The sequence below is a fragment of the Pseudoalteromonas sp. P1-7a genome (assembly GCF_001401855.1).
Classification (GTDB): Bacteria; Pseudomonadota; Gammaproteobacteria; order Enterobacterales; family Alteromonadaceae; genus Pseudoalteromonas.
Genome location: NZ_LKDU01000027.1, coordinates 1 through 57671 on the forward strand (window position 1 = coordinate 1; position 57671 = coordinate 57671).

The 57671-nt window shown below is 41.2% G+C and carries 47 protein-coding genes (1 of these 47 running past the window's edge); 18 read left to right on the forward strand and 29 right to left on the reverse strand.

Annotation, left to right across the window (positions count from 1 at the left end; all coding sequences use genetic code 11):
- Positions 1-234 precede the first annotated feature (234 nt).
- From AN389_RS15135 to AN389_RS15145, 3 genes are all read right to left on the reverse strand, one after another.
- Complete coding sequence (locus AN389_RS15135) at positions 235-1734, reverse strand: DUF2235 domain-containing protein (RefSeq protein WP_055020168.1); 1500 nt, start codon at positions 1732-1734, stop codon at positions 235-237.
- Positions 1735-1845: 111 nt separating this feature from the next.
- Entirely contained in the window at positions 1846-3936 is a 2091-nt protein-coding gene (locus AN389_RS15140) for a hypothetical protein (RefSeq protein WP_055020169.1), read from the reverse strand.
- Positions 3937-4072: 136 nt separating this feature from the next.
- Positions 4073-5377: an NAD(P)/FAD-dependent oxidoreductase gene (locus AN389_RS15145; RefSeq protein WP_055020170.1), complete on the reverse strand. Its 1305-nt coding sequence runs from the start codon at positions 5375-5377 to the stop codon at positions 4073-4075.
- A gap of 502 nt (positions 5378-5879) precedes the next feature.
- On the opposite strand from AN389_RS15145, the gene AN389_RS15150 reads away from it, so the two are divergent.
- Both AN389_RS15150 and AN389_RS15155 read left to right on the forward strand, forming a co-directional pair.
- Entirely contained in the window at positions 5880-7808 is a 1929-nt protein-coding gene (locus AN389_RS15150; protein WP_055020171.1) for an ATP-dependent DNA helicase RecQ, read from the forward strand.
- A gap of 71 nt (positions 7809-7879) precedes the next feature.
- On the forward strand, positions 7880-8188 hold the full coding sequence (locus tag AN389_RS15155; RefSeq protein ID WP_055020172.1) for a YkgJ family cysteine cluster protein: 309 nt from the start codon (positions 7880-7882) through the stop codon (positions 8186-8188).
- A gap of 224 nt (positions 8189-8412) precedes the next feature.
- Here the strand turns inward: AN389_RS15155 and AN389_RS15165 are convergent, their stop codons facing one another.
- The 4 genes from AN389_RS15165 to AN389_RS15180 all read right to left on the reverse strand — a co-directional run bounded on the left by AN389_RS15165 (position 8413) and on the right by AN389_RS15180 (position 12608).
- A complete protein-coding gene (locus tag AN389_RS15165) occupies positions 8413-10035 on the reverse strand; it encodes a methyl-accepting chemotaxis protein (RefSeq protein ID WP_055018288.1) in 1623 nt (540 codons plus the stop codon).
- A gap of 212 nt (positions 10036-10247) precedes the next feature.
- Positions 10248-10865: a glutathione S-transferase family protein gene (locus tag AN389_RS15170; protein ID WP_055020174.1), complete on the reverse strand. Its 618-nt coding sequence runs from the start codon at positions 10863-10865 to the stop codon at positions 10248-10250.
- 48 nt (positions 10866-10913) lie between these two features.
- A complete protein-coding gene (locus AN389_RS15175; RefSeq protein WP_055016115.1) occupies positions 10914-11942 on the reverse strand; it encodes an NADP-dependent oxidoreductase in 1029 nt (342 codons plus the stop codon).
- Between the two features lie 177 nt (positions 11943-12119).
- Entirely contained in the window at positions 12120-12608 is a 489-nt protein-coding gene (locus AN389_RS15180; RefSeq protein WP_055020175.1) for a GNAT family N-acetyltransferase, read from the reverse strand.
- A gap of 147 nt (positions 12609-12755) precedes the next feature.
- Between AN389_RS15180 and AN389_RS15185 the strand changes: the two genes are divergently transcribed.
- On the forward strand, positions 12756-13961 hold the full coding sequence (locus AN389_RS15185) for an anhydro-N-acetylmuramic acid kinase (RefSeq protein WP_055020176.1): 1206 nt from the start codon (positions 12756-12758) through the stop codon (positions 13959-13961).
- A 27-nt stretch (positions 13962-13988) separates the two neighbouring features.
- On the opposite strand, the gene AN389_RS15190 is transcribed toward AN389_RS15185, so the two are convergent.
- Together AN389_RS15190 and AN389_RS15195 are read right to left on the reverse strand one after the other, a co-directional pair.
- Positions 13989-14474: a hypothetical protein gene (locus tag AN389_RS15190; RefSeq protein WP_055020177.1), complete on the reverse strand. Its 486-nt coding sequence runs from the start codon at positions 14472-14474 to the stop codon at positions 13989-13991.
- 530 nt (positions 14475-15004) lie between these two features.
- Positions 15005-15895, reverse strand: coding sequence for a LysR family transcriptional regulator (locus AN389_RS15195; RefSeq protein ID WP_055016111.1), 891 nt, complete (start codon positions 15893-15895; stop codon positions 15005-15007).
- 131 nt (positions 15896-16026) lie between these two features.
- Between AN389_RS15195 and AN389_RS15200 the strand changes: the two genes are divergently transcribed.
- The 3 genes from AN389_RS15200 to AN389_RS15205 all read left to right on the forward strand — a co-directional run bounded on the left by AN389_RS15200 (position 16027) and on the right by AN389_RS15205 (position 18215).
- On the forward strand, positions 16027-16356 hold the full coding sequence (locus tag AN389_RS15200) for a monooxygenase (RefSeq protein WP_327077729.1): 330 nt from the start codon (positions 16027-16029) through the stop codon (positions 16354-16356).
- 324 nt (positions 16357-16680) lie between these two features.
- Positions 16681-16839 (forward strand): hypothetical protein, encoded by a 159-nt coding sequence (locus AN389_RS20405; protein ID WP_160318636.1) that lies wholly within the window; start codon positions 16681-16683, stop codon positions 16837-16839.
- A 494-nt stretch (positions 16840-17333) separates the two neighbouring features.
- Positions 17334-18215 carry an NAD(P)-dependent oxidoreductase gene (locus AN389_RS15205; protein ID WP_055016108.1) on the forward strand — a complete coding sequence of 294 codons (882 nt, stop codon included), beginning with the start codon at positions 17334-17336 and terminating at the stop codon, positions 18213-18215.
- Between the two features lie 370 nt (positions 18216-18585).
- Here AN389_RS15205 and AN389_RS15210 read toward each other — a convergent pair whose 3' ends face one another.
- The 4 genes from AN389_RS15210 to AN389_RS15225 all read right to left on the reverse strand — a co-directional run bounded on the left by AN389_RS15210 (position 18586) and on the right by AN389_RS15225 (position 23818).
- Entirely contained in the window at positions 18586-19677 is a 1092-nt protein-coding gene (locus AN389_RS15210; protein ID WP_055020178.1) for an OprO/OprP family phosphate-selective porin, read from the reverse strand.
- A 1-nt stretch (position 19678) separates the two neighbouring features.
- A complete protein-coding gene (locus AN389_RS15215) occupies positions 19679-20266 on the reverse strand; it encodes a DUF4956 domain-containing protein (protein WP_055016106.1) in 588 nt (195 codons plus the stop codon).
- Between the two features lies 1 nt (position 20267).
- A complete protein-coding gene (locus AN389_RS15220; protein WP_055020179.1) occupies positions 20268-21182 on the reverse strand; it encodes a polyphosphate polymerase domain-containing protein in 915 nt (304 codons plus the stop codon).
- Between the two features lie 77 nt (positions 21183-21259).
- Positions 21260-23818, reverse strand: coding sequence for a CotH kinase family protein (locus AN389_RS15225; protein WP_055020180.1), 2559 nt, complete (start codon positions 23816-23818; stop codon positions 21260-21262).
- Positions 23819-23946: 128 nt separating this feature from the next.
- Here AN389_RS15225 and AN389_RS15230 point away from each other — a divergent pair, with 128 nt between their 5' ends.
- Positions 23947-24405: a thioredoxin family protein gene (locus AN389_RS15230; RefSeq protein ID WP_055020195.1), complete on the forward strand. Its 459-nt coding sequence runs from the start codon at positions 23947-23949 to the stop codon at positions 24403-24405.
- 186 nt (positions 24406-24591) lie between these two features.
- Entirely contained in the window at positions 24592-24978 is a 387-nt protein-coding gene (locus AN389_RS15235) for a hypothetical protein (protein ID WP_055020181.1), read from the forward strand.
- Between the two features lie 80 nt (positions 24979-25058).
- Here the strand turns inward: AN389_RS15235 and AN389_RS15240 are convergent, their stop codons facing one another.
- Positions 25059-25937, reverse strand: coding sequence for a LysR family transcriptional regulator (locus AN389_RS15240; RefSeq protein ID WP_055020182.1), 879 nt, complete (start codon positions 25935-25937; stop codon positions 25059-25061).
- A gap of 137 nt (positions 25938-26074) precedes the next feature.
- On the opposite strand from AN389_RS15240, the gene AN389_RS15245 reads away from it, so the two are divergent.
- Entirely contained in the window at positions 26075-27151 is a 1077-nt protein-coding gene (locus AN389_RS15245; RefSeq protein ID WP_055016101.1) for a YeiH family protein, read from the forward strand.
- A gap of 41 nt (positions 27152-27192) precedes the next feature.
- On the opposite strand, the gene AN389_RS15250 is transcribed toward AN389_RS15245, so the two are convergent.
- Together AN389_RS15250 and AN389_RS15255 are read right to left on the reverse strand one after the other, a co-directional pair.
- On the reverse strand, positions 27193-28500 hold the full coding sequence (locus AN389_RS15250; protein ID WP_055020183.1) for a DASH family cryptochrome: 1308 nt from the start codon (positions 28498-28500) through the stop codon (positions 27193-27195).
- 118 nt (positions 28501-28618) lie between these two features.
- Positions 28619-30346, reverse strand: coding sequence for a DUF885 family protein (locus AN389_RS15255; protein ID WP_055020184.1), 1728 nt, complete (start codon positions 30344-30346; stop codon positions 28619-28621).
- 216 nt (positions 30347-30562) lie between these two features.
- On the opposite strand from AN389_RS15255, the gene AN389_RS15260 reads away from it, so the two are divergent.
- Together AN389_RS15260 and AN389_RS15265 are read left to right on the forward strand one after the other, a co-directional pair.
- Positions 30563-31150 carry a DUF4202 domain-containing protein gene (locus AN389_RS15260; protein ID WP_082422736.1) on the forward strand — a complete coding sequence of 196 codons (588 nt, stop codon included), beginning with the start codon at positions 30563-30565 and terminating at the stop codon, positions 31148-31150.
- A gap of 39 nt (positions 31151-31189) precedes the next feature.
- Entirely contained in the window at positions 31190-31690 is a 501-nt protein-coding gene (locus AN389_RS15265; protein WP_055016098.1) for a zf-TFIIB domain-containing protein, read from the forward strand.
- 110 nt (positions 31691-31800) lie between these two features.
- Here the strand turns inward: AN389_RS15265 and der are convergent, their stop codons facing one another.
- The 10 genes from der to AN389_RS15315 form a co-directional block, all read right to left on the reverse strand.
- The gene (gene der, locus AN389_RS15270) at positions 31801-33267 is read right to left on the reverse strand and encodes a ribosome biogenesis GTPase Der (protein ID WP_055020185.1); all 1467 of its coding nucleotides are present in this window, start codon (positions 33265-33267) and stop codon (positions 31801-31803) included.
- Between the two features lie 74 nt (positions 33268-33341).
- Positions 33342-34520 (reverse strand): outer membrane protein assembly factor BamB, encoded by a 1179-nt coding sequence (bamB, locus tag AN389_RS15275; RefSeq protein WP_055016096.1) that lies wholly within the window; start codon positions 34518-34520, stop codon positions 33342-33344.
- Positions 34521-34530: 10 nt separating this feature from the next.
- Positions 34531-35151 carry a tetratricopeptide repeat protein gene (locus AN389_RS15280; protein WP_055020186.1) on the reverse strand — a complete coding sequence of 207 codons (621 nt, stop codon included), beginning with the start codon at positions 35149-35151 and terminating at the stop codon, positions 34531-34533.
- Positions 35152-35170: 19 nt separating this feature from the next.
- A complete protein-coding gene (gene hisS / locus AN389_RS15285) occupies positions 35171-36451 on the reverse strand; it encodes a histidine--tRNA ligase (RefSeq protein WP_055020187.1) in 1281 nt (426 codons plus the stop codon).
- A 396-nt stretch (positions 36452-36847) separates the two neighbouring features.
- A complete protein-coding gene (gene ispG / locus AN389_RS15290; protein ID WP_055016093.1) occupies positions 36848-37966 on the reverse strand; it encodes a flavodoxin-dependent (E)-4-hydroxy-3-methylbut-2-enyl-diphosphate synthase in 1119 nt (372 codons plus the stop codon).
- A gap of 5 nt (positions 37967-37971) precedes the next feature.
- Complete coding sequence (locus AN389_RS15295; protein ID WP_055016092.1) at positions 37972-38868, reverse strand: RodZ domain-containing protein; 897 nt, start codon at positions 38866-38868, stop codon at positions 37972-37974.
- Positions 38865-40760, reverse strand: coding sequence for a type IV pilus biogenesis/stability protein PilW (gene pilW, locus AN389_RS15300; RefSeq protein ID WP_055020188.1), 1896 nt, complete (start codon positions 40758-40760; stop codon positions 38865-38867). Before pilW ends, AN389_RS15295 begins: the two co-directional genes overlap by 4 nt.
- A gap of 126 nt (positions 40761-40886) precedes the next feature.
- On the reverse strand, positions 40887-42017 hold the full coding sequence (locus AN389_RS15305) for a bifunctional tRNA (adenosine(37)-C2)-methyltransferase TrmG/ribosomal RNA large subunit methyltransferase RlmN (RefSeq protein ID WP_004586995.1): 1131 nt from the start codon (positions 42015-42017) through the stop codon (positions 40887-40889).
- A gap of 184 nt (positions 42018-42201) precedes the next feature.
- Positions 42202-42633 (reverse strand): nucleoside-diphosphate kinase, encoded by a 432-nt coding sequence (gene ndk / locus AN389_RS15310; protein ID WP_004586996.1) that lies wholly within the window; start codon positions 42631-42633, stop codon positions 42202-42204.
- A 190-nt stretch (positions 42634-42823) separates the two neighbouring features.
- Entirely contained in the window at positions 42824-43498 is a 675-nt protein-coding gene (locus tag AN389_RS15315; RefSeq protein WP_055020189.1) for a DUF4760 domain-containing protein, read from the reverse strand.
- A gap of 393 nt (positions 43499-43891) precedes the next feature.
- Here AN389_RS15315 and yegQ point away from each other — a divergent pair, with 393 nt between their 5' ends.
- From yegQ to AN389_RS15340, 5 genes are all read left to right on the forward strand, one after another.
- A complete protein-coding gene (gene yegQ / locus AN389_RS15320; RefSeq protein WP_055020190.1) occupies positions 43892-45283 on the forward strand; it encodes a tRNA 5-hydroxyuridine modification protein YegQ in 1392 nt (463 codons plus the stop codon).
- A gap of 9 nt (positions 45284-45292) precedes the next feature.
- Positions 45293-45547 (forward strand): YfhL family 4Fe-4S dicluster ferredoxin, encoded by a 255-nt coding sequence (locus AN389_RS15325; protein WP_055016089.1) that lies wholly within the window; start codon positions 45293-45295, stop codon positions 45545-45547.
- Positions 45548-45679: 132 nt separating this feature from the next.
- Positions 45680-47005 (forward strand): PAS domain-containing methyl-accepting chemotaxis protein, encoded by a 1326-nt coding sequence (locus AN389_RS15330; RefSeq protein WP_055020191.1) that lies wholly within the window; start codon positions 45680-45682, stop codon positions 47003-47005.
- A gap of 324 nt (positions 47006-47329) precedes the next feature.
- Positions 47330-50257, forward strand: a complete 2928-nt coding sequence (locus AN389_RS15335) for a TonB-dependent receptor (protein ID WP_055020192.1) — start codon at positions 47330-47332, stop codon at positions 50255-50257.
- A 98-nt stretch (positions 50258-50355) separates the two neighbouring features.
- Complete coding sequence (locus AN389_RS15340) at positions 50356-50991, forward strand: isoprenylcysteine carboxylmethyltransferase family protein (protein WP_055016086.1); 636 nt, start codon at positions 50356-50358, stop codon at positions 50989-50991.
- Here AN389_RS15340 and AN389_RS15345 read toward each other — a convergent pair whose 3' ends face one another.
- Genes AN389_RS15345 through AN389_RS15355 form a run of 3 tightly spaced genes read right to left on the reverse strand, consistent with a single transcriptional unit; the run spans position 50992 to position 55631 of the window.
- Complete coding sequence (locus tag AN389_RS15345) at positions 50992-53025, reverse strand: EAL domain-containing protein (RefSeq protein ID WP_055016085.1); 2034 nt, start codon at positions 53023-53025, stop codon at positions 50992-50994.
- Between the two features lie 3 nt (positions 53026-53028).
- Positions 53029-53562: a YfiR family protein gene (locus AN389_RS15350; RefSeq protein ID WP_055016084.1), complete on the reverse strand. Its 534-nt coding sequence runs from the start codon at positions 53560-53562 to the stop codon at positions 53029-53031.
- 8 nt (positions 53563-53570) lie between these two features.
- Positions 53571-55631, reverse strand: coding sequence for a TonB-dependent siderophore receptor (locus tag AN389_RS15355; RefSeq protein ID WP_055016083.1), 2061 nt, complete (start codon positions 55629-55631; stop codon positions 53571-53573).
- Positions 55632-55993: 362 nt separating this feature from the next.
- On the opposite strand from AN389_RS15355, the gene AN389_RS15360 reads away from it, so the two are divergent.
- Both AN389_RS15360 and AN389_RS15365 read left to right on the forward strand, forming a co-directional pair.
- Positions 55994-57010, forward strand: a complete 1017-nt coding sequence (locus AN389_RS15360; RefSeq protein WP_055016082.1) for a kelch repeat-containing protein — start codon at positions 55994-55996, stop codon at positions 57008-57010.
- A protein-coding gene (locus AN389_RS15365; protein WP_055020193.1) for a Sir2 family NAD-dependent protein deacetylase crosses the window boundary here: on the forward strand, positions 57007-57671 show its 5' portion. It continues 52 nt past the right edge of the window; 665 of the gene's 717 nt are visible here — the first part of the coding sequence; the start codon lies at positions 57007-57009; the stop codon falls past the right edge of the window. The genes AN389_RS15360 and AN389_RS15365 overlap by 4 nt, the downstream gene beginning before the upstream one ends.

Here is a 57671-nt window from a genome sequence, read left to right on the forward strand (position 1 = left end):
AAATGAGAAGTGAAACTTGTAGACGTCGAGCTTGCTCACGTTAGAAGCGCAGCTTCTCATTAATTCCACCACCGAGTACACCGAGGCGCGTCGCGCTTCACAGAGAAAGCACCCTTATCGTTTAGTCACTTCTCCAGGTACTCTCCTTCGCTTCTCGGTGGTGAAACAATCACTTTATACCCCGGTTAAAGCGTTGCTTTTAAAACGCCAGCAAGCTGCGCTATTACAGCCCATTTAACTTATGCGGGTTACTTTTACTTTTATTCTCCCTGCATTAGCGCCGTAAAAGCGGCTTAAGTCGTTGGCAAAGGGACAAAACTCACCGGATTTAGCTACTTTTATGTCACTGCCACCAGCAATTTCAAACAGGTGTTCATCGTTTTGATTTATAGCACCTACTAAAGAAAACCATTGTGCGCGAGGAAGTCGTCTAAATGGTTCAAGTAATGCTATGGGGATTTCTTTTACACCTAATTGCACGTTATCGCGATGCCACCCACTGGCAGTACACTTTACGCCATCGTCGTACCAAAACTGGTTTGGATAAGGTGTAAAGCGATACGTAGCGCCTTGCTCAAGCATTAAACCGGTGGTGTTATATTGCTCTGAGGCAAATACCATTACATCTTGGCTTTGATTAATCCCAAGCACGCTCATATTTTGGTTAGCGAGTGCAATGTGGGGGCTTAACCCGACAAAGCTTAATGTTGTGCCGTCGTTATAACTCATTTTGTAATGATGTTTTTTAAGCGATTCTGGGCGATAACTGGTTAGTTTATTAATCCGTGTAGCCACGCTTTGGTGAACTAATGGCTCAAGGTTGCTTGCTTCGTTATTAATCAGTACACAACATTCCCTGTCGACCAATTTAAAAATGGAATTAAACCAAAAGTAATTTTGCTGATGGCTTAAAGCCAGAGGATCGGGCGTTACGGTTACATCGTCTTGGTCAACTAATTTACTGCCAGGCAATAAGGTTTCGTAGTCAATATCGTGGCTGGTTAATAAACTAATTTTAAGTGGTTGCTCAATTAACCATTCAAGCGCATAGCGCAGGCAAATATCAGCTAGGCCATCGCGGTAATAACCGCCGCCAATATCTGAATGCGCCCCTGCAAACCAAAGCTCGGTAATATTATTTTGATGGTTCATTAGGGTGGGTTCAAACGCACGGCGTTTTTCATCAAGTGCTACGCAGTGCAGTGCCTGCGAAATATTTTTGGCAATGGTGTGGTTTTCAAAAATAACATGCTGGGCACCGCGTGTTGCTTTACTCACTTTTGATAAACCAATTGAGGCCACGGTATCAAATACACATACGTAAACATTATCGCTAATTAAAGGCTCTAGGATTTTTGCAAAACGCCGTGCAAGTGCGCCGCCCCGGCTAAAACCGGTAAGTAAAAGGGTATCGCCTAGTTGGTAATGCGTTTTAAAATCACGCATGGCTTGATTTAAAATACTGGCAACATCGTCACCACGTGGCGCTAAAGTTTGGTTTAAAATACGTTTTAGGCGGCTTCCTTTGGTGCCAATACCTTGATAATAAAAACTAAGCTGGTTTGTAAATGGGGTGGTGGGGGAGTCATCGAGTTTGCCGCCTAATAATAAATGCAGCTTAAGAATATTAGAAATACTACTGTCTTCTTTAAAATGATCTGAACTAAATTGCTCTGCATCGCGAGGCTCGCCCCCGGTACCATCAAAATTAAAAATTAGCGTTTTACCCGTCATAGCCCTAATCCTTTAATTGTTTTAAATACTCTACACAGGCAATGTTAAATATTAAAGACATTAATTTAGCTATATAGCACGCTAAGGGCATTAGCGTGCTTAGCGGGTTATTTAGTGATTATCAAACATATAATGATTTAGCTCTGTGCCTTGGGCAGGCTTAAGCGCTGGTTTTAGCTGAATTAACTGCTGATAAACCTCAGGGTAAAACATTTCTAATCGTGCTACGCGGGCTAAGTGGTTTGGCTCAAACTCTTTAACTAGCTTTAGCGCTAAAGGAACTGTTTTGCTTAATTTCCCTTGGTTATAGCTTTGTTCTAGCGCTAGGTCGAGTATATCTACGCCCAGCTTTTTTGTATCAGAGGGTATTTTATTATCAATTAAAAATTGCACTATATCACTTGAGGCAAACATTGCTTGAAGGTATACGTCGCGGCCATACACGTCGGTAATCGAAAAATCAAAACCAGCGTGTTTTAGTTTTTGCCATTGACTAAGTGGAAGTTTGCTCAATCGTAGTAAATCACTCGGTGGCTTAGGTTCTACTCGGCTTTGCCAAAGAGTGATTAAATCATCAGGTTTTAACAGTAATAAAGAAAAAAGCGTATCCGTTTCGGCTTGAGTTAATACTGTACTAAGGCTGTACTCATACGCTTTTTGGTATTGCTCTTTAGATAATAGTTCGCTAAATGTGCTTTGGCTTCTACCGTATGAGTGCTGATTGTTTTGTGAAGCAAACCAGTAGTTAACTAATACAGAGTCTATTGCTTGCAAAACGGCTGGGGTGTTATCACCGTGTTCTTCATTTGCATTCCAAACTTGATTGTAAGCTTGCCTTGTATCAACCAACTGTTCGGCGGTTTTTAACTCTTTATGTAGATCATTACAATTGCTACTACGCGCTTGTAGCTCATTTTTTTGTTGTTCTAGGTCTATTAAATAAGTAGCTATGGCAGAATTATCGTTAGTTGTTACTTTAGGTAACTCTGCATTGCTTATTCTACCTATAGGGCTAAAGTAAGCGTATTGCGTAGGGTTGTCCTGCTTATTAATATAGGCACCTTGCTGGTAAATAAAGTCATTTACAAAAAATACCCCTTGGTTATTTAGGTCGTTATTCGCATTGCCGCTATGTGCCTTGTAACCACGCTTTTTAAGATAGTCCAAAAGCTGGGTGTGTTTAGTATCTAATGGGGCTAGGGTTAAGTTGCCGCTTTTTGGCAGGTTTACAATAGCTACGTCTAACCCTGTAAATAAACCAGGCTCGTTGGTTGGCGTAATCCCTTTTGCTTGTAGTGCTTCTACAAGGGGTAAATTAAATTTACTGACCGCAATATCAGCTAAGTTATATAAAACAGTGTTTTGTTCGTATAGCGGCATAGCATCTAGCGCGGGAACTTGCTGTAAAAGGGCAATAATATATTCATTAGGTATATCATTTTTTATAGCGGTAGCCACTTCATTCACTGTAAATTGGTTAGATGAAATAGCTTGCTCAAACTCTTTAAGCGAGAGTTTATTTGCGTTAAGTACGAATAATGTTGCTGGGGATATTACCTCACTGCCCTCAACTTTAATAAACGATTGCACATAAGTTGTAAATGTATCGGTGTTGCTTAATAAAGCGTAAAGCGTTTCTTTTTGTACATTTTCATCAACAGGCAAGCTAATAGTAAGCCCCGGTGGAGCCGTGCTACTGTTGCCTAAATCTTTGAGTAGTTTTTTTACTTTGTCGTTGGTGAGGTTTTTAATTGCTTCAATACCTTGCCAATTAGCTAACTCGTTTAAAGAGTGAGTAATGTTAAGTTGCTGCTTTTGCTCAGCAACAATGGCGTCTTTTAAAAGGGCAATGTATGTGCGCTGATTAAGCTTTGATAAAGTTGAATACTTTAAAAGCGTGGATACCGATGTCCCTTTTTTGAGTTCACTTACAAAAAATGAAACAAGCGACTGATTCAAGGTTTGTATTTTAGTACTTTGTTGTTGTGATTGATCTCTACACAGGCTAATTTGCTTTTTTAGTTTATTAACTACCTGTAGTGGTGAGTCCTCACTTGGCTTATTTTTATTAACTATACTGGGCTCAGTGGTGGTTGGTTCCACTTTTTCAGTGTGCTCAACATCTTCAAAATGAGGTTGAGTTTGGAAAAAATAAACAGCCAAGGCAGTGATTGTTACAATCCCAAAAAGTACTTTTTTCATTAGCGTCAATCCCTTGAATTCACAAATATATTTATCTACATGGTACTCTTTTAAATACGCATAAAGCAAAAAAGCTTTAAAAGATAATTTACATTACCTATTAAAGCTTTTTGACTATTTAGCTGGTGTATATGTACTAGTGCAATTTCATTTTAGGGCGTACAACACGCAGTACTTTTTCGCTTATCCATAATGCAAAGGTTTTTGCGCTGCCGTGTATGGCGCGCTGGTGCATACGATACAGCGATATATACATAAAACGGGCAATTTTACCTTCTATAAAAAAGGTATTGCTGGTTAAGTTACCCATTAAATTACCTACCGTACTGTAGCGCGATAAGTTAACGAGCGAGCCATGGTCGCTATATTTAAAGCCACACAAAGGCTGTTGTTTTAACGTGGCAATGAGGTTTTTTTCTACACACAGCGCCATTTGATGCGCCGATTGTGCGCGCGGTGGAACGAGCTTTCCGTCTTCTTGGGTAAAGGCGCAGCAATCACCAAGTACAAAAATGCTTTCATCTACAGTGCTTTGTAAAAACTCGTTAACCTTAATTTGGTTGCTACGGGTAAGCTCAAAAATACCTAAATCTTTAATAAAGTCAGGCGCTTTTACACCGGCAGCCCACACCATTATATCGGCGTCTATGTGTTCTTCGTCTTTTGTTATAAACCCTTGCTCGGTAGCTTCTTTAACCTGTGTTTGCTCTCGCACGTTTACACCTAGCTTTAATAATTCGCGTTTTGCACTATCGGCAATGCGCTCGGGTAGAGCGGGTAAAATACGCGGCCCCGCTTCAATTAGGTGTATATGTAAACGCTTAGACGACATATTTGTAAGGCCATAAAGCTTCAGTAGTTCAGACACATGGTAAAGCTCTGCTGATAGCTCAACGCCGGTTGCGCCGCCGCCAACAATGGCAATATTTAATGATTGCTGTTGGTTATCGTCTTGATGCAGGCGAGTAAAACTGTCGAGTAGAGAATGCTGAAAACGCTCAGCTTGCTGGTTTGAGTCTAAAAAGTAGCAATGATCTTTTATACCTGGGGTATTAAAGTCGTTACTTACACTGCCTATGGCAATAACAAGGTGATCGTAGCGTACGCTACGCTTTGGCAAAATAGTGTGGCCTAGTTCATCAAGATGCGGCGCGAGGGTAATGGTTTTGTTGCTTTGGTCTATGTCGCAAAATGTACCAAGCTGAAAATTATAATGATGTTTTGCAGCGTGGGCTGAATACACAACGCCATCTAAATCGGGGTCAATAGAGCCTGTCGCTACTTCGTGTAGTAACGGCTTCCATATGTGGGTACGGTTTTTATCGATTAAAAGAATTTCGGCTTGTTTTTTCTTCCCTAATTTATGCCCTAATTGTGTTGCTAGCTCTAGTCCGCCTGCGCCACCGCCAATAACGACGATTTTAGGTTTAGTTATATTCATAGCAATGCCCTTAAAAAATAATATACCCAAATAATCTGCTTATAACGCTTATAAAAAATCACTTGGGTATACAAAATTAGCTTGGCTGTTAGCACCATTGAGCATCTGCTGCGTATTTTGCGCCTAAATAAAACATATGTCAGCAATTGATAAGCTTATTTGTTGTATACTAAGGTCTAAATTGCCCTGATATGAAAAATTTAGCGCTTTACAGGGGCCTAACATAAAGGCGTTACTTTACAGAAAAGGCAGCTTGCTTTAGTAGGGTATAACGCTGGTATTAAATGCTTTTAAATCTTTTATTGTATTGATTTAAAGTAGGTTTTTCTGGTTTGTTGATTGTTGCAACAAAGCCGCTAATACTTGCAATTTATGGTTAATCCAAATTGCTTTTAATGCCAACAGACACTCTTATATTGAGATGCTTTGGGGTATATGCAAATATTTCATTTACGTTGCACTTTTGCTGTTAAAGCCTATTCCCTAGCCTAAAAGGATATTTATGACCACGCCATTAATTACATCACTTGAGCAGCATTTTGGTTTTAGCCAATTTAGGGCAGGGCAACAGCAAACTATTGAGCAGCTTTTAAATGGGCAGTCGTCACTGGCTATATTTCCTACGGGGTCGGGTAAGTCGTTGTGTTATCAGTTAACGGCTATGCATTTACCTAACTTAACTTTGGTGGTTTCGCCTTTACTTGCATTGATGAAAGATCAAATTAGCTTTTTAAATAGCAAAGGTATTTACGCGGCAAGCCTTGATTCGAGCCAAGACCAAATGCAAAGCAGCACTGTAATGAACGATGTGCGAAATGGTAAAATTAAAGTATTAATGGTGTCGGTTGAGCGTTTTAAAAACGAGCGTTTTAGAGAGTTTATAAGCCAAGTTGCGCTGTCTATGCTGGTGGTAGATGAGGCGCACTGTATATCGGAATGGGGCCATAACTTTAGACCCGACTACCTTAAACTACCGCGATACCGCGAAGAGCTAAATATTCCACTGGTACTATTACTTACCGCTACCGCCACTAAAAAAGTAAAACGCGATATGAGCGAGCGTTTTAATATTGCCCCAGAGTGTATTGTACAAACAGGCTTTTACCGCGCTAACCTTGATTTAAGCGTGCTAAGTGTAAAAACAGCTGATAAAAACACTGAGCTTACTAACATAGTGCGTGCGCAAAACGGCCCAGGTATTGTGTATGTAACGCTTCAGCAAAGTGCTGAGCAAGTAGCAAACACGTTAAGTGCGCAAGGTATACAGGCGGTTGCATATCATGCAGGGCTTGAAGATACGTTAAGGTGGCAAATTCAAGATGATTTTATGGCGGGTAAAATTAACGTTGTGGTGGCAACTATAGCCTTTGGTATGGGCGTTGATAAATCAGATATTCGCTTTGTTATTCATTACGATTTACCAAAATCAATTGAAAACTACAGCCAAGAAATTGGCCGAGCAGGGCGCGATGGCAACCCATCAAACTGCTACACCCTAGCTAATTTAGATGGCCTAAACACAGTAGAAAACTTTGTGTACGGCGACACCCCTGAGCTTAGCGGCATTGAATACGTAATTAACGATATTAAAGCCCAGCCGCAGCAATGGGAAATGCAAGAGTACAGCTTATCGAGCGAGAGTAATATTCGCCAACTAGCGCTTAAAACATTGCTGGTACAACTCGAGATGCAAGGCGCAATAACGCCGCAATATGCTTACTACGCCGATTTTAAATACAAGTTTTTGGTTGATAAAAACGAACTACTGAGCCAGTTTGACGAGCAGCGCCAAGCCTTTTTAACGCAAATATTTAGCCATACCGACTTTAAAAAAATATGGGGCACGCTTAATTTCGACACCCTTACACAAGCCGCGCAGGTTGACCGTAAACGCGTAGTGGCCGCGCTTGACTACCTAGCCGAAAAAAACCTAATAACCCTTGAAACCAAACGTATTACCCAAGTGTACAAAGTGCATAGTGAGGTGATAAATAACCCTGAGCTTGCAAAGCAATTACACAGCTATTTTAGTGAAAAAGAACAAGCCGAGATTAAACGTATAGCTGCATTGGTACGCTTTTTTGAGCTACAAAGTTGCTTAAGTTATAACTTAGCGCGTTATTTTGATGATAATAATGCCCCTGCGCAATGCGAGCATTGCAGTGTATGCCGTGGTAATGCGGTAAAGCTTGAGTATTCAATAGAGCCTGCTCACATTGCCGATGACGTTATTTATCAAAAAGTGGATGAGTTTTTAGCGCACATGGCAATAAAAGGCATTCACAGTGTAGGTATTGAAACTCAGTGCCGCTTTTTAGCGGGCATGAGTGTGCCATTATTTGCTCGTAATAAAGTACGCCAACTGAGCGGCTTTGCGCTTTGCGAGCAAATGCGCTACAGCGATATAAAAGCAAAACTACTAGCGCGCTAATTTATAGCTATTTAATGCAATTGGTATGAGTTCCTGTATCCTAGTGGCTTACTCTTTTTTATTAAGTCACTATGCCTAACACTGTTATTCCAAGTAAAACTATCTCCTCTGCACCTGAGCCTGTAACCTGCGCTAATTGCCAGGCATGTTGCTGCCAATTAGAAGTGCGCATAGTGACCGACACGGGCGTGCCTTTTCAATACATTGATTACGATAAGTGGGGCAGCGAAGTAATGAAACGAGGTGACGACGGTTGGTGCCAAGCACTCGACCGTAACACGCTAATGTGTACTATTTACGAAAACCGCCCGCTTACGTGCCGCGAGTTCGAAATGGCCTCAAACGAGTGTATTACTGAGCGCGAAATAGCGGGTATTTAATACCAATCCGTAATAATACTTAATCGTTTTCAGGGACTAAACGTGCCACTATCTGCGTTAAAAAATTCTCATTTAGAACAACTAAATAGCGATTTTTTTGCCTTGCTATCAACACGTTTATCCATCCTCAAAATAGATCACTTAATTATGTGGATTGGCATAATAAAAACATACGTGCAAATAATAAGGGGCTTGAAAGCCCCTTTGTTGTATGCGTTAAAAAATTACTTCACTTTAAAGTAACTAATGTATTGTTTTAATGTTGTTGAAAGGTCGGCTAGTGCAACGGCTTTTTGCGCATTGTTATTAAGCGATTGGCTGGTTTCTTGCGACATATTGGCAATTTCTTCAACGCCTGAACTAATTTGTGCAACGGTTGCTACTTGGTTTGATGTGGCTTCTACAATTTCAAGCACATTATTTAATGAGTCGTTGGCTTGTTGTTGTATTTGGTTAAGCAGCTCATTTGCCTCGTGGGTTAGAGTTAAGCCATTTTCTACCTGGGGTACGGTGGTTTCCATAGCGGTTACCGACGCTTGCGTGTTTTCTTGCACTTGTAAAATCATTTTTTCAATGTCGCCGGTCGCATCGCCTGTACGTTGGGCAAGCTGCCTTACTTCGTCGGCTACAACAGCAAAGCCTCGGCCAGATTCACCTGCACGTGCTGCTTCTATTGCTGCATTAAGCGCTAATAAATTAGTTTGATCAGAAATACTGCGGATCACACTTAATATATCGCCAATGTGTTTTACATGTTCTTGCAGCACATTCACTTGATGTACGGTGGCTTTAACCGTTACGGAAATTTGCTCAATTTCGGCTGCCACCTTTTGCACTGCAATACTGCCTTGCTGCGATAATTGCGCGGTTACCTTTGAGTTATCTTCAGTTTGTTTAACAGAGCCTGCAACTGCGTTTATACTGCGGCTCATGTCTTCTAAGCTACTTACTGCAGAGTTTGTGTAGGTAACCTGCGCATCGGCTGCGCTAAGTGCTTGTTGTGAGCCAGAGGCAACACTTGCCGAGTGCGTAGAGAGCTCATCAGATGAATTAATAATGCTATCTACAATAGTTTTTAATTTACTTTGCATAACGGCTACTGAGGCCATCATGCTATTTGGGCAGCACGAATCTACATTTGCAGTTAAATCGCCTTGTGAAATTAGCGCTATTACTTTAGCGGCTTCTTGTGGCTCACCACCTACAGAATCTCTTATACGCAAACTAATTACGTACGCCACGCTTGCACCAATTAAAATAGCAAACGCAGTAAGCGCAATCATCCATACTGCAAAGGAGCTAGCTACTTCGCGGGTTTCAACGGTTGTGGCCTGATTTGCTTGCTCTTGTAAATCTATAAACTGGTTTATAGTGTTTAACCAAAGCGTAAATGCAGGGCGGGCATCGGTTAATAAAATACGCGACGCCTCGTTTAAGTTCTCGCTATTTTTAGCATTAATAACCGCTTTAATATACGGCTGCGTTTGTTGTTCTATTTGGTTAATTTTAGTTATTAACGCGCGCTCTTCGCTGCTCATTTCACTCACTAAAGCACGCATAGCACGACTTGAGGTTTGATAAAATGCATCCAGCTCTTTTATATCAGTTAACACTGTATTTAATGTGCTTTGCTCGGTTATTAAAACTACATCTCTAAGTGCTATAGCACGGTCGTGTACGCTACCTCTAAAGTTAATTGCGTAACGCTGTTTTACCGAATTTACGTCGGTCATATGCGTTATGTTGCTATTAATAAGGCTTACCCGCGATATACCAATCACAGTCAAAATAAGCATCATAGCTAAAATAATGCCAAAGCCCGTTACTAGGCGCATGTTGATTGTCATAGTTATTTTCCAATTTAAACACTAACCAAAGGTGATTAATGAGGTATTTATAATATTATGCACCAAAAAAAGTGCATTTAAGCAATAATAGACCGGTAATTGTTAATTTATTTTACAAACTTTATCGGGAGGAGTGCATTGTTGGGAATCATTGAAGCAGACGTATTAAAAAAGGGGCTTAAAAGCCCCTTTGGTTTATCTGTGTTTTGTACTTAATCGTATTTAGCTTCTAGCTCATTAGCCGTATGAAACTTCTCGTGGCTTTGTAATTGCTCATCGTATTTTACAAGGTGTTTAAAGTGCGCAAGCTGGCCTGAGTTTTTAACTATTTCTACAATAAACGACATCATAATATCGGCACCAGTTAAGGTGTCGCCTACTAAGTAACGTTTACCTTGCAGTCGGTCGTTAAAGTAGCTAATTACTTTAACGGTTTCTGCGTCTGCGTAATTTTCTAAAAAGGTTGTTTTAGCGCCATCTTTTAAAACAAACATTTTAAGTAATAGCGGTAAAATAGCTGAGCTTTCAGCAAAGTGCAGCCATTGCTGATAATCTACATATTCAGCGGTGCCTGCCTTTGGCGCAAATTTTCCGTTACCGTACTTAGTAATTAGGTAATCGGTAATGGCGCCAGATTCGGTAACAATTAAACCATCGTCTTCAATAACAGGTGACTTACCTAATTGGTGTACTTTTTTAAGTTCGTCAGGGGCTAAAAAAGTTTCTGTGTTGCGTTGGTAGGCAACAATTTCGTAATCAACATCTAGCTCTTCTAAAAGCCAAATAATACGTTTAGAACGGGATTTATTTAAATGGTGTAGTTTTATCATGTCAGTCCTTGTTGGCGTTACTGCGTGTGCAGTAACGCTTTGTAAAATTTAAAGAGGCTCGTTAATTTTAACCACGGTTTTACCAAAGTTTTTACCACTAAGCATATCGTTAAATGCGCTTACAGTGTTCTCAATACCTTCTACCATGTGTTCGCGGTATTGTACTTTGCCTTCTTTAAGCCATTTTTGCATGTCTTGTGCAAATTCATCGTAGCGATGGCCGTAATCGTCAAAAATTATAAAGCCTTGCATTTTAATACGTTTAGTAAGCAATTGGCCCATTAGCATACCCATACGGTCAGGCCCATCAGGCAGGCTGGTAGAGTTATATTGTGATACTAAACCACATAGTGGAACACGGGCTGCGGTATTAAGTAGAGGCAATACGGCATCAAACACTTTGCCGCCCACATTTTCGTAATAAACATCTATGCCATTATCACAAGCTTTTTCTAGCTGATCTGCAAAGTCATCGGCTTTGTGATCAATACAAGCATCAAAGCCTAGCTTTTCAACTGCGTGGCTACATTTTTCGCTGCCACCAGCAACGCCTACCACTTTACAACCTTTAATTTTAGCTATTTGGCCAACGGTTGCACCAACCGGCCCTGTAGCGGCGGCTACTACAACAGTTTCACCTTCTTTAGGTGCGCCAATATCAAGTAAGCCCATGTAAGCGGTAAAGCCTGGCATACCTAAAATACCCAGTGCGTACGAAGGATTCTCTGGCTCTTTACCTAATTGCATTAAGCCTTCACCATTACTAATGGCGTAACTTTGCCAACCAGTGTAGGCAAGTACCCATTCACCTTCGCTAAATTTATCGTTTTTAGACTCTTCTACTTGGCACACGGTAGCGCCTACCATTACATCGCCTACATTGACCGGATCGGCATACGATTTAGCATCGCTCATGCGGCCACGCATATAAGGGTCAAGTGAAAGGTATATAGTACGTAATAGTACTTCGCCATCCTCAAGCGCTGGTAAATCTACTGATTTCAGTTCAAAGTTTTCATCGGTTGGGGCACCGTGCGGACGTGATGCTAAAGTAAGTTGACGACTAGTTGCAGACATAAAAATCTCCTTTTGGGTTAACCCACTTAACGAGTGTTTATGCGTTTAATAACCTAATTGGCATAAACAATAATGCGCGCTAAGCAGTATATGTATGTACAAATTTGTACCTTATAACAGGAGTTTTGGGCGGGGGGCTGGTAATTCAACCTTTACAGAGTATTTATTCTAAATGGTTTATTTTAGTTTGCTAAAAATATGGCTATCGTAAAATACACCATTTTTATAAATGGCTTGTTTAAGTATGGCCTCGGCTTCAAAGCCGCATTTAGTCAGTGCCTTTATAGAGCCGGTATTACCAGCAAATACAGCGCCAAAAATACGGTTTAGGTTTGAGTTTTTAAAGGCCTCATCGCAAATTTGTGTAATTGCGTGAGTTATTATTCCTTGCCCCCAAAAGTGATTATTAAGCCAATAGCCTATTTCGCCACTGCGGCTATATTCAAACTCTCCTGGCGTTATGCCAATGCATCCTGCAAATTGCTCATTTACAATAATTGCTTTAATAATCCCATTTTTAGCGCCTTGGTTTATCCACCAATCGGCATCGGCCTGCGTATACGGAAACGGAATTTTAGAGGATAGAAAACGCGTAACCTGTTCATCGTTTAAGGTTTTAATAATGTGTGGTGCGTCTTGTTGTTTAAAGTCTCTTAGGGTGATCATTGTTTTAATTAAGTGTGTGGTGTATACGGGGCAACTTAGCAAGCAATTAGAGATTGCACAATCACAAAGATTAACTGTTTACGCCTATAACTTTGTTTTAAAGTACTCTAATATAAGCAAAATATGATACCTGTTTAAGATACCTTTATGCACCCACACATAGCCGCCCTTTATAATAGTGCCCAAAAACCAAGTCGTTTGATTATAGGTTTAATGAGTGGCACCTCGTTAGATGGGCTCGATGTAGCACTGTGTAAAGTAACGGGCGCAGGTATAAATACGCAAATTGAAGTTTTAAATTTTACTACCGTTGAATATAACAACGAGTATAAAACTAAAATAAAGCAGGTATTTGCCAAACGAGAGTGCAATTTAGAACTAGTAACTTTACTGCATCCGTGGGTAGGTAAACTCCATGGTGATATAGTTAATCAGTGCTTACATACTTGGCAAGTAAATCCGGCAAGTATTGATGTAATAGCCAGCCACGGGCAAACCATTTACCACTGCCCTCGGTCGCAGCATAATCATAAAAGCTTTACTAATGGCACATTACAAATTGGCGATAGCGACCAAATAGCCGTTACCACCGGCATTACAACAATTGGCGATTTTAGGCAAAAACATATAGCAGCTGGGGGCGAAGGCGCACCACTTGCGGTATATGGCGATTACTTATTTTTTGCAAACCCCAATGAAAACCGCATTTTATTAAACATGGGCGGTATTGCTAATTTAACGTTTTTACCTAAAAGCGGTGATGCAAATAGCGTATTTAGTAGCGACATAGGTCCAGGTAACACCATTATGGATGCGTACGTGCAGCAGCATTTTAAAGGCATGCACTTTGATGATGACGCAAAAATAGCCAAAGCCGGAAATGTAAATACACCCTTATTAAATGCATTGTGTGGCAACGACTTTTTTAAACTTGAGCTGCCTAAAACAACGGGGCCAGAGGTATTTAATTTAGCGTATTTACATGCTGCTCAGCTGCAAACAAATACACAGCACTTAAGCCATGAAGATGTAATGGCTACTTTAAATATGTTTAGCGCGAGGGTAATTGCAAATGCGTTAAATGAATGCACACAAAGTGCTAAAGAGTGTGTGGTGTACGCAAGTGGTGGCGGTATTCATAACCCGTTATTAATGGCGCACCTTAATGCGCTGTGCCCAAGTATAAAAGCGTTTAAAAATACCGATGATTTAGGCATAAACCCTGATGCAAAAGAGGCTGTGTTATTTGCTATTTTAGCAAACGAATGCCTAGCCGGTGAGCTGCAACACCTAAATAACACTGCGCAGGGTATTGTTGGGGTGACTATGGGTAAAGTGAGTTTTGCTGATTAAGCTTTTATAAATTCGTATATCAATACATTAAAAAAACGAAAATAAACTTGAGCTCATATTACGAAAGTACTTTTTAACGCCGTGAGGCTTAACTTGGCTTTTAAGCTGCTGTTGTTTTTTATAACCTGACTCAAACGCATTTACTTGCATATCAAACTGCAAACTATTTTTTAAAGTGGCGTTTAAGCCGTGCAGCATTAATTGCATTACCAAACAGTGACTTTGGGTAATTCTACTTAATGTTAAATACACATAACCACGCTCTAAATCGGCATTAGTGAGTGTTTTTTCACTAAAGTATTGCGCATCACGGGCACTGGGATACGTTGCGCTCAACGAAATAATATCGTTTTCGTGGGCGTCGTCGGGCAATACGCATTGCAGCGTTATTTCATGCATAGCACTGGCTTGCAAGGTTAACTGCTCGTATTCCATTGTGTGGCCCATCGCCGCAGAGAGAGGATCTTCAAAAGACTGTAACGCAAATGTGAGTTGCGTCATTGGTGTGCTCATTTACTTCAACTTCTAGATTATAAAAAATACAGTTCGAGTTTAAATTATCACCTATTTTGATTGCAGTTTTATGACAAATTGCACATAAGTGGATAATCGCAGTTTTTAGATCAAAAAAGATCGCTATATGTTCTTTCTCATTCAACTTTGGAATGGTTTGTCACACATCTGGAATGAAGAGCTATATGTGGCAAGGCTTGTAGCGGTGGTGTTATTGTTCCTTATTTGGGTTTTTATCATAAGGTTTGGAATTTAGTTTTTAGGCTTAAAATCAATAAAACGTAAAATCGAGATGCCAATCTAAAGTTTCATTCTTTATTTTTTTGGTTCAATACACTATGGATAGCGGTATATTGTTGGAACCCGTATTAAAAGACTGTCCTCATAGGCCAAGTTATTTGACGCTAAAAATTTAGCAAGGCGTTTATGAGCGAATAGCAGATGGGTGCTAACTCATTTTTGGGTAAAAATAGTCAGTTACATTACTAAATTAGAGAACAACGGATTATTTAGAGTATTACAAAAACCACTTATCTAGAGACCGACTCTAGAAGCAATTCATAAAAACGTTTTGTAGCTTGTCCCGTTTTTGCCCCTTTAGGTAAAGTCAGATGTAATGGAACCTGATAACCACCGCCATTTTCCACATTCAAAATAGCCAGTTTCCCACTACCTCGGCTATCAACAATATGCTTTGGCAGCCTGCAATAACCCACACCCTGTTCTACCGCACTAAAGGCATGGTCGAAATTATCAACCGTAATACGCTGACTCGACTTCAACCAACCCACATCTTTTTTCTCGCCCAGCTTTTCAACCGAACCTAAATCCCTCACCACGATTTGTGGTAGCATCGAGAGCTGATTGAGCGATATAGACGTCATCCTAGTTAACGGATGTGAGCTCGCCACAACGGGCTCCATCATGGTAAAACCAAAGGCTTCCGCAGGGTAATTGGTAATGGGTAGATTAATAATGGCAACATCGGCCACTTCTTGAGAGACCATTTCAGTGGTCTTCGATAGCGAAGTTTCTACCACTTGTATCGATGTACTGTTATTTTCAGCTAGAAAATTAACCATCGGTTGATAAAGGCGCTCAAGACAGCACAAATGATCAACTGCGACCACTATTTCAGACTCAACCCCCTTTGCTAACTGCGCACTGATCAGCTCAAGTTCTCGCGCTTGTTCTAGTATGCTGCTAGCCCTGCGCAATAACGCTTTACCGTCTTCAGACAACACTGCTCTGCGACCTTCAACCTGAACCAACGACACACCTAGTTGACCTTCCAATTTTCTCAACGCATAAAGCAGCGTGGTATGGCTCTTATTTAGTTGCAATGCCGCAGCCTGAATGCTTCCAGCACGATCTATCTCATAAAGAGTTTGCCATTGATCTAGGGTTGTTTTTAATTTCATCGGTCTAAAATCCTGACAGTTAATGGCAATATTATGAACTTTTTTGTCTATTTTTTACAGGTAATATATATCCTAACTGGCAATCAAGCCTCTTATGTTTGCGATTTGACCATGAGTCTCAGCGCAATACCATGTATCTGTTTGGAGAAATAACCATGAAATTATTACAAGTCGATTTTGAATTTAACGGCCCATTTGGCGAAGAGATGTCGAACGCACTCGTTGACCTAGCAAAATCTATCAACTATGAACCAGGTATGATCTGGAAAATATGGACAGAAAATCAAGCCGAAAAACTGGCTGGTGGTGTTTACCTTTTTGAAGACCAACACAGCGCAGAGATTTACCTAGCAATGCATAGCGCACGCTTAAAAGAGATGGGCGTGGATGAGGTCCGCGGTGTGATTTTTGACGTGAACCAACCATTAACTACCATTAATAAAGGCCCGATCAACGGCTAATTCAACCGTTCATTCTTGAGTAAAAATAGAAATAATGATGAGGCCTAAATTTTATAGATATTACATGTAAAAAATTAGGCCTAATCTCATACAATAACTCCTGATGTAAATCGAACGAAACAAGTAATGGGTCAAAACCAATTTGCAAAATATGCAGTTTGCTAACTCGAAAAGGGGCAGAAATGAGTTAAACTGGAAGTGCAGTTTATAGCAATAATTCGAACTTTGGCTAAGAGCGATCAGCAGACGATCGATCAAAATCATTTTTGAACATGAATCTTCTAAAGTCCTTGCTAGGTTCTGATGGACGGGGTTAGGAAAAGTATGACTAATTCCCCCCCGCTTTATTTGGGTTTAGATCAAGTTTGGGCGAAAGTAAGAAAAGGGTTAAAGGGGTCAAATCTTGACTTAATACATCAAGGTATACCAGTGCCTGCTGATGCCGCACTAGCGAAGTTTGCCAGCGTACGCCTATCAAATTAACTATAGCCTTATACCTTTAATGTAGTTGAGTGGCTAGTAACGTACGGGTGAACCCTTCCTGCGTTAATTGAGAAATAAGCTCAATTCCAGCATTGAATGGGAAATATTCAGACTCCTATTGGAAACTTACTTATCAAAGCCTCGCCTTATAGGGGGCTTGCGTTTTTTATTTGGTTTTTAGGCTTTAACTAATCAAAGCATTAAATAGAGATTCCAAATTAAAAATTCATACTTACCTTAAATGTTTTGGGGCGGTTATGGGCGAGGTATAGTCTTTCTGATGAATCGTTATTAACTTAGTAAGGGAAAATTTACCGCTTTTTGACATGCTTATATAAACTTCAGAAGACATAATATTTATAGCCGACAATAGCTTACACTATTTCCATTGATATAAGTTCATTAAATGGGGATGTTTTCGTGCTAAAATAGGGTAAGTGTTCTCTAGTAAGGTTGTTAGCTGCTTTGAGGCTAATCATTAGTAAGGTGTGGTGATGAGAGTTTTAGTAACAGGCTCTGCCGGTAGAGTCGGGCGTGCAATCTATATTAAATTAATGCGCACCCATGACGTGGTTGGCATTGATAAAACGCCTTGCTCAACAGCCGATTACATTGGTGATATTCTTGATAGTGATCTGATTGAACGGGCTCTTAAAAATGTTGATGTCATCATTCATACAGCGGCTCTTCACGCTCCCCATGTGGGTTTAGTACCTGATTCTGCGTTTCAGTCTATTAACGTAGACGCGACCGAGAAACTCGCTCTGGCTGGATTAAAAGCAGGTATTAAGCACTTTATTTTTACCAGCACTACTGCATTGTACGGCTATGCTTCAACACCTAAAGGTATTGCAGGTTGGATTAATGAAGACGTTACTCCTCAACCCAAGTCGATTTATCATAAAAGTAAAATTGCGGCTGAAGCTAAGCTAGAAGAAATTTCAAAGTTGTTTCAGCTTCCAGTTACTGTGCTGCAAATGTCGAGATGCTTTCCTGAACCTGCGGATTTAATGGCAGTATTTCGCCTTACTCGTGGTATAGATGCTCGTGATGTAGCAAACGCTCATTTATGTTCTGTGGAAAAACGCTTAAGTGGTTTTAATCGTTTTATAATCTCAGGCGCTACACCTTTTCAACTTTCTGATTGTGAAGCGCTATATACTGATGCTGCATCTGTCATCGAGCGTCAATGTCCTGACATCGCGCTAGCATTTAAACAAAGAGATTGGCAACTACCTCAAAGCTTAGATCGCGTATATGATTCATCATCTGCATGTGACAAATTAGGGTGGTCACCTATACATGGCTTTAAAAGCGTTTTGGAAATGCTAGATACTGAAACACCAGAAGTATTGCCAATTTTGAAACGCAGCTAACAAAGCAATTAAGAGTGATTCGGCATGGGTAGCATTTTTACTATGCATTGCTTTTAACATTAGGCAAAGCGAGTTCGCCCTTAGTACACTTTTTTAAAAGTTTTTTACTTTGCCCCTAAACCCGTTTGCAAGTTTAGTTTATCGATAGCGGCCTGTACTAGCCCATAGCTCACCTTTTGTTCACTAAGTTTCACTGTAATTAGTACTTTCAAGCTAGTGGAGTAAGTACCAGCTTGATAAGTAACTTTCAAAGAGTGTGTATAATCATATTGTTTATAACAGCCCTATTAAAATAGCCCCTGTATTAAACGTAACGTGTAACACAGGGGCTTTATAGTTTTAGGTTAACCGATTAAACACGCTAAGCCCATTAAAACGAATACTGCAGCCTTAATGAGATTGCATTACCCGATGTGATAGTGCCGCCTGCCTCAAAGTAATCGGCTTTAATGTAGTCGGCCATAAATTTTATGTTTTTGTTTACGGTGTAGTTAACGCCAAGGGCGTAGGTTTTTGCGTCTTGGTTTTCTTGCTTGAGCTTAAGTAGGCTGTAGCGGCCTGTGATTTCCCAGCCTGGCTCTGAGCTTGCGCCTAGTTTTGCGTTTTTATACTTACGGTATCCGCCTGATAGTTGATAACCAAATTGCAAATAGCCGCCTTCGTAATCATTGGTTGACTCTTCAATACTGGTTACTTGTGCTTGTTGCCACTCGGCCATCATGGTAAATCTATCCTTAAGCCATAGTAGCTCTACGCCTTGTTGCGAGAGGTTATCGGCATTAATTTTATCGCCTTCTATTAATGAATCGGCGGTATAAACTTCAAGAGGTTCATTCACTCTAAATTCGTTGCCATCGTACTGCCTTTCACTAAATGCAACGCCAAGATGTAATAAGTTAGTATCTTGCTGCCATGGCACCCAAGTTACGCGCCCTGTAACAACAGACGTTGCTTCGTCTTCGTCGGGCTCGTAATAGCCTAGTTGCCAATTTACTGAGGCTATGTCTCCCGAAAGGCTAATACCTAAGCTACGCCCTGGTGAAAACGCTTCGCTTATCATGCTACGTTCGAGCATTAATAATTTACGCGAGCTGGTTAGTTTTTCTAGGCCAAAACCTTCTTTTTGTTGGCCTATGGTTAAATCGGCAAATTCCCAGCCAGAGTATTCTAGGTAGGCGTCTTTTATTTCGGTTTCGCCATCAGCAAAGCCAAGCTGAAATTTACTTTTCCAGTCTTTGCTTATGTCTGATTTAAAACTTAGCCGTGCGCGGCGTATTTCAGAGGTACTTTCTGAGCGGGTGCTGTCGTATTGCCCCTCTAGTAATGCGGTATCAAACTTGTTGTAGTCGAGCATGATATAGCCGCTTAGGTCTATATCGTCGTTAATTTTGGCAAAACTTGCGTTACTAACAAAGCAAAGCGCTGAAAGAGCCGCATAAGTAATCGTTTGTTTAGGGGTCATGTTAGGCTACCTTTGTTTGTTTTTCAGCTAAGTAACTTACTTTTAGTTGCGCTACGTCTCTTAAAAAGTCGATGTGTTCTATATCTACGGCCACTACGTTTAGGCCTGTGCGCTGTTTTAAATCGTTGATGAGTGTGGCTTGGTTTTGCGGGGTTATGTTTTCTATTCGCTCGTAGCACACGCTTTGTACTTCGTAGCGTTTGACAAATACGCTTGAGTCAATCAAAAAAGCAATTAAGCAAATAATGCCATTAAGAATACTTAGCTCAATTAGGCTCATTTGCCCTACAGAGGTCAGTAAAGCAATGGCAGTAACAAGGAATAAGTAGGTCATTTCTTTAATAGAAATAGACTCTGTGCGGTACCTTAGCATGGTGAATACGGCAAATAGGCCAAAGGCAAACTCCATCGACATATCAACCCCGTGCAGTAAAAAGGTAATAATAAAAACGCCTACGCCAAATAAAATAAACGAGCCTGCCACTACTGCATTTTTACTAAACCGAAAGTAACAGCCATAGCAAAGTACAGCCAACGATAAGATGTTTATTAAAAAGCGGGAAAGAAAAATAAGATCTAATTTGGTCATTTTAATTATTCTCTAAAGGTAAAAGTGGGTTAGTGCGGTTAAGGTGTTTTAAACGGGCTAAAACAGGTTTAAAGCGGTTTACTTTTAAGCGCTCGGGGTAGAGCAAAGCACAGCCAATGCAGTATTTACTAAACGAGGCTGGGAATATGTGGTGCTTGCTCATCAGCTTATAAAATGGCGAGTGTTTTGTTTTTTTACTTTGCTTAAGCTCGGCAATAAAAAAGCCCGGTAAGGTTATTTTGTTATCGCCTTTTGGGGTGTTGTACCACAGGTTAAAATCAAGCGTTAAGCGCTCGGCTTTTTCTTCGTTAGCTAGGGCTATGCGGTTATAGCCGCTTTGCTGTGTTACGTTTAAATGTGCAAAGTGGTTTTGCATTTGCTCTTTAATAAACGCCGTGTTGTTAGCGTGCTGGTTATTTTTTTCGAGCTTTATACGTGTTTTAACTGTGCGGCTTTGGTTGTTTTTTAGTTTTACTTCTAGGTATTCGGTAGCGGTATCAACATAGCGCCTTTGGCGTACTTTGTAGCGATTAAGCTTGCCGTTATGGTGGGCTTTATATAAATCGAGTTCGGGCGTATCAAAGTACTGATTATAATAAGAAAATAAACGTTTTCCTTGTATATCAAGTACACGGTACTGCCCTTGTATATGAGTAAGCAGCTCAGGTAAAAAAGACAGTGGTAGCATAAACTTGCTGTCTACACGGTTCATTAAATTAGCGTTGTTAAGATCGTTTAATCCGTAACCTTCAAACGGAATAAGTAACTCGTTAATTAAGCTTGTTAATGGGGTACGGGCATTTGGCTTTTCAGGTTGTGCCTGTTTATTTTTAGTGTTTATAGCAGTAATTGCTACTGGTGATATTGAAGCGTCCTTTTCAAAAATTTCATCCTTAAAACGTGCTTGAATTGTCATAATTTTCTCAGATTATTAAATTGCAAAGTAGTAAAGTGCAGTGCCAGCGTACTGGCACCGCACAAAGGATGGGCTGTTTATCTTGAGCAAAATCCGCTGCCATCATCCGCTGAGGGCAATGTGCCATCAAGCTGCGCGGCCATATTTGCTACGCGGTACTGCATAAACGAGGTTAAGCCGTAAAACTGCCCCGTGGTAGAGGTTAGGTTTTGCTCAAAGTAAGTTGAGCCATAAAAGCTAGTTGGGTCGTTTTGTACGTGCTCACGAATTAAATCGGCTATTTCATTGACGCGTGCGTTAAATGTGTCGCTTGAAAGTGAGCCATTAATAAGCTGCGTTAAATAACTGTGGTATGTATCAAGGTTGTTTTGCTCGGCAAATACATTAGCAATTAATGGGCGCTCGCTTAATGCGCCGCTTACAGGCTCATCAATGTAAAGCTCTCTTACATCTACGCCATTACAGTTCATGTTAAATGTGCCGAATGACTCGTTAAAATCCCATGGCAAAATGCTAAATACGCCATCGTCATCATAAATATAGTAGTTATGTGCAAGCGGCCCGTGGTAGCTATCTAAATTAGACAGTGAAGTACTTACCGACATATAACGCAGCAGTGTATCTATATCTATGGTACTGGTTTCGCCTTTATCGAGCGATTCTACAAAGTTAATAAAGGCGCCGTTATCGGTGCTCTCTTCGTTGGTTTGCAGGTTTATATCGGTGTAGTTTTGTATGTCGTCACCTAGCCATAGTAAATCGCTGCCTGTGCCATCTGGCTTGTATAAATCGCCATTACTGTTGGCAAAGTGTTTTTCTACAAATTCGCCATCTACGGCTTCTACCATTAAGTACAAACCAAATAGTTCGCCGTTTACATAAAAGTTAACGTAGGCATGCTCAGGCGTTGGTACGCCCATTTCATCCATTAGCTCGTAGGCGATTACTTCACGCATATACGACGGGTCGTTGAACGAGTTTTGTAGTGTGAATTTTTTTAGCCCAAAAAACGTTTGCCCCGACACGTATTCGTTAATATCAACCTTAAAGCTGTAACGGTCGCTGCTAGAGTTTGCAACGCTGCTTAAGCTTGAGCCGCCTTTGGTGCGAATAGCCACGCTATCGAGTGTTACCCCATTAAAGGTAATAGCGGTTTCGTGGTACTCCTCATCTAGTGGGTTATCTAGAATGTCTTGCCAGTTTTCGTCGCTAATTGTAATAGAAAGCGTATTTACCGCTGTGGGTGTAAAGGCGGTTGCAACTGTATTTTCACTACTTGGGGTAGGTGTTAAAAACGCATGAGTAAAGCCTGTACTACTACTTAGGCCGTAACTAAAGCCTGTGGCTACATCACTTTCATCCCAGTCAATGTAGTCAATTACTTCATCGTTGAGTATTAAGCTTAGCTCGTCTTCTTTGCCTAGTTTAAAGGGTACGTAGTAAGTACCTGGATCTTCATCGGTGGCATAAATAGTAATGTATTGGCCTGCGTATAAATCTATGTCGGGCAGGGTTACGGGGTCTATATCGTCGCTTTCATCAATAACGTGGTAGTTGGCTAAGTTAATTGTATTTTCGCTGTTATTGTATAGCTCAAACCAGTCGTTGCCATCATCTGCGGCGCTTGCCACCACTTCGTTAATAACGAGTGGCCCGTGGGTTGCTTGGCTGTTTGAGCTAAGCGCTGTTGGAGTGAGTACCGCAGTTGCATCGCTGCCATCAGGATAGCGGCCATAACTGTAACCACTTAGTGCTTGGCCTTTTTTCCAAGCGAGTTGTTCTATAATTACGTTGTTACTGTAAAGGCTTACGGTATCGCTTGCGCCTAACTTAAACGCTACGCTTGGCAGGTCGCCTAAATCATCGGTGCTTGCGTAAATACGGTAAAACTCACCGGGCGATAACGTAATATCGGGTAGAGCAAATTGCTCGTTATTGTCATCACTTAGTGTGTAGTCGGCTAAATAAACATCGCTACTGCTTGTTACATAAAGCTCTATCCAGTCCTCGCCGCCGCTGCTGTCTTTTGCTACTACTTCGTTTATACGCAGTGGCGCATCTTCAGCAATTAGCGTGGTAACAAGTGTTGAGGTATCGGCTGTTTGGTTAGCTGCGCCCTGTGTTGGCGTTAGTGTTTGCGCGGTGCCGGTGCCATCGGTGTATAAGCCATAACTAAAACCTTCAGCGGCTTCGCCTTCTTCCCAATCAAGTACAGAGATAGCAGTGCCGTCCTCGTATAACGTAACCGCATCGTCGCTGCCTAGTTTAAAGGTAACGTAATAACCGCTATCGGGCGGTGTATCGGTTTCATCAATGGCTTGAATAACAATAAACTCACCTTGCGAAAGCGCTACTGCGGGTAAAGCTTGAGGCTCTCTGTCGGCGTTATCATCAACAAGTGAAAATACCGATAAGTCGGCTATATCTTCAGTGGCGTATAGCTCAATCCAATCGTAGGTTGTATCGCTTGGGCTTGCGACAATTTCGTTAATAACTAAACCAGTTGACGTGATTGTTGATGATGAGTCAGTACTTTGATCTGTGCTGCTGTCGGTTGTTTGCTCAGTACCGCCACAGCCATATAAAAATATAGTAGAGGCGATAACTGAATAAAATATAAAAGGTTTTATATTCATGTATGCACGCTTATTATTTTATTAAAGTGGGCAAACTATAAAAATAGAAGGTGCAAACAATGTGTAAACTTTTAGTAATCTTCAGTATAGTGAGCTTAATTACTCACTTTAAAAGTTACTTTAACCTTATGTTTAAACAATTAATTTTATTGTGCGCGTTAAGCATGCCGCTTGTAAGTAATGCCGCTACTGCGCCATTTTCGGGCGAGATAAGTACTCAAACCCTGTTAAGCGATTACGATAAGTTTAATAAGCAATACCAAGCGTTTACGCCAACCGAGCAAGATATAGCCTTAATGCAAAAGCTAGAAGGCAAGGCATTAGTTGTATTATTTGGCACTTGGTGCCACGACAGCCATCGCGAAGTGCCAAAGCTTATTAAGTTACTTGATGAATCTAAGGTAAAACTTGCAAGCGTTAAATATGTGGCCGTGGGTTACAACAAGCAAGACGACGCCGGGATAGCACAGGCGCACGACTTGCAATACACGCCAACGTTTATTGTTAAACAAAATGGCAAAGAGTTAGTTCGCGTAGTTGAAAAACCAATGGGCACATTAGCACAAGATTTAACGCAGGGTTTGTGAGTAGAGCTTAGGAATATGAGAGCTTACCGGTTAGCTGTTATGACTAGCTCATGAGTATTTTAATGTGTGAAGTCGAGGTTTAACTCCTTTGGCTGAGCAAAAATAGGAATTCAGCTATGGTTTGCATATCAATTAAAACAAATAAAAAACGAATTAATCTACAAGCTCGTTGTGGCATTTCTTAATATGTCTAAAGATCTACGTAAAAATTTGATTGCTGCGATTCTTAGTCCTTTAATTGCATTACCAGTCCTTGGTTTTTGTTATTTCTATGCGGGTATCGAAAACTATACTTCTGTTAGTTCATTAATTTCAGGAGTTGGTTTTGGTGTATCAATAGGGTTGGGAAGTTTATTTTATTTTTATCCTTTAATGTTCATTTACGGATTACCTATTAGCTTATTACTCCAAAAGTTAAATTTATTTAAATTACCGGTAGTTTTAATCTTAAGTATACTTCCTGTTTTTTTACTTAGTCTATTTGGTGAATTTAATCGTGAAACATTGGTTCTTCATTTATTAGTACTTTCAATGGGTTCAACTAGTTGGCTTATATATAATAAATTAAGGTAACACCACTACAAGCGACTCATGTTACATAACCTTTTTATTACCTGCCTTACAGCTCAGATCTAATTTCACTCACATAATCACTACCCACTAAACAGGCTTTTTTCGAACGCTTGCGCAGCGTGTGATGAGGGTCTGTCTTTATAATGTAGTTGATAAAGTGGCCGAGAGAGTTGCTCGTTATTTTTTTGGCGCAGGCGTGTTAATTTACCTAGCTGTACTAAATCTTCTGTGACTACATTAGGCAATAAAGCAACGCCCATACCTTGCGCGACGGCCCTTGCTATGGCTTCGTTGCTGCCTAGTTGCATACTTTGCTCTGCTTGTATGCCGTGCTCTGCTAATAACTTTACCGACATTTCTAACGTGCCAGAGCCTGGCTCGCGCAGTAGCCAAAATTGATTGTTTAACCATGCTTTTAAGTTTTTAGTGGGCTTAAAGTTACTCGGTATAACAACGCTCATTAAATCGTTTTGCCAGTGCTTACTTATTATATGTGGCTCGGTAGGTGTGCCTTCAACCAATGCTAAATCGATAGTGCACTCTAGCAACGCATGCTCAATTTGCGCGGTATTAGCCACTTGCACTTCTACTTTTATATGTGGGTATTGGGCGCAAAATTTAGCTAAATAAGGCGGTAGCCAATAACTGGCAATAGTGGTGCTGGTGCCAATAACGAGCGTACCGCGCTTGAGCCCCGTGCGCGATTTTATATCGTCAACGGCGGCTTTTTCGATAGCAAAAATACTACGTGCGTGATCGTATAGGGCTTGGCCGCCTTCGCTTAAGGTGAGTTTTTTACCTTTAGATGCACGTTCAATAAGTTGAATATTTAACTGATGCTCTAGCTCTTTTAAAGCCTTTGATATAGCAGGCTGGCTTATAAAAAGCGCTTCGGCTGCGCCTGAAAAACTACCCAATTTAGCCACTGTATAAAACACCCGAAGTGCATGTAAGTTCATTGTATAACCTTAAATTGCATAACTCTTAATTGTATAACTTTAAGTTATCAAATCATGATTTTAATATATTGGAGTTATATTTTGAGCTTTCTTACAATTAAGTCAACACATCAACATGGTTTAAGTGAGGGAATAGTATGCTTAGCGCTATTAAAAATGGGTTTCAGCCTTTGGGTATTAATACTAAGCAGTACAGTGATACGCGCTGGTGGTTAGGTATGCTGCTGGTGGTTGTATTAGCGGGGGCATCTGTTGCATTAAGTAAGTTACAAATAATGCAAACTGCGCAATTTAGCTCCTTAACAATTGGTATTGTGCTTGGCATTATTGTGGGCAACAGTGTGTTTTCGCGCATTGCTACGCGTACCGATGTAGGTGTTGATTACGCTAAAAGTATATTACTTAAAGCAGGCGTTATTTTATTTGGGTTTAGAATTACCTTTGCGCAAGTAGCGGGCGTGGGCTGGCATGGCTTACTAACCGACGTTATTATGCTTGTTGGTACGTTTATATTAGCAGTACAGCTAGGTAAGCGGGTTTTTAAGCTTGATGAGCAAACAACCATATTAATAGGTGCAGGTAGCTCTATTTGTGGCGCCGCAGCGGTAATGGCAACAGAACCCGTTATAAAAGCACAAGCGCATAAAGTATCAGTAGCGGTGGCAACGGTGGTGGTGTTTGGCACGCTAAGTATGTTTGCCTACCCAATTATGTTTGATTATATGGGGTTGAGCGAGCACGCATACGGCGTTTTTGTTGGTTCAACCATTCACGAAGTTGCGCAAGTAGTTGCAGCAGGTACCGCGGTAAGCGCTAATGCAGCCGACACCGCCGTGATAGAAAAAATGCTACGCGTGATGATGCTTGCGCCATTTTTAGTAGGCTTATCTTTTTGGCAAACTAAAAAGCATGCAAACATACACGCACATGGCAGCGAGCATAAATCGGGAATTACGATTCCTTGGTTTGCGGTGTTATTTATAGTGGCGAGTGGCGTGCATTCGTTATCGGTTATACCTCAGGGGGCTTCAAACGCCATTGTATGGTTTGATAATATATTACTTACCATCGCGATGGTGGCTTTAGGTTTGCGCACACATGTTGGCGCTATTCGCCAAGCAGGTATAAAGCCACTGTTATTAGCAGGTTGTTTATTTTTGTTTTTAACTTTGGGTGGCTTTGCCATTAATGTAGGCATTGCTGAGCTATTTTAAATTTGGGATGAATAACCTGAATTCAGGTTAACTAGATTGGCTTAAATAGGCCAATCTACCTCGTTTAAGTGATCGAGCTGCTGTGTTTTATTACTGTGCCCGTACCATTTATTGGTATAAATACCTTCAGGGTCAAACTGCGCGGTTTGCTTTTGTATATTAAAGTGGCGGCCACCACGCGGATCAACCCCCACACCGGCTATGTACTGCCAGTTGCCCCAATTTGCTGCTACATCGTAATCAATTAATTGCTGCTCAAAATAGGCTGCGCCGTATCGCCAATCAAGACTAAGCTCGTTTACTAAACAGCTTGCTGCAATTTGCCTTGCACGGTTTGAAATATAACCCGTAGTGTTTAGCTCTTTCATAATGGCATTTACAAGCGGGTAAGGTGTTGTGCCATTACACCAAGCTGCAAAACGTGTAGGTGTAAAAGTAGTAAGCGGCTTAGTTTGTTTTTGGCCTTTAAAGCTAAACAGGCTACTACCTGCTTTAAGTGCGTGCCATTTAAAATACTCTCGCCATAGCAATTCAAATTTAATCCAGTAAGTAGACTCGTTTGCCGTGTTGCTTTGCTCATAATCCTCCACGGCTTTATATACTTGTTTTGCACTTATACAGCCAAAGGCAAGCCAAGTACTAAATTTGGTGGTGTTGTTAAAGCCATCCAGCTCGTTGCGAGTCATTTTATAAGTGCTTGGCATTGCGCCTGAAAAATACTGCTTTAAATGTGCTTGCGCACTGTTAAGCCCGCCATGCATTTCGCCTTTATTTGTTATACGTTCTATAGGTTTTTTTGCGCATAAAGTTATTGGCTTAGGGAGCAAACCGTTTGGCAAAGTTGTTGGTGTAATAGGGCTATTAGCTGCCTCTACCTTTTTACGAAACGGGGTAAAATGTTTAGGTAATTCGCTTAAATCAAAGGGGAGAACACTTTGCTCAAAGAGCGTGTCTTGCTGCGACCCTGTAAATTGTGTATTGGGGCAATGTTCTTTGAGTAAGTTTATTTGGCGTTGCTCGTACACGCCAAATTGTTCGCTGTATACAACTTCATCAATATTTTGCTCATTTATACGCGCTTTTAAAAGCGATACGGGTTCGCCCTCAAGCACATGCAGGGTTTGCCCACGCTCAATAAGTGCTTGTTGTAGTTCGTACAAGCTTTGCATTAAAAACTGCTGTTTGTGTATGCCGTAAGGTTTTTGTTGGTAGTTATTATTTTTAAACCAGTGCGGGTTAATAACAAATACAATATCAAGCGCGCATTGCTCGGATGCAAGGCCACTAAAAATAAGGTTATCGGTTAGGCGTAAATCGTTTTGTAGCCAATATAAAATGCGTTTGCTCATACTTATGCTCTGGTTTTTGTAATCATTAAGTTTACGAAGCAAAAGCGGGTAGGGATTAGTTTTGAGGCGTTTAAAAGGGTTTAAAAAGAGGCGGCAATTAATACCGCCTCCTTTGATGTTAAATAGCTGATTTTTGCTCTGCTATCCAATCGTTTATAACGTCTTCAAGTACTGCCATAGGGAGCGAGCCTTGGCCTATTACAGTGTCGTGAAAGCTGCGAATATCAAATTGTGTGCCGAGTTCTTTTTCGGCTTTTGCACGTAATCCGCGTATTTTAATTTCGCCCATTTTGTAAGAGAGCGCTTGGCCTGGCCATGATATATAACGATCTATCTGATCTTCCACGGCGCTTTGTGGCAAAGCGGTGTGACTGGCTAGGTAATCAATTGCTTTTTGACGGCTCCAGCCAAAGGCATGAATGCCGGTATCAACCACTAAACGCACAGCACGCCACATTTCGTAACCTAAACGGCCAAAATCGCTGTATGGGCTTTGATAAAAACCCGCTTCTTTACCTAAGCGCTCTGTGTACAGTGCCCAACCTTCGCCAAATGCAGAGTGACTAAGTGTGCGTCTAAATTCGGGTACATTTAGCTCCATAGCAATGGCATTTTGTAAGTGATGCCCTGGTATGGCTTCGTGCAGGCTGAGTGCTTCTAAATTATATAAAGGCTGAAGTTTAGGTGTTGAGGCTAAAAAGTAAGTACCTGGCGAGCGGTTGTCGGCCGGTGGCATATAAAACGCGCCACGACTTGCTGAGCCTTTAATAGTAAAGGTGTTACGCGGTAAGAGGCCAAAGTAAGTGGGCAATTTACCATACATTTTTTGCGTGATGAACGCGGTTTTTTCTAGCAAGTCTTGCGCGTCTTTTGCGTAAAATTGCTCATCGGTTGCTAAAAATTCTAAAAACTCACTATAGGTGCCATCAAAGCCTACTTCATCAATAATATTTTGCATTTGCGTTTTTATACGCGCCACTTCTTTTAAGCCAAGCTCATGAATTTGCTTTGGTGTGGCGTTTGTTGTGGTGTAGTAATTAACCGTGTATTTGTAGTAATCAAGCCCGCCTTTAACGCTTGCTATGCCCGGCTGCGCTCTACAATGTGGCATATAGTCATTTTCAAAAAAGTCGTAAAAATGCTGATACGCAGGAATTACTTTATCTTTAATTACGGCTTGTGCTTTTTGTTTTAAGTTTGATTTTTGCGCTGTACTAAAGGTATTAGGTATACGAGTAAAGGGATCGTAAAGGGCGCTGTTTTCGGGGTTTTTAACTATGTGCGCGCTAATGCTTTGGCTGTAATTTTCAAAGGTTTTACAGTAATGGGTAAATCCTGTTTTTATTCCTTCTTTCATTAAATCAATATTTTGCTGATTAAAGCGTGGGTAGTCGGCAAGGCTGATTAAAAATGCGTTGTAATCATCAGCGGTTAAAAAAGCCATATTAGCGGGCGCTTCTGCAAAGTAGGTATGCCAGCCACTTAAAAAATTAACCGGAAAATACTTATCCTGATAAAGGTAGCTTTGCTGCTCGGTTTCTCGCTCATATTTAAATAAGCGGTAGTTCATTAGCTGCTCGTTGTTGAGTGTTTTTGGGTCAATACTGGCTAAGCTTTTTAGTACGCTGTTGTTATAAGCTTGGCGCTTAGCAATGGCTTGCTCGCTCCAATCGGGTAATGTGCCATTTGGTTTCCAACCGTCTGGATCGGTTCGAAAAAATATTTTTTCAGCTTTGGCGTTTTGCCAATGGTTATCAATAATGGTTTTTAAATCGCTGTTACTGTCGGCAAGGCTTGGTAGCGAGGTGGTTGCTAAGCACATAGCTAAAATACGTTTTTTAAACATAGTCATCCGTTATTGGCGAGTTAGTCGCGCTTTTTTATTTTAATTTGTGTTTAATATAGTACCAAGTTAACTAAATCAATGCGCTCACTTTTACAGCCCATATTTAGTGGTTTTATTTTTGATTGAACAAATTTCACTGCATAACTGATTAGCGCACTAGTTTATTGTTTTATCAGCGTTTAGAATAATTAAAACTTATTATAAAAAATGACCGTCATGTTTAATAAAGTAATCGCCCTAATTGATGAAGCTAACAACCAAGACCCAAACACTGAGCAATTTAATGGGCAAAGCGTGCCCAAAGAAAGCCTTTATGCTACTCGTATGAGCGACATGCTTAGCCGTTTTAACCCAGGTGCTGATGAGCTAATGCAAATTGCAGTGCGTGGGCAGCATATTCAGCGCTGGAAGTCGCCGCGTAGTGACTTTGCAATGAATAAGCAGGGCTATCATCAGTGGCGCAGTGCACTTTATATATTTCATGCAAGTAGTGTTGTAGCGCTTATGCAGCAAGCTGGGTACGGTGAGGCTGAGCAAAACAGAGTGTACGATGCAGTTGCTAAAAAGAATATTAAACGTAACCCCGACAGCCAATTAGTAGAAGATGTAGCTAGCCTTGTATTTATTGAGCATTACATGCTCGGGTTTGCTAATAGCAAGCCTGATTACGATGAGCAAAAATGGATAGGGATTATTCGCCGTACTTGGCAAAAAATGTCAGACGAAGCACATGAGTTTGTATTGGCTGGACATATTACATTGCCCCCACCGCTTGTTGGGCTTATTCATAAAGCACTTGAGTAAAGTAGTGTAAGTTAAGTATTAAAATAAAAGGATTTTAGAATGTTATGCCCACGCACAAATACCTCTCTTGAGCCGCTATTAATTGGCGGGATTACTGTTTACACGTCAGCACAAGGCGGCGTATTTTTTGATAACAGCCAAATTTTTAAGTTTAGCTCGCCTGAGTTAAAGCATGGCCAGGTGCTACTTAAGTACTTGGGTGAATATAGCGAGAGTGAATACGATGTATCGCAACGAATTAATTGCCCAAAGTGTATAAAAGTGGTGATGATGCGCCGGTTTTTTTCACCGCTCAAAGTGGTTGAAATAGACGAGTGCCCAGGTTGTGCAGGCATATGGCTCGATAGCGGCGAGCTTGCAAAAATACACGAAAACCATTTAACCCCCAAAGAGCGAAAGCTGTTAGCGCACGAAATGGCAACCAATCATGGGTTTATAACTATTAAGTCGCCAAAATCTAAGTATTACCCCAAAGCGCCCAAAAATACCCAAAACACCACGGTTGAGCGGCTGGTGCAATTAGCATTACTTAATCTTTAATACCAAGCCTCAAAATAGCTCACTTAATTAAGTGAATTGGTATAAAGCATAAAAAACGGCGTACTAAAAAGTACGCCGTTTTTTTTGAAATAAATTAATGCTTATGCAGTTTATTTATTACGGTTTTCTTTTGCAAAGGCACGTATTTTACGTTTTTGCGAAAGCGTTACTTTGTTTGTACGCCCTGCAAATGGGTTATCACCTTCTCTAAATTCAATTTTGATTGGTGTGCCCATAATTTTAAGTGCTTTACGGTAGTAGTTCATTAGGTAGCGTTTGTAGCTATCTGGTAAATCGTGAACTTGGTTACCGTGAATTACAATACGTGGCGGGTTATAACCACCGGCATGTGCGTACTTAAGCTTAACACGACGACCACGAACAAGTGGCGGCTGGTGATCGGCCTGTGCCATGTCCATAATACGGCGTAGCATTGCGGTGCTAATACGCTTAGTTGCTGACTCGTACGCCTCATCAACCGACTCAAATAAGTGGCCAACACCTGTACCATGAAGCGCAGATATAAAGTGTAAGCGTGCAAAGTCGATAAAGCCTAAACGGCGATCAAGCTCTGTTTTAATACGGTCTTTAACGTAATCATCAAGCCCATCCCATTTGTTCACAGCAATTACTAATGAACGCCCTGAGTTAAGCGCAAAACCTAATAAACTTAAGTCCTGATCAGAAATGCCATCGCGAGCATCAACAACTAGTAGTACAACGTTTGCATCTTCAATGGCTTGAAGTGTTTTAATTACTGAGAATTTCTCAACTACGTCGCTTACTTTTTTACGCTTACGAACACCTGCGGTATCTATTAAAATATATTCTTTGTCGTTACGGGTCATCGGAATATAAATAGAGTCGCGGGTGGTGCCTGGCATATCGTATACAATTACACGTTCTTCACCAAGTATACGGTTTGTAAGTGTAGACTTACCTACGTTAGGGCGACCAATAATAGCCAGCTTTACTGGTTTATCGGCAAACGCTTGATGGTCTGTATCGTCGCCTTCGGCTTCTTGATAAAGGTCGATTAATTCTTCGTCATCACCAGCAACGTCTTCGTCAAGCGCGGCAAGCTCAGCAATTACAGGTTGCAGCGTTTGTTCAAGCAATAGTGTTATACCACGGCCATGGGCTGCCGCGATATGATGTACTTCACCTAATGATAATTGGTAAAATTCAGCACAGTTTGAGTCGGCGTCAATGCCATCTGTTTTGTTGGCAACCACAAAGCACTTTTTCTCTTGCTTTCGCAAGTGATTTGCAATGGCTTGGTCGGCTACGGTCATGCCTACGCGGGCATCAACTAAAAACAGCACAATATCGGCTTCTTCAATGGCGAGTAATGACTGATCAGCCATTTCGGTTTCGATGCCTTCTTCGGAGCCATCAATACCACCCGTGTCTACCACGATAAATTCATAGCCATCGTAATTAGCTTGGCCATATTTTCTATCTCGTGTTAAACCTGGAAAATCGGCTACGAGTGCATCACGAGTACGTGTTAAACGGTTAAATAATGTGGATTTGCCCACATTGGGTCGCCCAACTAGAGCGATCACGGGAAGCATAAACTACCTCTTTAAAAAACAACAAAAGGCTTCGCAGTGCGAAGCCTTACAAAAAACCTTTAAGTGTTAGCTAGTTAGTTCGGTATTGTAACCGCGCTAACTTCACCATCACGGGTGTATAAAATTAGCTTGTCGTCGGCTACAACCGGCTCTACAAAAAAGCCCGAGCTGTCAAATTCTTCACGAGATACTAACTCGCCAGTGTCTTTGTTTAACCAATGAAGGTTACCTTCTTGGTCACCTAAAGCTAAATGGCTACCTGCTACTGCAGGGCCTGTTAGGTACCAACCACGCAGAGCGGGTTGGCTCCAACGTTCAATACCTGAATTTTTATCTAGTGCGTAAATTACGCCTTCGCTATCTACTAGGTAAATAGTTTGGGCATCCATCGCTATTTCGCGATAGCTGCTGTATTCACGTTTCCATACAACATTACCTGAGCGAATATCTACCGCTGCTAGGTTACCGTTATATGCAATAGCATAAGCGTAAGGACCGCTAATAATAGGTTGCGTGTCTACATCCACTAAACGCTCAAATTCTGATGCGCCTTTAGCAACGGCAATTTCTGCGCTCCATGCTGAGTAGCCGCTTTCTGAAATAAGCACACTTAGTTTGCCTGTTTCTAGGCCCAGTAACACCCCACCGTTTGCTACAGTTGGCGAGCTTTGGCCGCGTAAAGTAAGCGGTGGCACTTCTTGCTCAAAGTTCCAGCGTTCTTCGCCTGTATCTGGGTGAAGTGCTAATAATTTACCCGAGCCTAAGTTTACAAAAATTAGGCCATCGCCTGCGGCTGGTTTAGACAGCGCTTCGCCAGGTACATTTTTACGCCATACTTCTTCACCGGTTTCACGGTCAAGCGCAATAATAAAGCCGTGCTCAGAGCCTACGTAAATTTTACCATAAGCTTGTAGTATACCGCCTGATAATTTTGCAGTGCCGTTATCTGACCATGGCCAAAACGATACGTCTTCACGTATGTCGGTTTCCCATAGTGTATCGCCATTAGTAAGCGACAGCGCTTCAATTTGGCCTTCACGGCTGGCTACATAAATGGTGTCTTTGTAAACAGCAGGCGATAAGCGAGAAAAATAATGCTCTACACCACTGCCAACCGACTCTTGCCACACTACCTCTGTTTCAAACTGATTAACAATTTCAGGAAGTACTAACTCGTCTTCGTCATCACTTGATGAGCAACCCATAAGTGTTGCCATGCATAGTGCGAGCGTTGCTGTTGTTATTTTTTTCATACCTAAAACCTTATGCCGCTGGGCTAGTTACTGCTAGGTCGTCTAATTTAATTTGTAATAAAGGGTTTGTAGCTGAGCCCGCTGCTTCAGCCGCTGCTTGGTATGCAGAGCGAGCTTGGTCTTTATTACCTTGCGCAATGTAAATATCGCCTTTAAGTTCTGCTACATTGGCGCTGTATGCTTCTGGTAGTGGCGAGTTTAACGTTGTAAGTGCTTCGTCATACTTGCCTTGTGCAAGTTGAATACGTGCTAAGCGCGTAATGGCAATGGCTTTAAGCTCTTCGCTTTGAGCGTTTGTAACAATCCAGCTTAGTTTTTCGCTAGCTAAGTCTAATTTTTTTGCATCAACAGCGTCTTTTGCCGCAACAAAAGCGGCTAAAGTTGCATAGCTTGTGTCTTGGTTGTTTTTAATGAATGTATCGGCCGCGCCAAGTACATCGTCACTTTGTACAAGTGTTGTATATTCGTCAGACGCTTGCTCAGCCGTTGTAATTTGGTTTTGGTTGTAGGCTTTCCATCCGTATAATCCGCCTAAACCCACAATTACACCTAGCGCAAGTGAAATACCGTTTTCGCGAAAAAAGCGCTTAATGGCTTCTGCTTGTTGTTCTTCTGTTGAATAAATGTCCATTATTACCTCTTAAGTTAGCTTAGCTATTGATAAGCTCAGCTAATAGCGCTTTAGCTTGTTCTAATTCTAGTGTGACTTGCTCTTTACGCTCACGTAAATATTTGATGGTCACAACGCCTTTTTCTAATTCATCTTCGCCGATAATAACAGCCACTAGTGCATCGCTTTTATCAGCTCGTTTTAGTTGTTTTTTAAAGTTACCGCCGCCAGCATGCACCATAACGCGTAAACCTGGCACGTCGCTACGCAATTGAGCTGCAATGGCTGGGGCTTGAATGCTTGCTTTGTCGCCCATTGCCGCTAAATATACATCAGCATTGCGGCGAATGTCACCTACACACTCAAGTGCTTGGAGTAACAGCACTAAACGCTCTAGGCCCATTGCAAAACCCACCGCTGGGGTGGCTTTACCGCCAAGTTGCTCTACTAAGCCATCGTAGCGTCCGCCGGCACATACTGTACCTTGTGCGCCTAAGCTGTCGGTTACCCATTCAAACACGGTGCGGTTATAGTAGTCTAAACCACGTACTAACTTTTCATTAACCGTGTATATGACGCCAGCTGCGTCTAAACGTTCACATAAATTTGCAAAATGTTCTTTTGATTCAGCATCTAAATGCTCAGACAATTTAGGCGCATCCACTAAGATTGCTTGCACGTCTGGATTTTTGCTATCAAGTACACGTAATGGGTTTGAGTACATACGGCGTTTTGAATCTTCGTCGAGTACGTCGGTATGTTGTTCAAGGTAGGCTACAAGTGCATCGCGGTAATCGGCGCGCGCTTCGTTAGACCCTAACGAGTTAAGCTCTAAACGTACGTGCTCGCTAATGCCAAACGCTTTCCATAATTGCGCTGTTAATAATATAACTTCTGCGTCTATGTCGGCTGTGGCAATACCAAATGTTTCTAAACCAAATTGGTGAAACTGACGGTAGCGACCTTTTTGCGGACGTTCATGGCGAAACATTGGGCCCATGTACCACAGGCGCTGCTCTTGGTTATAAAGCAAGCCATTTTGATTACCTGCGCGTACACATACTGCGGTGCCTTCTGGGCGAAGGGTTAGCATGTCGCCGTTACGATCAGCAAAAGTGTACATTTCTTTTTCTACTATATCGGTTACTTCACCAATAGAGCGTTTAAATAAGTCGGTTGATTCTACAATAGGAAAACGAATTTCTTGATAACCGAACGATGCTACTGTCTCGCGTAAAATGTTTTCTACTTTCTGCCAAACTTGCGTGTCGCCCGGCAGACAATCGTTCATACCGCGAACTGCCTGAATTTGTTTTGCCACTGATAAATCCTAATTACTGTTTATGTGTAATAAAAAAATGCTTACACAACAAGAATGCTAAAAATTGACCCGTCATTATATACCCAAATGACCCCATGATGCGAGCGTCGTTTGAATTAAAAGCGATTTAGGCAAGGCATTGATTGAAAGTAATAGTGGTTCTATTGTTAAAATCAATAACGCAGTATAAATCGCTTTTAAACCAACCCGTTGGGCGGTTTACAGACACTTATTCTCATCGTTGTTACTTTTTAAAAGGGATTGCCATTTTTGCAAAGTAACGCCTTGATATTAAGAGCCTGTGAAACGCTGAATTCTGTACCTTGGGGTCGTTTGGGTATCCTCTAGCTATAAAGGTAAACGCCAAACAGCATGGTTTGGCGCTTTATACGGTATTTATTCGACTATTTTAATGTCGATAGGTGTTTGCTGCTCTTTTTGAGCAATAAAGTCGCGCACGTAGCCTTCAAGCTGGTCAACAATGTTGTTGTTATCAATACGCGCTTTTTGACGCTCGCCATTAATGTATAAACCTGAGCGGCGGTTTGCACCGGCAAGGCCAATATCACTCACAAGGGCTTCGCCTGGGCCGTTAACGACACAACCAATTACTGAAACAGACATTGGCTCAACCACATCTTCAAGGCGCTCTTCAAGCTGGTTCATGGTGCTTACGACATCAAACTCTTGACGTGAGCAGCTAGGGCAGGCAATAAAGTTAATACCGCGTGAGCGTATACGCAGCGATTTTAAAATATCAAAACCGACTTTGATTTCTTGAACTGGGTCGGCAGCAAGTGATACACGCAGCGTATCACCAATACCTTCGGCAAGTAACATGCCTAAGCCTACAGCCGATTTTACCGAGCCTGAGCGCATGCCGCCGGCTTCGGTGATCCCTAAATGCAGGGGTTGATCTATTTCTTTAGCAAGTAAGCGATAAGCGCCTACAGCTAAAAATACGTCTGATGCTTTTACTGATATTTTAAATTGGTCAAAGTCAAGGCGGCGTAATATATCTACATGACGCATTGCTGATTCAAGTAATGCCTCGGGAGTTGGCTCGCCGTATTTTTCTTGTAGGTCGCGCTCTAATGAGCCGCCATTTACACCAATACGAATAGGAATATTATGCTCGCGCGCTGAGTCTACAACAGCTCTAATACGCTCTTCACTACCTATATTCCCTGGGTTTATGCGCAGGCAATCTACGCCATATTTTGCCACTTTTAACGCTATGCGGTAATCAAAGTGAATATCGGCAACAAGCGGAATACTCACTTGCTCTTTTATACTTTTAAACGCTTCTGCGGCATCCATTGTTGGGACAGATACACGCACTATATCAGCGCCGGCATCTTGTATTGCTTGGATTTGCGCAACCGTGGCATCTATATCTAGGGTATCGGTATTGGTCATCGACTGCACGGCAATAGGGGCTCCGTCACCAATAGGCACGTTGCCTACATTGATGCGGGTTGATTTTCTGCGTTTAATTGGAGATTCTGAAAACATAGCGACTACTCTGCTAATGGTAATTTAAATTTGGCTAAACGATTTTTAGGATAACCAGAGATATCAACTGGTTCGCCGTTTAGAGAAACACTAACTACGTCGTGCTTACCTAGCACAACCGAAAAAGGCGGGGTACCGCTTACAGTCATTTTATAGCCTGCTTTTTTTACGCCAAATGCAATGCGCTCACCCTCACCATCGTGTATTTCTACCCAGCTCTCATCGTTAAACACCATGTTAATTGTACTGGTGTTACTTTGCGTGTCGGGCTCGTTAGTGGCTGCTTGGGTGTCAGCGGCAATAGGCGCCGTGGCATTAACGGCTTCACTTAAGGGGACTTGTTCAGCACTTATAGGCATCACCGCCGGTGTGCGCTCAACAGCCTGTGTTGCTTGCATTTGTGAGGTGTTCTGACTTTCGTTATTTAGCGCGTTGTTAGTTTGCAGGTTATCTAAAATTGAATTTTCAATATTGATTGTGCTTGTTTGCTCATCGATAGGGGTGGCATTTTGCCAAAACCATAAGGCAGATGAGCCAATAACAATGGCTAAAATAATGTAGCTCACCAGCATTAGGCGGCTGTCGTGGGCTTCTTTTTCTGTGCGGCGCGAAAAGCTTTGCATGTTAGCCGGCTTTGTAGGCTCAGGCGGTGCAGGCAATCTGGCTAATATAGGGGCGCTATCGACGTGTAGTTCACGGCAATAGTTTTTAATGTAGCCTTTTACAAAGGTAATAGGGCCTAATGTTTGATACTGATCGCTTTCTAAGCGTTGTAACTGAGAAATAGAAAGCTTAAGTGGGCCAGTAAGTGACTCTAAGCTTACATTAGCCTGCTCTCTGTGCGCTTTTAATAGTTGCCCAACACTTGGCTCATCGCTTTGTTGCGTAGTTTCTTCTGTCATAATAGGTACGAATTTGGATCCACTAGTAATAGTCTATGCCCAGGTGTAAGTTCTATATCTGGGCTTAATTTATTCCATCGCATTAATTCATCAATTAATACATGCCGCTGGGTAGCTATGTCGTAAAGGGTATCGCCAGCTTTAATCTCGTAATAAATATTAGGATCGTTTAAATAAATTTTACTTCCGTTGATCACACGATCCGACTCCTTTAGACCATTCCACTGCAGGAGTTTTTGTAGTTTAACATTGTATCGCACTGAAATGCTAAATAGGTTTTCACCAAACTCAATAATATGAAAAGGCACCTTTAAAGGGGGGACTTTTGGATTAAGCATTGGTGGCACTTGTTTTACACTTGGTTGATAGTTTTTGAGTGTAATGTCTTGGTTGTCGCTGTATGAATTACCACTAAATACAGCACTGTCTTTTTTAGCCTCGTAAAATACAACTGCATTATTTAAGCCCGTATTCTGTGGGCCATTTGCAGCAGAACGTGTATTTTGTGGAGTATTAAAGTTAGCTTGTTTTGGTGCGCCAAATGAAATTATTTTTACTTCGTCATCCTCTTTAGCTGCTTGTGTAGCGGCAGTTTTTGGCGGCTCAGCTTTGGTTTTAGACGTGTGTTGCGCTTGGTGATCCGTTGTTAATGCCATAAGCACGGCTGCGGTATCTGTTTTAGACTCTGCAGGTGTAGGCTTGTTTACCTCTTGGGCAGGTTGTTCTTTGTTAGTTTCAGGCGCTTGGGCAGTATTTTTTACGGTTGGAGCCGCTGTCGCAGCAGGCACTACTGCTTTAGTTGTTGTAACTACTTTAGTTTGCGCGGTTTGTGGGGCTGGCGTGAGAGTGTTAGCGTCATCACTTTGCTCAGCTACGCTTTTTTGTTTGTTTACAGCGGCGATGGTTGCCTGCGCGCTTGGCGCCTCATTTAATACTGAGCTTGAAGGCTCAACCCCTGGGGAAATTAAGCTGGTCGAATTATCGGTAGTTGGGCGTTTTTTACGAATAATTTTAATTTTTGGTTGCTCAACCCTAATTTGCTCTTCGCCGTACTGCTCTTGAAGCTCTTCAAGCTGCGCTTTACGGTATTTTTCGCGTAGAATTTCAAACTCAGTTTGTTTGGTACGATTATCGCGAATAGCATAGGCTTGCTTACTTGTCGGGTAAGTTTGCATTATAGTAGCGGCAATTTTTTCTGCTTCTTCTATTCTGCCCATACGCTGCTTAATTAAATAACCAAGCAATAAAGCCCGTGCAGACACTCGGCCGGTGTCGTCATGGCGCTTTAGTACTTCGCTGGCTTTATGCAAATCGCTTTTAGCATAAAAAAGGGCGGCTAAGCTTATTAGGGTCGATGTACGTTGCGAGCTGTGATTAAGTGCTTGTTTAAAGTAACTCTCTGCATTTTCAAAGTCGTTAAATTCAATGGCACATAATGCAAGGTTTTCGTAGCTTTCGGCAACGCGTATATAGCTTGGGATATCAATTGCTTTTAAAAACTGATCGGTTGCGCGGTCATACTCTTCAATGCTACATAAAAACACACCGTAGTTATTAAGCGTATTCGGATCGTCAGGCTTAATTGCTAATGCTTTTTGATAGGCTTTATCGGCACGCTCTTTTTCGCCTACTTGTTGGTAATAATAAGCAAGAGAGTAATGAACTTCAGGCAGATTAGGGGCAAATTCTATAGCTCGCTCAAGGTTATACTTTGCTTGCGAGTTGTTGCCTGTTTCTAAATATTGTAAAGCGAGGGCGATACGAGTGCGTGCTGCGCCTGCATTATTGATTTTGTTTTCGACGACGGGTTTGTCACTGCCGTTATAACTACTTTCACTTACACATCCGCTAAGGGCTAGTGTTGAAAGTGTTAAAGCAAGTAAAGATCGCATTACCTTGTCTCTGTTTTTCTATCCATAGCGCCTATCTTACCTAAAACCTTTAGTGTTGCATCATTTATTTAAAAATAAACAACTTAACCACCCTGTATAGGGAAAATACACAGGGTGGTGGCAGGCTTATGCTTGCTGAATATTTACACTAATGGCGTTATCGTCGCGCATTTTCTTTTTCGCCATACGTTTTGTACGGTCAACAACATCGCCAGCTAATTGCCCACAGGCGGCGTCAATATCGTCACCACGGGTACGGCGCACAATACATGTGATACCCGCTGCTTGCAGTACTTTAGAAAAACGGTCAATACGGCTGTTGCTAGAGCGTGTGTATTCGTTACCTGGGAACGGGTTAAACGGAATAAGGTTAACCTTAGAAGGTGTACCTTTAAGCGTTTTAACCAGCTCATGGGCTTGGTCGGTGCTGTCGTTAACGCCATTTAGCATAACGTATTCAATGGTTACGTCTTTATTGGCTTTAGAGCCATCGATATAACGACGGCACGCCGCTAAAAATTCTTCAATAGGGTATTTTTTATTAATTGGTACAAGTACGTCACGCAGTGCGTTATCGGGTGCGTGAAGTGAAATAGCAAGTGCGACGTCTATTTTTTCTTTTAGTAAATCAAGCGCAGGTACAACGCCTGAGGTACTTAATGTTACGCGGCGCTTAGATAAACCAAAGCCCCAGTCGTCCATCATTAGCTCCATTGCTGGCACGACGTTTTTAATATTAAGTAGTGGCTCGCCCATACCCATCATTACTACGTTGGTAACAGGGCGTTTTTCGCTGTTGCCATCAAGGCCTATGTCTTTAGCTACGCGCCAAACTTGTCCAATAATTTCCGACACTTTAAGGTTACGGTTAAAACCTTGTTGCGCAGTTGAGCAAAACGTACACTCAAGGGCACAGCCCACTTGTGAAGATACACATAAAGTGGCGCGGTCTTTTTCTGGGATCCATACCGCTTCAACTTCTTGGCCGCCATCGAGCACTAAAGCGTACTTAATAGTGCCGTCGCTTGCTTGCTGGCGCACTGAGATTTCTGGCGCAACAATTTCGCATTCGTTTTTAAGCTTTTCTTTAAGCTTTTTATTAACGTTGCTCATATCGTCAAAGTTATCAACGCCAAAATGATAAATCCATTTCATCACCTGGTCGCCACGAAATGGCTTTTCACCGAATGATACAAACAGCTCGCGCATTGCATCTCGGTTTAAATCTAATAAGTTAATCTTTTTTTGCTCGGTCATGAAACAACCTCAATCGGTGACGGTGGAGATAAAATTTACAAGGATAAATTGTACACAATTCACCCACTTTAATCATTAAGTAAAATATCAAAAATGTACTTAAGGATACTTTACGTAATGACTAAAAAAGGGCTCGAAAGCCCTTTTCTTACTTTGCATTACAGCGTTAGCTGTAAAACTCGAATTAACGAGTACGTGGGCAAAGCTCTTCGTCAGCGAAGAAGTACGCGATTTCGCGAGCAGCAGATTCAACAGCATCAGAACCGTGAACAGCGTTTTCGTCGATGCTATCAGCGTAGTCTGCACGTAAAGTACCTGCTAGTGCTTCAGCTGGGTTAGTAGCACCCATGATTTCGCGGTTTTTAAGAACAGCGTTTTCGCCTTCAAGAACAGTAACCATTACTGGGCCAGATGTCATGAAAGATACTAAAGCACCGAAGAAAGGACGCTCGCTGTGCTCTGCGTAGAAACCTTCAGCTTTCTCTTTTGAAAGGTGAACCATTTTAGCTGCAACGATTTTAAGACCCGCAGTTTCGAAACGGTTGTAGATTGCGCCGATGTGGTTTTTTGCTACTGCATCAGGTTTTACGATTGAGAAAGTACGCTCTAAAGCCATCTTTATGCTCCAATAATTTTTAAATAAAAGTGTGAATATTTACGGGCGCGAATTATACGCGTTTTAATTGAAAAAACCTAATTTTATTAAAAACCAGTTTGGTTGCAGTTTTGTGGTGTAGGTAAATGCTGCTTTAAAATAAAGCTTTTTTAAGGTATTAAGTAAGAATCTTAAAGCGGGATTTATAGCTTCAATTCAAAGATTTTATTGTTTTAATTAGCTCTTGTTCTCTTTTTTGTAGCTCTTTTATGGCTTGCTTCTTGCTGGGGTTGTAAGGGTAGCTTTCATTCAAGGCCAGGTTCAAATTTGTAGCTGCAGTATGTAGCTCTTTTAAATTTGAGTGCAATAAGTTTGATTGAATTGACTTTTCTTTTAACCTTCTAACTTTCCATTGTATAGCTAATCTAGTAAACATTAGAAAATACTTTGGATTTTCTTGCTGCGAATATATTATGTAGGGTTGAAATGAGTCATACATGTTTATTATGGTTGAGCCGTATGCTCGGTATAATAGCTTCTCATCAAAAGTTTTTGACAAGATACCATTTGCTACACTTTCCCACTCGTTCAGTAATAAGTCAAGATCGTCTGAAAGTTGAATGTATTTACTTATAGGTAACTTTTTTGCTGTCCTAAGCTCCTTGGTGGCACGGAAAGCTTCTACTATTGTTTTGTTGTGCTTGTAAGATGCCTCAAAATCTAAAGAGTTTTTTTCTCTTGAAATAAGTTTTTGAAGCGTAAAGCCTAATATCGCAACTATTGAGGCGATTATAGAAGCTATAATCGGAGCGGGTATTGTGAATATATACGTCAGTAGAATTAAGGAAGCTAGGGCAAATGAAAATACATAAAAAGGCCTGACCATCAGTTACAGTTGCTCCATTTAAAACAAAATAAGAGGCTAGGCCTCTTACTTTTAATCGTTATGTTGGATTTAAGTCCACTTCTCTTCTTCAGGGTTATGCTTTGAAATTAACATTTTAACTCTCCTATAGTTACCGAATACTGTTGTTTACAGTTGGTAATAAGAATAAGTATGGCTAATAAATTAGCTTAAATCAACCATTACTAAACAAGACCTACGGGTATTTTATGAGGTCTAACGATTGGTACAGCAGCCACTTATCCTGCTCTCTTGAAAAATGGACAACTTTGATTTTGATCAAAATAGATAAAAAGAAACTTATTATAATGCCGTGCTTGCAATATTAACTAACCATGCAGCCGATGTGTACTCGGTTGAACTTATGGAGCGCATATGCCAGCTGTTTCTTCTGTCACTTCTTTTATACCTGAACTGTTATGCCCTGCGGGGAGTTTAAAAAACATGCGCTATGCCTTTGCATATGGAGCTGATGCCGTTTATGCCGGCCAGCCTCGCTACAGCTTGCGGGTACGCAATAACGAGTTTGATTTAAAGACACTACAAATAGGCATTAATGAAGCCCATGCGCAAAATAAAAAGTTTTATGTGGTCTCTAATATTGCGCCGCATAACAGCAAAGTTAAATCGTATTTACGTGATATAGAGCCGGTGATTGCGATGGGGCCCGATGCGCTGATTATGTCAGACCCTGGCTTAATTATGTTGGTACGTGAAAAATGGCCCACTATGCCTATTCATTTATCGGTGCAAGCAAATGCCGTTAATTATGCAAGCGTGCAGTTTTGGGCAAAACAAGGTATTGAGCGGGTTATTTTATCGCGCGAGCTTTCGCTTGAAGAAATAAAAGAAATTCGCACACTATGCCCAAATACTGAACTTGAGGTGTTTGTGCATGGTGCATTATGTATGGCGTATTCTGGGCGTTGTTTGCTCTCGGGGTATATTAATAAGCGCGACCCAAATCAGGGAACTTGCACTAATGCCTGCCGCTGGGATTATGATGTAAAACCAGGAACTGAAAACGAAACGGGCGATATGGTGCACAAAGTTGACCCTAACCAAGTTATACCAACGCTTGGTGAAGGTGCGCCAACCAATAATATTTACATGCTTGAAGAGCAAGGACGCCCAGGGGAGTATATGCCAGCCTTTGAAGATGAACATGGCACCTACATTATGAATTCAAAAGACTTACGCGCCGTACAGTATGTTGAAAAGCTGACAGAAATGGGCGTACATAGTTTAAAAATAGAAGGGCGAACTAAGTCGTTTTATTACGTTGCCCGCACTGCGCAAGTTTACCGTAAAGCAATTGATGATGCGGTTGCAGGTAAGGCGTTTGATCCTAACTTATTTAAAACACTCGAAAACTTAGCGCATAGAGGCTACACCGAAGGCTTTTTAAAACGCCATGCTCATCAAGATTACCAAAATTACGAATATGGTCATTCGGTATCGACTAAGCAGCAATTTGTAGGAGAGGTGTTAGGACGCGATGAAAAGGGGTTAGTAAACATAGACGTTAAAAACAAATTTTGTGTAGGGGATTCTTTAGAGCTAATGACCCCGCAAGGTAACATCACTTTTGTACTTGATAGCATGCAAAACAAACAGGGCGAAAGGATTAGTGATGCAAAAGGGTCTGGGCATAGTGTAAAAATACCATTAGATGAGAGCATTAATGTAGAGCATGCCATTTTGATGCGTAATTTAGATGAGCAGCAAGATACGCGTAACCCTTATAAAAAAATAGCAGGTGTGTAAGGGATAGGCATGGCACTACTTATTAGTGATAAATGCATTAACTGTGATGTATGTGTAGATGAGTGCCCCAACAGCGCCATTTTTATGGGGGAAGAAATCTATCAAATAGACCCAAGTAAATGCACAGAATGTGTGGGGCATTACGATAAACCCACTTGTGTCATAGTGTGCCCTATTAAGTGTATTAAAAGCGATCCTTTAAATAAGGAGTCACTTGAGCAGCTCGCACAAAAGTATGTAAACCTTGTTGAAAGTGATAGCTGAACACATAAAAACAAGCTTATGCTTAAAAATAGAGTAAAAATTTAGCTTAAACTACTTATTAATTATCGCGTTATCATTAATACCTTCTATACTGGAAGTAACTTGATTTAGTGTTTTTTGGTAGGGAAATTAATGTTTTTTTCAAAAGGTAAGCAAAACGAAATAGCCGCTTTAAAAGCCCAGCTGTATCCCTTGGAGCAGGTATGGGAAGGGCTTTACAAAGAAATGCTGGTACTTAATGTACTTTATGATGGACGAATTTCGCATGCTAACGATAACTTTTTAAACGCACTTGGCTATAACGAAGATAATTTAACAAATAATCAGTTAGGCGATTTTATTGCTGAGCAGTCGCGGTTATCACCAGAATACGAAGAACTTGAAAAAGCATTCCAAAAAGAAGGCCACTGGAGTGGTGCCATAGAGTTTATACGCCAAGATGGCAATGCAGAATGGCTAAGGTTAATAGTGCACCCAGTGGTGGGCGAGCAAAACCAGTTATTGTATTTTTCTGTGTTTGGCACTGTGCTTACCAAAACGATTGCGACTTCTCGCGAGCAAAGCGACACAATAAAAGCGATTTATCGCTCTATGGCCGTGATTGAGTTTGATTTAGCGGGGCACGTATTAACGGCAAACGATCAGTTTTTGTCGGCCATGGGGTACAGTGAATCAGAAATAATAGGTCAACATCACCGAGTGTTTTGTGAAACCGAAGAAGCTAATTCGGCTGAATACCAAGAATTTTGGAGTAAATTAAGGCAAGGCCAATTTATTGCAGATAGGTTTAAGCGGATAGATAAGTATGGCAACGTGATTTGGTTAGAAGCGACTTACAATCCAATATCAAATGATGCGGATCAACTTTATAAAGTAATGAAGTTTGCCACCGTAATTACTGAGCAAGTAAACCGCGAAATTGCTATATCGCAAGCTGCCGAAATTGCCTACGGCACCTCTACAGAAACAGATAAAACCGCAGAGCGTGGTAGTAGCGTGCTACAAGAAACAGTTTCTGTTATGAATGAGTTAGCCGTTAATATGGAGCAAGCCGCTAATGAAATATCGGCACTTGATCAGCAGTCACAACAAATAGCCAGCATAGTGCAAAGTATTAGTAGTATTGCTGAGCAAACCAATTTGCTTGCCCTTAATGCTGCAATAGAGGCTGCGCGTGCAGGAGAGCAAGGGCGCGGCTTTGCTGTAGTAGCAGATGAAGTAAGGCATTTGGCGTCAAGAACATCAAAGGCAACAGAAGAAATTGTGGAAGTTGTGCAGCGTAATCAATCACAAACTCAAAGTACAGTGGCCGTTATTGAGCAAGGTAAAGAAAAAGCCGAGCAAGGTTTAGCGCTTTCTAAAGAGTCAGGTGATGTTATGGCTGAAATTCAAGATGGAGCACAAAAGGTAGTGAATGCGGTGGGGCAATTCACAAGCCAATTAAACTCTAATAGTTGATTGGCTATAGCGCGATAAAAAACAAGCATATACTAAAACCGCGTTCGCGGTTTTTTGCTTTATGGCGTATTTTAAACAATACCCTAGGCGTTTTTTTACACTTAAAACAGCGTTTAAAACTAGCCATATAAACCAAATATGCCCTAGGTAGTGAGGTGTAAGTCAGTTTTTAAATCATGATAAGGGGAAATTAAGCCATACGTTAACAATAGATTAAGTTTCGCCATGTAAACTTTGCGAAAATTTACTATTGCGTACCTCAATACGTTGACGGAATCACTTATTTGCTTAGCTAAAAGCAACATAAATGGAATAGTTATAAAAATGATTAATTGCCCACGTCATTACCCCTTTTCTAAAATATATAAATCTTTGTTTTGTGTATCCCTTATTAGCTCAAGTTCGCTTAGTTTAGCCGATGGTGTTACCTCACAAAACGCTAAAACTCCGCTTAAAAAAAACATGGAAGTAATTGAAGTGCGAGGAATACGCACAAGTATGGCTGAGAATTTAGATGTTAAGCGGATGTCTGGCTCTGTGGTGGATGCAATTACAGCCGAAGATATCGGGAAATTTCCTGACAAAAACGTAGCGGATTCGTTGCAGCGAGTGCCCGGTGTTGTTATTGAACGCGACGGCGGAGAAGGGGCATCGGTTAGTATTCGTGGCTTATCATCTGAGCTTACATTTACTCAGCTTAATGGCAATTTTATAGCGTCATCACCCGGAGAGCCTTCTCGTTCGTTCAATTACACTTTACTGCCCTCTGCCATGATAGAAAGCGTAGAAGTGTATAAATCGCCAGAAGCACGTTTAGATGAAGGCGGAGTGGGTGGCACAGTATTGATGCATAGCCGCAAGCCTTTAAGCATGGAGGCAAACTCAGGTGTATTTAATGTTGAATCCACTTACGCTGATGTAACAAAAGAATACGAGCCGCAATTTACTGGCTTATATTCATGGAAAAATGACGACGACACCTTTGGCGTATTAATGGGTTATACCTATCAAGAGCGTACTAATCGCACATTAACAGGCAGCACCGATGCCAATGTATGGCGTTACACTGGTGGCGGCCAACCTGCTGATATTAATGGAAATGCCGTTGATAACAATAATGGCTGGGATACTATTAATGATGCCAGTGGTAAGAGTTACGATGGCGTGTGGTTTCCGCAGGTAGTACGTGCTTCAGTGCTTAATGAAAAACGTGAGCGTGAAGGTATTCAATTTAGTACGCAGTGGCGACCAACTAACAACTTAGAGCTTGGCTTTAACTACTTTGGGTTTACGCTTGGGCAAGACAGAACTGAATCAGTCATTGATATACCAGAATGGTCACTCAATCCTGATTTTTTAACCGCCGTTACACTTGATCAAACAGGCACTATTGCAACGGGTATGCAATATAATGCCAGTGCTAGCGGTGTTGAAAACGATATGCAGTTTCCGTGGATGCGTGGCAGTTATGTACGCGAAGAGTCTACCTCCGATACGTTTGATTTTAATTTAACCTACGAAGGCGATACCTTTAAAGCACGTTTTGTTATTGGTAACACGCAATCTGAGGGTGGGCCTGAAGAAAGCTGGGAAGCGGCATATAAAAGCTCAAACGCTGGTGAAAACCAAGCCGTTATAGAAAATGCAGCTCAAACAGCTGGCTGGTCAATAGCGCAAGATAATGTATCACTTAATATTGACCCAAATACATTCGCTAACTTGCAAAGTGGTTTGGGCGGCGGCCGTGATGCTGGCTCGTCAAATTCAAGCTTTGTTCGCAGTGAACTCGAGGAAGATTATTACCAGGCCGACATCGACTTTTATGTTGATTGGGGGTTTTTAAAAACCATTAGAACCGGCGCTAAATATCGCCATGCCAACTTACACCGCGAGACCGGCAATACGTTTTTTTTAGACTCTAACTTTGATATTGCTGCAGGTGAAGCGAGTGAGCAAGGCATAACGCAATTTGATAGCTATCAATGGAATGGCGGTATGCCACTGGCCGAGGAGGTGTTTATTAATCAAACCAATATAGTGGGCGGGTTTAACATAAACCAAATGCCCAGCATAGATTGGGATAAATACCGAAATTTAGTAACAAACAACTACACACCTTATACCCGCATAGAAGATAATTTTGTATACGATATTGAAGAAAAAATATCCGCGTTTTACATTCAAGGCGATTTTGAATTGAGTGACATTAGAGGTAATTTAGGTGTGCGCGTAGTACACACTAAAACATTAACCTCTTCTACCGATTTATATACTTATCAACGTGATCACACCAATGATGAAACAGGCGAGCCGGTAACTGGCGATGCGCGCTTTGTAGATGACTATCAGTTGGTTACACAAAAAAACACCGACACTCAAATTCTACCAAGCTTTAATATAGCGTGGGATGCCACCGACGATTTAGTGATTAGAGGCGCTATTGCTAAAGTGATGGCGCGACCAGATTACAGCGATTTAGGCTCGCAGCAGCGTATTACGTTTGTATCAAATGAATGGGCAGATGACAGAGCTGCATTTAACGAGCTTGCAGGCTTTAGTGGCAGTGGCGGTAATAAAAATTTAAAACCTTTTGAATCAGTGCAGGCCGATTTATCTATTGAATATTATTACGCCGAGGGCTCAGCATTGGGGCTAGCGCTATTTCATAAAAAGGTTGATAACTTTGTTGTGCCGCTGGTAATAGATATGCAGCAAGAGTTTGCAGGCAAAGAAAATATAGTAGAAAGCGGGGTAATTACCGTTGCGCCATACAGCACCGTGGGTAACGGCACTGATGCGGTATCAAAAGGGGCTGAAGTATTTATTCAACATGCATTTGCAGGCGGTTTTGGCTTTTATGCTAATTACACCTATAACAAAACCAATAAAGCCGATGTAAGTGTAAATGGAGAAGAATTTGGTCAGTCGCCACTGATCGGGAGTGCTAAATACCAATACAACACCTCCGCTTATTACGAAGGCGAGTACTTTACTCTTCGCGCGTCGTACAATAAACGCGGCGAAACTGTACTTGGCTTAAACAGTGGTTTAAATGTATACCAAGACCCTTACGAGCAAGTTGATGTAAATGCCGCCATTAATATATCTGATAGCTTAAGTTTAACAGCCTCTGTTATTAATTTAACTAAATCGGAAACTGTTACGCGTTTAGGTAACGATACTGATGCGCGTTTATTAAGTTCAAGTTACTCAGGTAGGCGCTACTACGCGGGTATAAATTATAGTTTTTAGGTAAAAACCCACTATACGTTTTTAGCACACTAACCTTGTTAATAAATAGCATGGCTATTATGATGAAATTATTATAAAAGGATGAAGAAAATAAATTAATGAGCTACCAACCGTTTATAGATGATTCTGCTTCGCTAATCGAATTTACGCGTGTGTATTTAGCGCTTTTTTACACGTTTGTGGCGGGGTTTTACACCGTTAGAATTATTTATAAAAACCGTTCTACGCCTGCGGGTGTTATTTTTCCTGGCGCTAAGTTTTGTACTAGCTGGTGGAATCATATGGCGTTTAAGTTTTTTCGGGCTGCTATATGGTTAGTGTGTGTGCTGCGTGTGTTTGTACCTGTCACCGACAACTACTTAGGTATGTTTAATTCCTTAAATGGGTGGCCAGGTGTTATGTTTGGCAATATTTTGCTCACGGCGGGCTTTGCACTTAGCATGGTGGTGCATTTTCATATGGCGTCACTTTGGCGCTCGGGTATAGATCCAAATGGACCGCAAACGCTTAAAACCACAGGCTTATATAGTTTTTCGCGCAATCCCATGTATGTAGGCGTGGCAACTGCTCAGCTGGGATTCTTTTTAGCCTTACCGAGTGTATTTAGTTTAATTTGCTTGGCCGTGGGCTTAATTGCACTTTATAAACAAATAGTGGTTGAAGAAGCGCATTTAGCAACGCGCTTTAATAGTGACTACCTAAACTACAAGCAAACCGTACCGCGCTGGCTGTAATTATTCGGTGGTGGCTTTTATTTGCAGATGGCTATTTATAAAGTTTTGCTTTGAAAGTGGCTTTGAATATAAATAGCCCTGAATATAGTCACAGCCCAATGCAATTAATTGCGCTTGTTGAGTGGGTGTTTCTACCCCTTCGGCGACCACTTCTACCCCTAAGTTATGCGCCATTGTAATTATGGCTTTAATTAGCGCTATACTGCTACTATTGGCTTCAATATTTTGTATAAACGATTGATCTATTTTAAGTATATCAATGTCTAATTGTTGAAGGTACGCAAGCGATGAGTAGCCAACCCCAAAGTCATCAATGGCAATGTCTATATCAAGCGCGTTAAGCCGCTTTAAATGGTGTTGGATTGCGTTATCTGGGTCCATTAAGCTGTTTTCAGTTATTTCAATTAGAATCGTGTGAGGGGGCAATTTATAAAGTTTGCATGCCTCTACCCATTGTGTAACCCACACACCGTCGCGGTCAATTTCTAAAGGTGAGGTGTTTACACTAATTTGCACCGGTGTATAACTTAGTTTATTAAACTCTACAGCATCACGAACAGCTTGCGATTTAACCCATTCTCCTAGCTCTTTTATTAAGCCATTTTGTTCTGCTACATCAATAAATTCGGCAGGGCCAATAATGCCTTTTTTTGGATGATTCCAACGGATCAGCGCTTCCGCTTTTTTTAGCGTATGTGAATGTGGGTCCCATATTGGTTGATAGTAAAGTTCAAACTGGTTTTTATGCAAGCCGATGCGTATCTCTTCTATAAGACGACGTTTTTCAATAGCGAGCTCTTCCATTTCATAGGAAAAAAATTCGAACCTATTGCGCCCCTTACTTTTTGATAAATACATTGCTTGGTCGGCTCGTTTGATCAACGTTTCTACCGAGTCGCCGTCTTGTGGGAAAAATGCCACGCCCATACTTGCAGTTACCTGAACATGCTCGTTTTTAATAGTTATGGTTCGGGTAAGGCTTTTCATTACATCGTGAGCTATATGGGAGACCGTTGTTGTATCGTTTACCCCTTTAAGTATTAGGGTAAATTCATCACCGCCTAAGCGCGCCACTATATCTTGCTGTTTTAAGCAGCGGCGAAGTCGCTTAGCCACCTCGTGGAGTAATAAATCACCAAAGTCATGGCCTAAGCTATCGTTTACTTCTTTAAAGCCATCTAAATCAATAAAAACCAAAGAAAATTTTTGTTCAGGTGTGCTTACAAGCTGTTGCAGGTGCTCATAAAAATAACGGCGGTTAGGTAGGTCGGTTAAGCCATCTTGATAGGCATATTGATGCAGCTGAACATTGGCATTTTCGAGCTCTTTTGTTCTTCGTTTTACTTGGTTTTCAAGTAGGTTATCCCGCTGCTCTATGGTTTGTAGCATGGTATTAAAACAGCTGGTTAGCTTACCCACTTCGTCCTTTGAAAGCTCTTTAGCTCGTAAACTATAGTCGTTAGATGAGGTTATCTGCTCCGCAGTTTGTGCTAAATATAAAATGGGGTTTAAAAAACGCTTTCTAAGCATTAGCGATACAAGCAAACTTAAAATAAAGCTAAAAATCATTAATACAATAATAAACCGGCCATAAAAAGCGGCTCTGTCGTTGAGGTCACTGTCGTCGGCGCGCACAATTAGCGTACCGTAGCGCTGTGCGTCAATTTTTAGTGGTGTTTTTACTTCTGTAGTGTGCGCAGCTGAGTTTTCTTTATTGTATTTAGGTGATGCAACGCTTGCGAGTTGTTGGCTAAAATTGTCTAGCACTTCTACAGAAACAATGTCGGATCGCATTAATAGCGGCTCAATGAGCTCTTTAATGGCAGCAATATCGTAAAAAATTAAGGCCGTACTTATATTGGGGGCCAATATTTGAGATAGCGATTTTAGGCTTTGCGTTTGTTCTTGTTTTGCGGTTTTTAGCTCATACGCGCTAAAAACAGCAGTTACAGTCGCCGTAGAGATAAGCGCAACACTCATTAAAATAAACAGCAGCTTTTTACTCATTGAGTTAAGCGAGAAGTAGTTTTTCATTATTTACCCCTCAACTACACGTGCTAGGCGAAGCACTTTTGAGCTCATAGTAATGCCTGCTTTTTTGAGCTTGTTTGGGGCAACTTCAAAGCGTACCTTACTACTTGATAGAAAAAATCGAATATGTCCATTTGTGGCTATAAAGCCATCGGTTTCGCCAACTACCATTGTATTTTTTAACTCAAGGGCAGAGTGAGCCTCTAACCATAATTTGTAGGTATTATCGGTAATAAAGACTATATCACAGTCCTCAAGTACGGTTGTCTTAAGGGGGGTGTATTTATTACGTAGGTAGCGATTATGCACTTTGCGATTTTCTAAAGCGGCATTGGCTATGGCTATAAATTGGCTATCGGGGCTACAGATTAAAAAATCGGGTGTGTTTTCTTTAGCTGATTGCCATTGGCCTAATCGGGCAAAGTTATATAAAAAGCCTGCTTTAAGTACATATTCTTTTTGCACAGCAAAGGCGCTTGGGCTTGTACAAAGCCCAAGGCATAAAAATAGGTAAAGCAGTCGATTTAAAAGCTTAAGCATTGGCTCTCTTAAAATGTTGCGCTAACAGAAAACGTGACACACTCGTCTATGTAATTAGGAACCGTAAATGTTTCGCGAGTATTGCCGTATTCAATATGGGCGCCTGCAAATAAGTTTTTGCCTGATACGGCTGTGGCCCAGTTGTTGTTTATTTTCCAGTTCCATGTAAGGTCTACCGCCGTGTAGTTATCTGTATTATAGGTGCTTGAGTTTTCGGCTCTTAATGTAGCAAAAACAGTATGCTGTTCATTCAGATGATAGTTGAGTTTTGTAAATAACTGCCTGTTTATCGAGTCGTAGCCAATAGTGGGGCGCGTTGCATTAGGTAAATCATAATCTATTTTAGTGTAGCTGTAGCCAATTTCGCTGCTTAAGTCGTCTATTAGTTGCATTGAAAATAACAAATCACCGCCGGTGGTGGTGGTTTCACCGAGCGAGACAAAGTCGTAATCTAAGCTTGTTTTTTGCAGTGCCGCAAACGCTTGAGGTATTTGTCCTGAAAGGTAAAAATTTAATGCAGGTATAAATTGTTCTACGTGAGGGTTTAAGCCAATTACGGCAACATCATCTGCTTGCGTATTAAACGCAGAAACATCTAAAGACCAGTCAGCCTTAGATACACGGTAACCTAGCTCGTAGGAGGTATAGTTTTCAGCTTTTACTTTATCGTTCCCATTTAAAAATGTGGCTATATGGTATTCATCTATTTCGGGTACGCCCGATTGCATCCCAATGACGTCTGAAATTTTTTGGCCATTGACTCTAAAGTTATCATTATATTCAATCAGGGTAGGAATACGCACACTTCGAGAAATTGAGCCCCAAGCTAAGTGATCGTGATTTGGTTGATAGGTAAAACGAACTAAAGGTTGGTTTTCCCAGCCGGTTAAATCGTTATGCTCTATTTTTGTACCTACAATGAGGTTTAACGTATCAGGTATAACACTGTATTGTGCTTGTAGCATGGCACCGTATTGATAAAGATTATCTAAGTCTTTATCGCTATTAATAAAAATACTATCTTGGAAAGAAATATTATTAAAGCGATAATTTAGGCCCCAATCTACCTGTAATGCGCCGGCAATAAAGTTCATTTGATAATCAATATCAATCGATTCAAAATCTTCATTTATATAGGGCTGATCGCCTTGCTGTTTAAGCCACGACATTTGCAACATTTGATTTGCATTCTCAGAAAGGCGATGCTCAACACGGGTCATTAAGCGCGTGTCGCGCCTGTCAGCGGTTGTTGGAAACTGCTGGCTACGATTCGACGAATCTAAAACGCCAGTAAGGTTTTGACCGTGCTGCGTGTGAGTATGATCCCCCTGGAAGAGTATTGACCACTCATCGCTTGGCGTAAAATCGGCTCTAAAGCCACCGGAATGTTGCTTAGTAAAGTCATTCGGTTTAATGCGACTGCCTTTTTTAGAAGGTGCAGTATTTTTAGTATTGTAATAGCCCCTGTAACTACCAATATCTGAAATATCGCCGCCATGGCGAAGGCTTATATCTGCATTAATTTGATTACCTGTAATTGCTTTAGCGTATGTGTTGCGTGTATCTATGCTGTTTTTAGTAATGATATTAATAACGCCGTTATTTGCATTATTACCCCATAACAACCCACCCTGACCTCGAATAACTTCAATGCGCTCAATGTCGTATAAGGGCACATGTAATGACTCCCAGTAAACAGCGGCAAATTTCGGCGTATATAAGCTTTGCCCATCTATCATTACCAGTAATTTGCTTGAATAACGAGAAGCAACCCCGCGGGCAGAAATAGCCCATTGATTGTTATCAAGCTGTCTTACGGCAAGTCCTGGCACCATTTTTAACGCCTCAGGAATAGAGGTGGCTCCCGAACTTTCAATTTGCTCTTTGCTTAGTACGTAAATAGACGAGGCTGTATTAAAGGCCGATTGTGCTCGTTTCATTGCAGAGGTGGCCTGCACATCCATTCCCATTAACGCATCAAGGTCTAAGTCATCGTCGTTTAATGGTTCGGCAGCAAGTATTGGTGAGGCAATAATAAGTGAGCACACTAACTTTTTAGGTATTTTCACCTAGGTTTCTCCACAGGATCAAAAATCAAAAACAGGATATATTTTTGTAAAGCATTTGTTACCACAAAATATTAGCATACTTTATATGGCTAAAAGTACACTTAATTGGACTAACAAGTATAAATTGCTTGGTAGCACGTATGTTTAAAATTAGCTCAAAATTATTAAAGTTTTGCAGTTTTAAACACAATGCTTAAAAATTAAATTAAAGGAAGTGTAAATTGGCGGCTGTTTTAAATAATAAGTAAAACGCAGCGCATTTGAGCTCATGTTTTAAAAAGGCAAATTACTTTCTGTTGTCTGGTTCATAGGGGCAAAATAATTTACCCTTAGTATATTAGTCACTTTTATATTAATTGTTTATGAGCCTTCTTTTTTCTATTGCGTTAACAAGCCTTCCTGCTCTACCCGAACCCGTTGCAAACAATGCTGTTGCTAAGGTTACTATTGAAAACCAACGCTATTTTTTAAGCTTTATGGGCCTTGGTAAAAACAAACAACACACTGATGTGCACAATAAGGTGTTTTCACTTAAATTAGGTGAGAACGAATGGCAGCAGCAAGCGAGTGTACCTTCAAGCTTACCCTTAAAAGGGCGTTTAGCCAGTACTGCTGTGGGCTTAGGTGAATACGCTTATATATTTGGTGGTTATACGGTAGATAGCGATCATACTGAAATTTCCAGCCCCGATGTTTACCGCTTTGATATAAAAAGCAATACATATAAACACCTTGCAAGTATGCCAGTACCAGTTGATGACAGCGTAGCGCTAAGTTACAAAGAGCGTTACATATACCTTATTAGCGGTTGGCATAACGATGGCAATGTAAATTTAGTACAAGTATACGATACCCAAACTGACACATGGCAACAGGCATCGCCGTTTTTAGGAGAAGCTGTTTTTGGCCAAGCAGCAGCCATTAGCGGTAATACTATAGTTATTTGCGATGGGGTTAAAACCCAGGCCAACCCAGATTCACGTCGCTCGTTTGCAGGCGTTGCGCAGTGTTTAAAAGGCACTATTAACGCAAGCAATCCGCTAAAAATAGATTGGCGTACTTTGCCGCACCCTACAGGTGAGTCGCATTACCGTATGGCTGCGACTAGCTACAATGGCAATATTTACATGCTGGGTGGCTCTAATAACCCGTATAACTACAACGGTATTGGTTACAATAAAAAGCCCGCTCCGGCGAGCAGCCATGTGTGGCGTTTTAATATAAAGCAAAACTCGTGGCAAGTATTACCTAATGTAGCTGTTGGCAGTATGGATCACCGTGGCTTACTTGAGCACAATGGGTTTTTATACCGTATTGGCGGAATGAACAACCAACAGCAAGTAATAAGTGATGTATTAGGGTACGAGGTAACACAGTGAATACGCTTTATATTACCGGCGCAGGGGTAAGCGCAGCCAGCGGCATACCTACATTTAGAGGGGAAGATGGCTTTTGGACTATAGGCAGTAAAAATTACACCCCCATGGAAATGGCCACGCGAGCTATGTATCAAAATAATCCACGCGAGTTTTTAGCTTGGTATTACAACCGTTTTGCAGCCTATCGGAATCATGGCCCTAATGACGTTCACCATTGGCTTAGCGATAAAAATTTAATTACCCAAAATATAGATGGCCTTGATGGCAAAGCCGGTAACAAAAATTACATTGCTATACACGGTAGGCTCGATCAAATGACATTATTTCATGAGCAAGGCGAAGCGGTTAAACCGCTTATGACCCCGTGGGATAGCGTAGACGAAAGCCGCCTGCATGACTCTCTTTTTGAGCTATTTAATATTCAAAACCAAGCGCCTGAGCTAAATCATTCATTTAAGCCTTTTGTTTTGTTATTTGATGAATACTACACCGAGCTTTACAGAATAACCGAAGCACAGCAGCGTATGCTCAATGCCGATAAAATTGTATTTATGGGCACTTCATTTAGTGTCAATATCACGCAAATGGCAATTGAAATAGCACGAAATTACGATATACCCGTTGAGGTAGTTGACCCTGAGCCTGCACATATTTTGCACGC

What these genes read in the sequence shown, in the direction of transcription:
- AN389_RS15135 (WP_055020168.1), bottom strand. Translation starts at nt 1,734, where the DNA reads ATGACGGGTAAAACGCTAATTTTTAATTTTGATGGTACCGGGGGCGAG.
- AN389_RS15140 (WP_055020169.1), bottom strand. Translation starts at nt 3,936, where the DNA reads ATGAAAAAAGTACTTTTTGGGATTGTAACAATCACTGCCTTGGCTGTT.
- AN389_RS15145 (WP_055020170.1), bottom strand. Translation starts at nt 5,377, where the DNA reads ATGAATATAACTAAACCTAAAATCGTCGTTATTGGCGGTGGCGCAGGC.
- AN389_RS15150 (WP_055020171.1), top strand. Translation starts at nt 5,880, where the DNA reads ATGACCACGCCATTAATTACATCACTTGAGCAGCATTTTGGTTTTAGC.
- AN389_RS15155 (WP_055020172.1), top strand. Translation starts at nt 7,880, where the DNA reads ATGCCTAACACTGTTATTCCAAGTAAAACTATCTCCTCTGCACCTGAG.
- AN389_RS15165 (WP_055018288.1), bottom strand. Translation starts at nt 10,035, where the DNA reads ATGACAATCAACATGCGCCTAGTAACGGGCTTTGGCATTATTTTAGCT.
- AN389_RS15170 (WP_055020174.1), bottom strand. Translation starts at nt 10,865, where the DNA reads ATGATAAAACTACACCATTTAAATAAATCCCGTTCTAAACGTATTATT.
- AN389_RS15175 (WP_055016115.1), bottom strand. Translation starts at nt 11,942, where the DNA reads ATGTCTGCAACTAGTCGTCAACTTACTTTAGCATCACGTCCGCACGGT.
- AN389_RS15180 (WP_055020175.1), bottom strand. Translation starts at nt 12,608, where the DNA reads ATGATCACCCTAAGAGACTTTAAACAACAAGACGCACCACACATTATT.
- AN389_RS15185 (WP_055020176.1), top strand. Translation starts at nt 12,756, where the DNA reads ATGCACCCACACATAGCCGCCCTTTATAATAGTGCCCAAAAACCAAGT.
- AN389_RS15190 (WP_055020177.1), bottom strand. Translation starts at nt 14,474, where the DNA reads ATGAGCACACCAATGACGCAACTCACATTTGCGTTACAGTCTTTTGAA.
- AN389_RS15195 (WP_055016111.1), bottom strand. Translation starts at nt 15,895, where the DNA reads ATGAAATTAAAAACAACCCTAGATCAATGGCAAACTCTTTATGAGATA.
- AN389_RS15200 (WP_327077729.1), top strand. Translation starts at nt 16,027, where the DNA reads ATGTATCTGTTTGGAGAAATAACCATGAAATTATTACAAGTCGATTTT.
- AN389_RS20405 (WP_160318636.1), top strand. Translation starts at nt 16,681, where the DNA reads ATGACTAATTCCCCCCCGCTTTATTTGGGTTTAGATCAAGTTTGGGCG.
- AN389_RS15205 (WP_055016108.1), top strand. Translation starts at nt 17,334, where the DNA reads ATGAGAGTTTTAGTAACAGGCTCTGCCGGTAGAGTCGGGCGTGCAATC.
- AN389_RS15210 (WP_055020178.1), bottom strand. Translation starts at nt 19,677, where the DNA reads ATGACCCCTAAACAAACGATTACTTATGCGGCTCTTTCAGCGCTTTGC.
- AN389_RS15215 (WP_055016106.1), bottom strand. Translation starts at nt 20,266, where the DNA reads ATGACCAAATTAGATCTTATTTTTCTTTCCCGCTTTTTAATAAACATC.
- AN389_RS15220 (WP_055020179.1), bottom strand. Translation starts at nt 21,182, where the DNA reads ATGACAATTCAAGCACGTTTTAAGGATGAAATTTTTGAAAAGGACGCT.
- AN389_RS15225 (WP_055020180.1), bottom strand. Translation starts at nt 23,818, where the DNA reads ATGAATATAAAACCTTTTATATTTTATTCAGTTATCGCCTCTACTATA.
- AN389_RS15230 (WP_055020195.1), top strand. Translation starts at nt 23,947, where the DNA reads ATGTTTAAACAATTAATTTTATTGTGCGCGTTAAGCATGCCGCTTGTA.
- AN389_RS15235 (WP_055020181.1), top strand. Translation starts at nt 24,592, where the DNA reads ATGTCTAAAGATCTACGTAAAAATTTGATTGCTGCGATTCTTAGTCCT.
- AN389_RS15240 (WP_055020182.1), bottom strand. Translation starts at nt 25,937, where the DNA reads ATGAACTTACATGCACTTCGGGTGTTTTATACAGTGGCTAAATTGGGT.
- AN389_RS15245 (WP_055016101.1), top strand. Translation starts at nt 26,075, where the DNA reads ATGCTTAGCGCTATTAAAAATGGGTTTCAGCCTTTGGGTATTAATACT.
- AN389_RS15250 (WP_055020183.1), bottom strand. Translation starts at nt 28,500, where the DNA reads ATGAGCAAACGCATTTTATATTGGCTACAAAACGATTTACGCCTAACC.
- AN389_RS15255 (WP_055020184.1), bottom strand. Translation starts at nt 30,346, where the DNA reads ATGTTTAAAAAACGTATTTTAGCTATGTGCTTAGCAACCACCTCGCTA.
- AN389_RS15260 (WP_082422736.1), top strand. Translation starts at nt 30,563, where the DNA reads ATGTTTAATAAAGTAATCGCCCTAATTGATGAAGCTAACAACCAAGAC.
- AN389_RS15265 (WP_055016098.1), top strand. Translation starts at nt 31,190, where the DNA reads ATGTTATGCCCACGCACAAATACCTCTCTTGAGCCGCTATTAATTGGC.
- der (WP_055020185.1), bottom strand. Translation starts at nt 33,267, where the DNA reads ATGCTTCCCGTGATCGCTCTAGTTGGGCGACCCAATGTGGGCAAATCC.
- bamB (WP_055016096.1), bottom strand. Translation starts at nt 34,520, where the DNA reads ATGAAAAAAATAACAACAGCAACGCTCGCACTATGCATGGCAACACTT.
- AN389_RS15280 (WP_055020186.1), bottom strand. Translation starts at nt 35,151, where the DNA reads ATGGACATTTATTCAACAGAAGAACAACAAGCAGAAGCCATTAAGCGC.
- ispG (WP_055016093.1), bottom strand. Translation starts at nt 37,966, where the DNA reads ATGTTTTCAGAATCTCCAATTAAACGCAGAAAATCAACCCGCATCAAT.
- AN389_RS15295 (WP_055016092.1), bottom strand. Translation starts at nt 38,868, where the DNA reads ATGACAGAAGAAACTACGCAACAAAGCGATGAGCCAAGTGTTGGGCAA.
- pilW (WP_055020188.1), bottom strand. Translation starts at nt 40,760, where the DNA reads ATGCGATCTTTACTTGCTTTAACACTTTCAACACTAGCCCTTAGCGGA.
- AN389_RS15305 (WP_004586995.1), bottom strand. Translation starts at nt 42,017, where the DNA reads ATGACCGAGCAAAAAAAGATTAACTTATTAGATTTAAACCGAGATGCA.
- ndk (WP_004586996.1), bottom strand. Translation starts at nt 42,633, where the DNA reads ATGGCTTTAGAGCGTACTTTCTCAATCGTAAAACCTGATGCAGTAGCA.
- AN389_RS15315 (WP_055020189.1), bottom strand. Translation starts at nt 43,498, where the DNA reads ATGGTCAGGCCTTTTTATGTATTTTCATTTGCCCTAGCTTCCTTAATT.
- yegQ (WP_055020190.1), top strand. Translation starts at nt 43,892, where the DNA reads ATGCCAGCTGTTTCTTCTGTCACTTCTTTTATACCTGAACTGTTATGC.
- AN389_RS15325 (WP_055016089.1), top strand. Translation starts at nt 45,293, where the DNA reads ATGGCACTACTTATTAGTGATAAATGCATTAACTGTGATGTATGTGTA.
- AN389_RS15330 (WP_055020191.1), top strand. Translation starts at nt 45,680, where the DNA reads ATGTTTTTTTCAAAAGGTAAGCAAAACGAAATAGCCGCTTTAAAAGCC.
- AN389_RS15335 (WP_055020192.1), top strand. Translation starts at nt 47,330, where the DNA reads ATGATTAATTGCCCACGTCATTACCCCTTTTCTAAAATATATAAATCT.
- AN389_RS15340 (WP_055016086.1), top strand. Translation starts at nt 50,356, where the DNA reads ATGAGCTACCAACCGTTTATAGATGATTCTGCTTCGCTAATCGAATTT.
- AN389_RS15345 (WP_055016085.1), bottom strand. Translation starts at nt 53,025, where the DNA reads ATGAAAAACTACTTCTCGCTTAACTCAATGAGTAAAAAGCTGCTGTTT.
- AN389_RS15350 (WP_055016084.1), bottom strand. Translation starts at nt 53,562, where the DNA reads ATGCTTAAGCTTTTAAATCGACTGCTTTACCTATTTTTATGCCTTGGG.
- AN389_RS15360 (WP_055016082.1), top strand. Translation starts at nt 55,994, where the DNA reads ATGAGCCTTCTTTTTTCTATTGCGTTAACAAGCCTTCCTGCTCTACCC.